The organism is Cupriavidus sp. D39, assembly GCF_026627925.1.
GTDB lineage: Bacteria > Pseudomonadota > Gammaproteobacteria > Burkholderiales > Burkholderiaceae > Cupriavidus > Cupriavidus ulmosensis.
In genome coordinates, this window is record NZ_JAPNLE010000009.1 from 2514422 (window position 1) to 2569167 (window position 54746).

At 63.3% G+C, this 54746-nt stretch carries 58 protein-coding genes, 1 tRNA gene and 7 pseudogenes (1 of these 66 cut by a window edge); 39 read left to right on the plus strand and 27 right to left on the minus strand.

The genetic code is table 11. From position 1 onward, the window contains the following. Positions 1-65 precede the first annotated feature (65 nt). From OMK73_RS23740 to OMK73_RS23750, 3 genes and pseudogenes are all read right to left on the minus strand, one after another. The gene (locus OMK73_RS23740) at positions 66-527 is read right to left on the minus strand and encodes a hypothetical protein (RefSeq protein ID WP_267604182.1); all 462 of its coding nucleotides are present in this window, start codon (positions 525-527) and stop codon (positions 66-68) included. A 205-nt stretch (positions 528-732) separates the two neighbouring features. Continuing rightward, positions 733-1419, minus strand: coding sequence for a glutamine cyclotransferase (locus OMK73_RS23745; protein WP_267604183.1), 687 nt, complete (start codon positions 1417-1419; stop codon positions 733-735). 35 nt (positions 1420-1454) lie between these two features. Continuing rightward, a pseudogene (locus tag OMK73_RS23750) lies at positions 1455-2673 on the minus strand (helix-turn-helix domain-containing protein). A gap of 133 nt (positions 2674-2806) precedes the next feature. On the opposite strand from OMK73_RS23750, the gene OMK73_RS23755 reads away from it, so the two are divergent. The 18 genes and pseudogenes from OMK73_RS23755 (at position 2807) to OMK73_RS23840 (ending at position 18094) form a co-directional block, all read left to right on the plus strand. Continuing rightward, entirely contained in the window at positions 2807-3580 is a 774-nt protein-coding gene (locus OMK73_RS23755; protein ID WP_267604184.1) for a DUF899 domain-containing protein, read from the plus strand. Between the two features lie 53 nt (positions 3581-3633). Continuing rightward, positions 3634-4425, plus strand: coding sequence for a DUF2182 domain-containing protein (locus OMK73_RS23760; RefSeq protein ID WP_267604185.1), 792 nt, complete (start codon positions 3634-3636; stop codon positions 4423-4425). Between the two features lie 441 nt (positions 4426-4866). Next, positions 4867-5640, plus strand: coding sequence for a hypothetical protein (locus OMK73_RS23765; protein WP_267604186.1), 774 nt, complete (start codon positions 4867-4869; stop codon positions 5638-5640). Between the two features lie 97 nt (positions 5641-5737). Next, positions 5738-6502: a hypothetical protein gene (locus tag OMK73_RS23770; protein WP_267606491.1), complete on the plus strand. Its 765-nt coding sequence runs from the start codon at positions 5738-5740 to the stop codon at positions 6500-6502. Between the two features lie 112 nt (positions 6503-6614). Next, positions 6615-7288, plus strand: a pseudogene (locus tag OMK73_RS23775) (response regulator transcription factor). Next, positions 7255-8621, plus strand: a pseudogene (locus tag OMK73_RS23780) (ATP-binding protein). Before OMK73_RS23775 ends, OMK73_RS23780 begins: the two co-directional pseudogenes overlap by 34 nt. A gap of 34 nt (positions 8622-8655) precedes the next feature. Then, on the plus strand, positions 8656-9330 hold the full coding sequence (locus OMK73_RS23785) for a response regulator transcription factor (RefSeq protein WP_267604187.1): 675 nt from the start codon (positions 8656-8658) through the stop codon (positions 9328-9330). Beyond that, a complete protein-coding gene (locus OMK73_RS23790) occupies positions 9311-9835 on the plus strand; it encodes a hypothetical protein (RefSeq protein ID WP_267604188.1) in 525 nt (174 codons plus the stop codon). Before OMK73_RS23785 ends, OMK73_RS23790 begins: the two co-directional genes overlap by 20 nt. Next, the gene (locus OMK73_RS23795; RefSeq protein WP_267604189.1) at positions 9832-10761 is read left to right on the plus strand and encodes a sensor histidine kinase; all 930 of its coding nucleotides are present in this window, start codon (positions 9832-9834) and stop codon (positions 10759-10761) included. Before OMK73_RS23790 ends, OMK73_RS23795 begins: the two co-directional genes overlap by 4 nt. A gap of 213 nt (positions 10762-10974) precedes the next feature. After that, positions 10975-11244: a PepSY domain-containing protein gene (locus tag OMK73_RS23800; protein WP_267604190.1), complete on the plus strand. Its 270-nt coding sequence runs from the start codon at positions 10975-10977 to the stop codon at positions 11242-11244. Between the two features lie 78 nt (positions 11245-11322). Beyond that, the gene (locus tag OMK73_RS23805; protein WP_267604191.1) at positions 11323-11889 is read left to right on the plus strand and encodes a DedA family protein; all 567 of its coding nucleotides are present in this window, start codon (positions 11323-11325) and stop codon (positions 11887-11889) included. Between the two features lie 129 nt (positions 11890-12018). Continuing rightward, a complete protein-coding gene (locus tag OMK73_RS23810) occupies positions 12019-12603 on the plus strand; it encodes a hypothetical protein (RefSeq protein WP_267604192.1) in 585 nt (194 codons plus the stop codon). After that, positions 12557-13267 carry an ABC transporter ATP-binding protein gene (locus OMK73_RS23815; RefSeq protein WP_267604193.1) on the plus strand — a complete coding sequence of 237 codons (711 nt, stop codon included), beginning with the start codon at positions 12557-12559 and terminating at the stop codon, positions 13265-13267. Before OMK73_RS23810 ends, OMK73_RS23815 begins: the two co-directional genes overlap by 47 nt. Continuing rightward, positions 13260-13937 carry an ABC transporter ATP-binding protein gene (locus OMK73_RS23820; protein WP_267604194.1) on the plus strand — a complete coding sequence of 226 codons (678 nt, stop codon included), beginning with the start codon at positions 13260-13262 and terminating at the stop codon, positions 13935-13937. The genes OMK73_RS23815 and OMK73_RS23820 overlap by 8 nt, the downstream gene beginning before the upstream one ends. A gap of 43 nt (positions 13938-13980) precedes the next feature. Next, positions 13981-15345, plus strand: a complete 1365-nt coding sequence (locus OMK73_RS23825) for an FtsX-like permease family protein (RefSeq protein ID WP_324291820.1) — start codon at positions 13981-13983, stop codon at positions 15343-15345. An 8-nt stretch (positions 15346-15353) separates the two neighbouring features. After that, positions 15354-16460 carry an ABC transporter permease gene (locus OMK73_RS23830; protein ID WP_267604196.1) on the plus strand — a complete coding sequence of 369 codons (1107 nt, stop codon included), beginning with the start codon at positions 15354-15356 and terminating at the stop codon, positions 16458-16460. Positions 16461-16758: 298 nt separating this feature from the next. Then, positions 16759-17262: a hypothetical protein gene (locus OMK73_RS23835; protein ID WP_267604197.1), complete on the plus strand. Its 504-nt coding sequence runs from the start codon at positions 16759-16761 to the stop codon at positions 17260-17262. 187 nt (positions 17263-17449) lie between these two features. Further along, entirely contained in the window at positions 17450-18094 is a 645-nt protein-coding gene (locus tag OMK73_RS23840; RefSeq protein WP_267604198.1) for a glycine zipper 2TM domain-containing protein, read from the plus strand. Positions 18095-18220: 126 nt separating this feature from the next. On the opposite strand, the gene OMK73_RS23845 is transcribed toward OMK73_RS23840, so the two are convergent. The 8 genes and pseudogenes from OMK73_RS23845 to OMK73_RS23880 form a co-directional block, all read right to left on the minus strand. Then, positions 18221-18835, minus strand: a complete 615-nt coding sequence (locus OMK73_RS23845; protein ID WP_267604199.1) for a glycosyltransferase family 4 protein — start codon at positions 18833-18835, stop codon at positions 18221-18223. After that, positions 18750-19436 (minus strand): glycosyltransferase family 4 protein, encoded by a 687-nt coding sequence (locus OMK73_RS23850; protein WP_324291762.1) that lies wholly within the window; start codon positions 19434-19436, stop codon positions 18750-18752. The genes OMK73_RS23845 and OMK73_RS23850 overlap by 86 nt, the downstream gene beginning before the upstream one ends. Further along, complete coding sequence (locus OMK73_RS23855; protein ID WP_267604201.1) at positions 19390-20142, minus strand: polysaccharide deacetylase family protein; 753 nt, start codon at positions 20140-20142, stop codon at positions 19390-19392. Before OMK73_RS23855 ends, OMK73_RS23850 begins: the two co-directional genes overlap by 47 nt. A 356-nt stretch (positions 20143-20498) precedes the next feature. After that, positions 20499-20876 carry a hypothetical protein gene (locus OMK73_RS23860; RefSeq protein ID WP_267604202.1) on the minus strand — a complete coding sequence of 126 codons (378 nt, stop codon included), beginning with the start codon at positions 20874-20876 and terminating at the stop codon, positions 20499-20501. A 34-nt stretch (positions 20877-20910) separates the two neighbouring features. Continuing rightward, positions 20911-21168 carry a hypothetical protein gene (locus tag OMK73_RS23865; RefSeq protein ID WP_267604203.1) on the minus strand — a complete coding sequence of 86 codons (258 nt, stop codon included), beginning with the start codon at positions 21166-21168 and terminating at the stop codon, positions 20911-20913. A gap of 1398 nt (positions 21169-22566) precedes the next feature. Beyond that, positions 22567-25878, minus strand: a complete 3312-nt coding sequence (locus OMK73_RS23870) for a CheR family methyltransferase (protein ID WP_324291821.1) — start codon at positions 25876-25878, stop codon at positions 22567-22569. After that, positions 25867-26276 (minus strand): annotated as a pseudogene (locus OMK73_RS23875) (chemotaxis protein CheB); the annotation flags it as partial. The pseudogene OMK73_RS23875 and the gene OMK73_RS23870, both read right to left, overlap by 12 nt. Before the next feature lie 221 nt (positions 26277-26497). Beyond that, positions 26498-26767 carry a hypothetical protein gene (locus tag OMK73_RS23880; RefSeq protein ID WP_267604205.1) on the minus strand — a complete coding sequence of 90 codons (270 nt, stop codon included), beginning with the start codon at positions 26765-26767 and terminating at the stop codon, positions 26498-26500. 381 nt (positions 26768-27148) lie between these two features. On the opposite strand from OMK73_RS23880, the pseudogene OMK73_RS23885 reads away from it, so the two are divergent. The 5 genes and pseudogenes from OMK73_RS23885 to OMK73_RS23905 form a co-directional block, all read left to right on the plus strand. Next, positions 27149-27871: pseudogene (locus tag OMK73_RS23885) on the plus strand (GAF domain-containing sensor histidine kinase); the annotation flags it as partial. A gap of 254 nt (positions 27872-28125) precedes the next feature. Continuing rightward, entirely contained in the window at positions 28126-28776 is a 651-nt protein-coding gene (locus OMK73_RS23890) for a response regulator (protein ID WP_267606493.1), read from the plus strand. Positions 28777-29055: 279 nt separating this feature from the next. Continuing rightward, positions 29056-29517 (plus strand): hemerythrin domain-containing protein, encoded by a 462-nt coding sequence (locus tag OMK73_RS23895; protein WP_267604206.1) that lies wholly within the window; start codon positions 29056-29058, stop codon positions 29515-29517. Positions 29518-29632: 115 nt separating this feature from the next. After that, entirely contained in the window at positions 29633-29830 is a 198-nt protein-coding gene (locus tag OMK73_RS23900; protein ID WP_267604207.1) for a hypothetical protein, read from the plus strand. Between the two features lie 81 nt (positions 29831-29911). Next, complete coding sequence (locus tag OMK73_RS23905) at positions 29912-30886, plus strand: GlxA family transcriptional regulator (RefSeq protein WP_267604208.1); 975 nt, start codon at positions 29912-29914, stop codon at positions 30884-30886. Positions 30887-30976: 90 nt separating this feature from the next. Here OMK73_RS23905 and OMK73_RS23910 read toward each other — a convergent pair whose 3' ends face one another. From OMK73_RS23910 to OMK73_RS23935, 6 genes are all read right to left on the minus strand, one after another. After that, positions 30977-32221 (minus strand): Bcr/CflA family multidrug efflux MFS transporter, encoded by a 1245-nt coding sequence (locus OMK73_RS23910; protein WP_267606494.1) that lies wholly within the window; start codon positions 32219-32221, stop codon positions 30977-30979. Between the two features lie 155 nt (positions 32222-32376). Beyond that, on the minus strand, positions 32377-33360 hold the full coding sequence (locus OMK73_RS23915; protein ID WP_267604209.1) for an aldo/keto reductase: 984 nt from the start codon (positions 33358-33360) through the stop codon (positions 32377-32379). 27 nt (positions 33361-33387) lie between these two features. Beyond that, positions 33388-34392 (minus strand): aldo/keto reductase, encoded by a 1005-nt coding sequence (locus OMK73_RS23920; RefSeq protein ID WP_267604210.1) that lies wholly within the window; start codon positions 34390-34392, stop codon positions 33388-33390. A gap of 49 nt (positions 34393-34441) precedes the next feature. Then, a complete protein-coding gene (locus OMK73_RS23925) occupies positions 34442-35203 on the minus strand; it encodes a glucose 1-dehydrogenase (protein WP_267604211.1) in 762 nt (253 codons plus the stop codon). Positions 35204-35317: 114 nt separating this feature from the next. Continuing rightward, entirely contained in the window at positions 35318-36211 is an 894-nt protein-coding gene (locus tag OMK73_RS23930) for a LysR family transcriptional regulator (RefSeq protein ID WP_267604212.1), read from the minus strand. A gap of 295 nt (positions 36212-36506) precedes the next feature. Further along, on the minus strand, positions 36507-37247 hold the full coding sequence (locus tag OMK73_RS23935; RefSeq protein WP_267604213.1) for an NAD-dependent epimerase/dehydratase family protein: 741 nt from the start codon (positions 37245-37247) through the stop codon (positions 36507-36509). Between the two features lie 188 nt (positions 37248-37435). On the opposite strand from OMK73_RS23935, the gene OMK73_RS23940 reads away from it, so the two are divergent. Beyond that, entirely contained in the window at positions 37436-37804 is a 369-nt protein-coding gene (locus tag OMK73_RS23940) for a c-type cytochrome (protein ID WP_267604214.1), read from the plus strand. A 91-nt stretch (positions 37805-37895) separates the two neighbouring features. Next, the gene (locus tag OMK73_RS23945) at positions 37896-38270 is read left to right on the plus strand and encodes a hypothetical protein (RefSeq protein WP_267604215.1); all 375 of its coding nucleotides are present in this window, start codon (positions 37896-37898) and stop codon (positions 38268-38270) included. Between the two features lie 30 nt (positions 38271-38300). Here OMK73_RS23945 and OMK73_RS23950 read toward each other — a convergent pair whose 3' ends face one another. Together OMK73_RS23950 and OMK73_RS23955 are read right to left on the minus strand one after the other, a co-directional pair. Continuing rightward, positions 38301-38693, minus strand: coding sequence for a hypothetical protein (locus tag OMK73_RS23950; RefSeq protein ID WP_267604216.1), 393 nt, complete (start codon positions 38691-38693; stop codon positions 38301-38303). A gap of 151 nt (positions 38694-38844) precedes the next feature. After that, positions 38845-38931, minus strand: a tRNA-Leu gene (locus tag OMK73_RS23955). A 334-nt stretch (positions 38932-39265) separates the two neighbouring features. On the opposite strand from OMK73_RS23955, the gene OMK73_RS23960 reads away from it, so the two are divergent. Together OMK73_RS23960 and OMK73_RS23965 are read left to right on the plus strand one after the other, a co-directional pair. After that, positions 39266-39616, plus strand: coding sequence for a DUF1428 domain-containing protein (locus OMK73_RS23960; protein ID WP_267604217.1), 351 nt, complete (start codon positions 39266-39268; stop codon positions 39614-39616). 464 nt (positions 39617-40080) lie between these two features. After that, complete coding sequence (locus tag OMK73_RS23965; protein WP_267604218.1) at positions 40081-41424, plus strand: TAXI family TRAP transporter solute-binding subunit; 1344 nt, start codon at positions 40081-40083, stop codon at positions 41422-41424. Between the two features lie 42 nt (positions 41425-41466). On the opposite strand, the gene OMK73_RS23970 is transcribed toward OMK73_RS23965, so the two are convergent. Both OMK73_RS23970 and OMK73_RS23975 read right to left on the minus strand, forming a co-directional pair. Continuing rightward, positions 41467-42120, minus strand: a complete 654-nt coding sequence (locus OMK73_RS23970) for an NrsF family protein (RefSeq protein WP_267604219.1) — start codon at positions 42118-42120, stop codon at positions 41467-41469. Next, on the minus strand, positions 42117-42776 hold the full coding sequence (locus tag OMK73_RS23975) for a sigma-70 family RNA polymerase sigma factor (RefSeq protein WP_267604220.1): 660 nt from the start codon (positions 42774-42776) through the stop codon (positions 42117-42119). Before OMK73_RS23975 ends, OMK73_RS23970 begins: the two co-directional genes overlap by 4 nt. Before the next feature lie 136 nt (positions 42777-42912). Here OMK73_RS23975 and OMK73_RS23980 point away from each other — a divergent pair, with 136 nt between their 5' ends. The 8 genes and pseudogenes from OMK73_RS23980 to OMK73_RS24015 form a co-directional block, all read left to right on the plus strand. Next, entirely contained in the window at positions 42913-43233 is a 321-nt protein-coding gene (locus OMK73_RS23980) for a DUF2282 domain-containing protein (protein WP_267604221.1), read from the plus strand. A 14-nt stretch (positions 43234-43247) separates the two neighbouring features. After that, complete coding sequence (locus OMK73_RS23985; protein ID WP_267606495.1) at positions 43248-44123, plus strand: DUF692 domain-containing protein; 876 nt, start codon at positions 43248-43250, stop codon at positions 44121-44123. Further along, positions 44110-44928: a DNA-binding domain-containing protein gene (locus OMK73_RS23990; protein ID WP_267604222.1), complete on the plus strand. Its 819-nt coding sequence runs from the start codon at positions 44110-44112 to the stop codon at positions 44926-44928. Before OMK73_RS23985 ends, OMK73_RS23990 begins: the two co-directional genes overlap by 14 nt. Beyond that, positions 44925-45389, plus strand: a complete 465-nt coding sequence (locus OMK73_RS23995; protein WP_267604223.1) for a DoxX family protein — start codon at positions 44925-44927, stop codon at positions 45387-45389. Before OMK73_RS23990 ends, OMK73_RS23995 begins: the two co-directional genes overlap by 4 nt. A gap of 68 nt (positions 45390-45457) precedes the next feature. Continuing rightward, positions 45458-45853 carry a TetR/AcrR family transcriptional regulator gene (locus OMK73_RS24000; RefSeq protein WP_267604224.1) on the plus strand — a complete coding sequence of 132 codons (396 nt, stop codon included), beginning with the start codon at positions 45458-45460 and terminating at the stop codon, positions 45851-45853. Continuing rightward, positions 45748-46032: a hypothetical protein gene (locus OMK73_RS24005; RefSeq protein ID WP_267604225.1), complete on the plus strand. Its 285-nt coding sequence runs from the start codon at positions 45748-45750 to the stop codon at positions 46030-46032. Before OMK73_RS24000 ends, OMK73_RS24005 begins: the two co-directional genes overlap by 106 nt. A 76-nt stretch (positions 46033-46108) precedes the next feature. Continuing rightward, positions 46109-46804: a pentapeptide repeat-containing protein gene (locus tag OMK73_RS24010; protein ID WP_267604226.1), complete on the plus strand. Its 696-nt coding sequence runs from the start codon at positions 46109-46111 to the stop codon at positions 46802-46804. A gap of 45 nt (positions 46805-46849) precedes the next feature. Then, positions 46850-46933, plus strand: a pseudogene (locus OMK73_RS24015) (LysR family transcriptional regulator); the annotation flags it as partial. 1 nt (position 46934) lies between these two features. Here the strand turns inward: OMK73_RS24015 and OMK73_RS24020 are convergent. Next, a pseudogene (locus OMK73_RS24020) lies at positions 46935-47275 on the minus strand (hypothetical protein). A gap of 100 nt (positions 47276-47375) precedes the next feature. Then, entirely contained in the window at positions 47376-47816 is a 441-nt protein-coding gene (locus tag OMK73_RS24025) for a YciI family protein (protein WP_267604227.1), read from the minus strand. Between the two features lie 257 nt (positions 47817-48073). Here OMK73_RS24025 and OMK73_RS24030 point away from each other — a divergent pair, with 257 nt between their 5' ends. The 3 genes from OMK73_RS24030 to OMK73_RS24040 all read left to right on the plus strand — a co-directional run bounded on the left by OMK73_RS24030 (position 48074) and on the right by OMK73_RS24040 (position 50429). Continuing rightward, positions 48074-48772, plus strand: a complete 699-nt coding sequence (locus tag OMK73_RS24030; RefSeq protein WP_267604228.1) for a DUF2076 domain-containing protein — start codon at positions 48074-48076, stop codon at positions 48770-48772. A 141-nt stretch (positions 48773-48913) separates the two neighbouring features. Continuing rightward, positions 48914-49870, plus strand: coding sequence for a prolyl aminopeptidase (pip, locus tag OMK73_RS24035; RefSeq protein WP_267604229.1), 957 nt, complete (start codon positions 48914-48916; stop codon positions 49868-49870). Positions 49871-50048: 178 nt separating this feature from the next. Then, positions 50049-50429, plus strand: coding sequence for a RidA family protein (locus tag OMK73_RS24040; protein ID WP_267604230.1), 381 nt, complete (start codon positions 50049-50051; stop codon positions 50427-50429). Positions 50430-50505: 76 nt separating this feature from the next. On the opposite strand, the gene OMK73_RS24045 is transcribed toward OMK73_RS24040, so the two are convergent. From OMK73_RS24045 to OMK73_RS24055, 3 genes are all read right to left on the minus strand, one after another. Then, entirely contained in the window at positions 50506-50874 is a 369-nt protein-coding gene (locus OMK73_RS24045) for a DUF1484 family protein (protein WP_267604231.1), read from the minus strand. 1092 nt (positions 50875-51966) lie between these two features. Continuing rightward, positions 51967-52788 (minus strand): alpha/beta fold hydrolase, encoded by an 822-nt coding sequence (locus tag OMK73_RS24050; protein WP_267604232.1) that lies wholly within the window; start codon positions 52786-52788, stop codon positions 51967-51969. Positions 52789-52827: 39 nt separating this feature from the next. Further along, positions 52828-53523 carry a dienelactone hydrolase family protein gene (locus tag OMK73_RS24055; RefSeq protein WP_267604233.1) on the minus strand — a complete coding sequence of 232 codons (696 nt, stop codon included), beginning with the start codon at positions 53521-53523 and terminating at the stop codon, positions 52828-52830. Positions 53524-53768: 245 nt separating this feature from the next. On the opposite strand from OMK73_RS24055, the gene OMK73_RS24060 reads away from it, so the two are divergent. Then, positions 53769-54575, plus strand: coding sequence for an alpha/beta fold hydrolase (locus OMK73_RS24060; RefSeq protein ID WP_267604234.1), 807 nt, complete (start codon positions 53769-53771; stop codon positions 54573-54575). 58 nt (positions 54576-54633) lie between these two features. Here the strand turns inward: OMK73_RS24060 and OMK73_RS24065 are convergent, their stop codons facing one another. Further along, positions 54634-54746, minus strand: partial view of a Bug family tripartite tricarboxylate transporter substrate binding protein gene (locus OMK73_RS24065; protein ID WP_267604235.1) — the 3' portion only. The gene runs 892 nt beyond the window's last position; the window shows 113 of its 1005 coding nt (coding positions 893-1005); its start codon lies beyond the right edge, outside the window; the stop codon is at positions 54634-54636.

The window sequence follows — 54746 nt, forward strand, 5'->3', positions numbered from 1 at the left end:
GCGCCTGGCGTGGCCCTAGGCGGCGTCCTGGTCGAGACCGGAACCCGCCGCCCCAGGCATGACGCCTAGGCCTTCGCCGGACGCCCGGTCTTGATGGCTTCGACTTTTGAGACCGCAGTCAGAAATTGCTTTGGCGATGTCGCGGCAAGAAGCAGCAATCCCGCTCGCAGGATCTCGCTCTTCTTGATGTGCACACCCGCGTCCAGGCATCGCTGCTTGAGCTCGGCGATTTTCGCGTAGTCGGACTTTGGCATCGTGAAGCTGTCGCGCAGCACCTTTTCCTTCTTGGCACCCTGCGCTTTTTTCGGCACTGCCTTTTTCGGCACCGCCTTGTTCGGCACGGCGGCCTCGGCGTGAGCCTCCAGCTTCGTTGGCTTGCTCTTTGCAGCCTTCGTCACTGCCTTCTTGCTATCCGAGCCCCGCGGCGCTTTCTTCTTAGGGGCGGATGCGTTGCTATCGGCTACATACCCGCTCGTCGGAAAATGAAATGCCTCTTTCGTTGGCGGCTTGATGATCGGTGAATTCACGGCAAATCTCAAATCAAAAAACAGGATAAACAGTATATACCGTTTAGTGCCGTTTTCCTGCACCGCGTGAGTTCGAGTTCGCAAGTGCGGTGCTGCCAGATCGCGTGGACCCACTTACCGCTCTGGCCATGTCTCGCCAATGCTGCGGCGACGGGTATCAGGCGGCGCTTCAAGCCACCGCCGTCGCGCATGAGGATCGCCTCGATTACTTGCTAGTGGCGTCGACGGGGGTCCCGGATTCGCTGCCGGCCGCGGTGCCACGCCCGGGTCGGCGCACGGCTCTCAGCCTACCGCTGCTTCCGCCTCCGCAGAAGAACTGATCGCCGCCATCGGCCTCGAGCCCCGACACGCCGACGCCAGGCGGCATCTCGATGCTCTCCAGGACCTTTCCCGTTCGCGGGTCGACGTGCCTCAACTCGCTCTGGTCACCTTCCCAGGTGCCGTGCCAGAGCTCTCCTTCGATCCAGGTGACCCCGGTGACGAAACGGTTGGACTCGATGGTGCGAAGAATCGCCCCGGTTTGGGGATCGACCTGATGGATCTTGCGCTCCCGATGTTGCCCCACCCAGAGGGTGCCTTCGGCCCACGCGAGTCCCGAGTCGTTGCCGCCGCCGGGCGCCGGAATCGTGGCGACCACGAGGCCGGTCTTCGGATCGATCTTCTGGATGCGATCCTCGGCGATCTGAAACAGGTGCTGGCCGTCGAAGGCCGTTCCTGCGTGCGCGGCGACATCCATCGAGCGCAGCGTCTTCCCGCTCGCCGGATCCAGGGCAATCAGCTTGTCGCCGGCAGCAAACCAGACTTGCTGACCGTCATACGTGACCCCATGCACGCTGTCGACACCCGGAAAGGGTCCATACTCACGGATGATTTCGGCCGCTGATCGTTTCATGTCTCCATCCTCGTCGCTCGGTAGTGAAGTGCATTCTAGTCACCCGGCAATGGCGCGGGGAGTAACAAGGTCGTCGCGAATCCCGGCACGGGCGGGGTCATCCAGCGACGCGCCCGCCCGCGACCGAACGACTGCACCTTGCCTGCTGCCGCAAGCGCGTCGAGTGCCCGCTGCACGGTGCGCTGGCTGGCGCCAAGCGCCACCGCCAGGGCCGAGCTAGACCACGACTCACCGTCGGCGACGAAAGCGAGCACCGCCGCATGCGCTTCTTCGACGGGCCGCGCCAGCACCACGACCTCGCGGGCGCCGTGCGGCACCAGCGCAAACCCTTGCTTCGTCGCGCTGACGCCGGCCAGCGTCCCAAGCACCGTGCGCAGCCGCCCGACTTCGACGCGCAACCGCGCGCGATGCGATTCATCGGCGTGCTTCGCGCGAAATGCACGCGCGACGAGCGTGTCCCTCGGCACGTCTGCGGGCCACGCCTCGCCAAGCGCGCGTGCGAGCGCGAACAACACCGGACGCCTTGCCAGCGAGACCACGGTACGCGCGTCACGCACGACGTGACGGCACGCGTCCACGACGAGCGCCTTCGACGCCAGTAACGCTTCCACTTCATCGAGCAGGAGGAGCCGCTCCTCACCACGCGCAATCAGGCGCGCCGCGGGCGTGGCGAGGACAAGGGATGCGCTTTCGACCTCCGCCGTCAGTGCAGGGATACCTGCGTCGCGCGCGGCGCGCTCGGCCCGGGCGAGCGCAGCGCGTGCCGTCTTCGTGTGCAGGCGCCGCATCGCGATCCCCGCAACGACCAGCTCGTGGGCGGCCCTCGACGCGGGCGGAAAAGGCGTGGGGTCAAGCTCGGCGAGCGTCAGCTCGGCCTCGTCGAGATGCCCGATCAGGAGGAGGCGCCGGGCCTCGAGAAACCGCGCATGCGCGGCGTTCACCCGGTCGCCGTGCTCCTCCAGCGTCGCCCGCGCTGCGTCGAGCGCCTTCGCCGGCCAGCCCAGGTCGCGCGAGACGAGCGCGATCTCGGCCTCGGCGACGACACACCGCGCGCGGGCAACGGCTTCTTTGTGGCCGAAGGCTCGCGCCGCACTTCGCACGAGCGCCCTTGCTCTCACGAGATCGCCGAGCTGGGCCATCGCGATGCCGCGCAGGGCGAGCGCAGGCGCGTCGTCGCGCAAGGCGACGCGGTTCAGTGCCCCGAGGGGGTCACCCGCCGCGAGCGCGCGCCGCAGCCGTGATCAGCGAATCCATCTGAATCCCAATCCCGCCACACTTGTCACTCCCACCGTTCGGATGCCCGGCACTAATCTATCACGACGACCAACCCGTACGTCGTATCGAGAACGGAGCGAACGACGAAGGACACCCAACGGAGGAAAGCATCATGACGAAACACCTGAGCGCGACACGTGAAGAGTGGCTGGCAGCCCGGCTCGCGCTGCTCGAGGCGGAGAAAGACCTGACGCGGCGCAGCGACGAGCTGGCACGGCGACGTCAGGCGCTGCCATGGGTCCGGGTCGACAAAGCGTACCGGTTCGAGACCGACGAGGGCAGCGCCTCGCTGGCGGACCTCTTCCGAGGGCGCTCGCAACTCCTCGTCTACCACTTCATGTTCGGGCCCGACTACACGGCGGGGTGCCCCTCCTGCTCGGCGATCGCGGACGGGTTCGACGGCTTCGTCGTCCACCTGGCGAACCACGACGTCACGCTAGCGGCGGTGTCGCGCGCGCCGCTCGCGAAGCTGCAGGCGTACAAGCGGCGCATGGGGTGGACGTTTCCCTGGGCGTCCTCTTTCGGCAGCGACTTCAACTTCGATGCCAACGTCTCCTTCACCGAGGCGCAACAGCGCGAAGGGAGCGTCGAATATAACTACAAGCGCGGCGGCCACGCGATGGACGCGACACCGGCGCCGGAGCCCGTCGCCCGGTTCGCGGCCACATGCGGGACCGACGCGCCCACGTACTCGCGCGACCGGCCGGGCCTGAGCACGTTCGTGCTCGAGGACGGCGTCGTCTACCACACCTATTCCACCTATGCGCGCGGCGTGGACGGCCTTTGGGGCATGTACCAGTGGCTCGACCGCGCCCCCAAGGGGCGCAACGAAACGGGCATCTGGTGGCGCCGCCACGACGAGTACGGCGAGTACGGCGAGCGCTGAGCCAGGTCGTGGGCAACGCTGGCGCAACCGGGGGACGGGAAGTCCCGCGACGCATGGTTTCCGGGCGAGCTACCCAGCGCGCCTTCTTCGGCGTCTCGGCGCTGCTCTTCGCCGCCAGCGCGGCGGTGACGATCGCCTGGCGCGCGTCCATGCCGGCGATGGGCGAGATGCCGATGCCCGGCGGCTGGACGATGTCGATGGCGTGGACGCGGATGTGCGGACAGACGTGGCCCGGCGTTGCGGCGTCGTTCCTCGGCATGTGGGTCGTGATGATGGTGGCGATGATGCTGCCATCCCTGGTGCCCATGTTGGGGCGCTACCGCCAGGCCGTCGGCACGACAGGCGGGACGCGCCTGGGCCGGCTGACCGCGCTGGTTGGCGTGGGGTACTTCTTCGTGTGGACCGCGTTCGGCATGGCCGCCTTTGTGCTGGGCGTCGCGCTGGCGGCGCTCGAGATGCAGTTGCCCGCGCTGGCGCGCGCCGTGCCGATCGCGGCCGGTGTGGTCGTGCTGATCGCCGGCACGCTCCAGTTCACCGCCTGGAAGGCACACCACCTTGCCTGCTGCCGGGAGGCGCCTGAGCGCGGGTGTACCTTGCCGGCTGACACCGGCACGGCCTGGCGACACGGCCTGCGCCTCGGCCTGCACTGCAGCTACGCCTGTGCCGGGCTGACGGCGATCCTCCTCGTCATCGGGGTCATGGACCTGCGCGCGATGGCTGTCGTGACGGCAGCCATCGCCGTCGAACGTCTCGCACCGGCCGGCGAGCGCGCCGCGCGCGCCATCGGCGCCGTGGTCGTCGGGGCAGGGTTGATCCTGATCGCGCGAGCAGCCGGGCTCGGATGAAATGGGCGCGCGTTTGTCAAGGAATCGCCCATGCCATTGCACGCCGCGCTGGCGCTGGCGAGCTTCTGGCCAAGCATGGAACATGCTGGCCATGTTGCCGACGATGCTGTTGCGCTGGCCCCGGCACCGCTGAGGCCAGCGCGTGGCGCGCGCCCGCCCCATGGACGCGCGTACACTAAGGCTTGCCTTCTCCGCTGATATGGCTGCACCCCGCGGCTCGCCTTATCCAGCACCTGCCGTGCGCTGCATACCGCACACCGCTTATCACGCCCCGTCTTTCACGTCCCTTTACCAGGCGGCAACCGGCCTCTCCCGCCGGCTTATTCCCCCGCTGGTTCGCCGTCGATCGGGTATGGCAGTGACCTGCTATGGCTGGCCTAAGTCTTGGGCATCAGACTTGGCACTGCCCCTGCGGTAGAGCAACCATCCCGGGAGAATGCCGTGAACACATTGGCCAGCCGATCCTTGCCTGCCGGCCCCAGCAAAGTGCCCGAGGTGACGGCGTTTTTCTGGATCATCAAGATGATGTCCACTACCGTAGGCGAGACGGGCGCCCATTATCTGAACGTCAACCTCGGGCTAGGCCTCGTGAACACCTCGGCCTTGACGGGCCTGTTGCTTGCCATCGCCTTGTTCTTCCAGGTACGGGCAAAAGGCTATGCGCCTTCGCTCTACTGGATCGCCGTGCTGTTCATCAGTGTATTTGGCACGTTGATCACCGACAACCTGGGCGACCAGCTGGGCGTGCCGCTACCGGTCTCGACCGCGGTGTTTTGCGTGGCCCTGATCGCCACCTTCATCGTCTGGTACGGACGAGAGAAGACCCTCTCCATCCGCGCCATCGATACGGTCGGGCGCGAACTGTTCTACTGGACCGCCATCCTGTTCACCTTTGCTCTGGGTACGGCAGCCGGCGACTGGGTGACCCAGGGGCTGGGCCTGGGTTACGGCAATTGCGCACTGCTGTTTGGCGGGCTGATTGCCGTCACTGCCGTGGCTCGCTATGCGTTCCGGATAAATGCGGTTGCCTGCTTTTGGGTGGCCTATGTCCTTACCCGCCCGTTTGGCGCGTCATGCGGCGATCTCCTGTCTCAATCGGGCAGCCATGGCGGCCTGGGCCTCGGGACTGCAGGCATGAGCGCGATTTTCCTTGTGGTCATTGTCGGCCTTGTCCTCTACCTGTCGCTTGCGCAGAAGCGGCTTATGAACTTTTGAAGTTCTGAAGTTTTTTTTAGTTTTGAAGTTTTGAACGCCTGATTCCAACCATCGATCGAACTGTCGAACAGGAGCAAGAACCATGAATGGAAGTCCCATGAACCCAACCATCGTAGAACGGAGCCTGAGCAAGGTTCCCGAAATCACGCTGATGTTCTGGCTTGTCAAGATCGCGGCAACCACGCTCGGGGAAACAGGCGGTGATGCCTTGTCGATGTCGATGAACCTGGGCTACCTCGTCAGTACCGCCATCTTTGCCGTGATCTTCCTGATCGCGGTATCGGCCCAGATTTCCGCCAAGCGCTTTCAGCCCGTGTTGTACTGGGTGACGATCGTCGCCACCACGACCGTGGGCACGACCCTGGCCGATTTTGCCGACCGGTCCCTTGGCATTGGCTATGCCGGCGGCACCGCGGTGCTATCTGCACTGCTGATGCTCTCATTGGCGATCTGGTACAGGACGCTCGGCACGGTATCGGTCGACACCGTGAAAGCGCCAAAGGCGGAGATGTTCTATTGGGTGACGATCATGTTCTCCCAGACTCTTGGCACCGCGCTCGGAGACTGGACGGCGGACACGGCCGGGTTGGGCTACGTGGGCGGGATGATGGTCTTCGGTGCGCTGCTGGCAACGCTGGTTGCGGCCTACTACTGGACGAAGATCTCCCGCACGTTGCTCTTCTGGGCGGCCTTTATCTTCACGCGCCCGCTCGGCGCCGTAGTGGGCGATTTCCTCGACAAGCCGCTGCATTCCGGCGGCTTGGCGATGAGCCGCTTTTCCGCCTCGGCCGCGCTGATGACGCTCATGGTGGCGTGCATCCTGTTCTCCCCGCAACGTGCGGCGGCTCGCGCAAACCACTGACCCTGCACGCGCCGCCCGGCGCTATGATGTGAAAGGCTGGGGATGCCGGTGAGCTTGCTGCCTGCCGGTATGGTTCCCGCCAAGACGCGGCGCCTTGTCCATGGGAGGGTAAATGCGGGTACTGCTGGTCGAAGACGACCCGATGATCGGGCAAGCGATCCAGGATGCACTGAAAGACGCATCCTACGCCGCCGACTGGGTCAGGAACGGACAAGGCGCCCTGGATGCGCTCGCCTGCCAGGACTACGACACCGTGTTGCTCGATCTCGGTTTGCCAGGCAAAAGCGGCCTGGCGGTGCTCGCTTCGGTCCGCGCCCGGGGCAACCCCGTGCCGGTGCTGATCATCACGGCGCAAGACGGCTTGGAGGACCGCATTCGCGGCCTGGACGCGGGCGCCGACGACTACGTGCTCAAGCCGTTCGAGATGGCCGAATTGCTCGCCCGCATGCGCGCCGTCTCGCGGCGCAAGGGCGGCGTGGCAACACCGGTGCTGAGCAACGGCATCGTCTCGCTGGATCCAGCCACCAAGCTGGCAACGGCCCATGGCGGCGAAGCGGTGCAACTCACCAATCGGGAGTTCGCCCTGCTGCAAGCCTTGCTGGTCCGGCCTGGGGCCATTCTCTCCCGTACCGAACTTGAGGAGCGCATCTACGGTTGGGGGAGGAAGTGGAGAGCAACGCCGTTGAATTCCTGATTCATGCCTTGCGCAAGAAACTGGGAAGCGCTGCGATCAAGAATGTCAGGGGAATAGGATGGATGGTCACCAAAGAGGATGGAAGGGGCTAAAGGATTCCATCCGGATCCGCCTCTCGCTCTGGCTATCGCTCGCCATCCTGGTGGTGGCGCTCGTGGCTGGGGTGTTTTCCTTCGTCGCTGCATTCCAGGAGGCCAACGAACTGCAAGACGATATGTTGCGCCAGGTCTCGGTGCTGTTCGACCGCCAGCATCTGCCGGTGCCGCACCTCGGAGATAGTGGCAGGCTGCCGAACAGCGACGAAGAGGCGCGGGTCGTCGTCCAGTACCTTGCGCCGGGCACCGGCAAGAGCGGCGGCACAGATAGCGGGCTGCCGCTGGCGTTGCCAGCCACGGCGACAGACGGGATCCAGACCCTCGACATCAACGGTGAGCCATATCGTGTCGTGGTGAGAACGCTCGCCACCGGCGAGCGCATCGTCGTCGCGCAGGAAACTGGATTTCGTGACGAGATCGCCCGGGATGGCGCGCTGCGCACCGTTCTTCCCTTCCTGATTCTCGTGCCCATCCTGCTTCTGATCGTCGCCGACCTGGTGCGCAAGATGTTCATGCCGATCGCCGCCTTGTCGGAGGAGATCGATCAGCGCGGCGAGCAGGAGTTGCATCCGCTACCGCAGGAGCACCTGCCCGCGGAAATTCGCCCTTTCGTGGTGGCCATCAACCGTCTGCTTGGCCGCGTTTCCGAGTCGATGGACGCCCAGCGCCGCTTTGTAGCCGACGCGGCGCATGAACTGCGCTCGCCGCTGACCGCGCTCTCCCTGCAGGCGGAACGGCTTGCAGGCACTGAAATGTCGGAGACTGCAAGGATGCGGCTCGTGGCGCTGCGCCGTGGCATCGAGCGAGGCCGCGGCTTGCTGGAGCAGATGCTGAGCCTGGCCCGGGTGCAATCCTCGACACCCGTGCCGACGGCGCTGGTGTCCGTGCGGGCAGTGTATCGACGCGTGCTGGAAGACCTCATGCCGCTGGCGCAGGCCAAGGACATCGATATTGGCGTGGATGGCGAGTCCGACGCGCAGGTTCTGGCCAACGAGATGGACCTGTTCACCATCGTGAAGAACCTGGTCGACAACGCGATTCGCTATACGCCAGAGGGGGACAGGTCGACCTGTCCGTGCAAACCCAGGAGGGCAAGGCGATCTTGCAGATCAAGGACACCGGATCCGGTGTTGCACCGGAAGAACGAAGCCGGGTATTTGATCCGTTCTACCGCGTGCTTGGCAATGAGGCGATGGGGTCCGGTCTTGGCCTGACCATCGTGCGGACCATCACGGACCGCATCGGCGCGCAGATCTGTATTGGCTACGCCAACGAGCAAGCACGAAAAGGGCTAAGCGTAACCGTGCTGATTCCGGGGGCTAGCGCGTGAGCTGGCCGAGGCCGGCGGACAAGGGGCGGATGACATGCGCATTCTGGTCATTGAAGACGACAGAAAGATCGGCTCGTTTGTCGGCAAGGCGCTGCAGCAAGCTGGCTTCGCGGTCAACTACGCCGAGGATGGCGCGAGCGGGCTGAATCTGGCGCTCACCGTACCGTATGACGCCGCCATTGTTGACATCATGCTTCCCGGCTTGGACGGTCTGTCGCTCATCGAGGCAATGCGCCGGCAAAAGGTGACCACTCCGGTCATCATCCTCAGTGCCAAGCGCTCCGTCGACGACCGCGTCAAGGGCCTCCAGGCAGGAGGCGACGACTACCTGACGAAACCGTTTGCGCTGGCCGAACTGCTCGCGCGCGTCCACGCGTTGATCCGTCGTGCCGCCGGGGCCACCGAGCCGGCCCGGCTGATCGTGGCTGAACTGGTTCTTGACCTGTCGAGCCGCGAAGTGACCCGAAACGGGCAAAAGATCGATCTGCAACCGCGTGAGCTGTCCCTGCTCGAGTACCTGATGCGCAGTGTCAACCGTCCGGTGTCCAAGATGATGATCCTCCAGCACGTCTGGGACTATAGCTTTGATCCCCAGACCAACGTCGTCGACGTCCTGGTCTGCCGCCTGCGCAATAAGCTCGATCGCGGCTTTCCCGTGAAGATGATTCACACCGTCCGGGGAGTGGGATATGTTCTCAAGGGCCCTTGACTTCTTCCGCAGGGGGCTTGGCGCTCGCATTGCGCTTTGGTACTCGGCATTCTTCATCCTCAGCACCGTTTCGCTTTTTGTGCTTGCCTATTTCCTGCTGGCTTCCTCCCTGCGCCAGCGGGACCTGGACAGCATTGAGCAAAGGCTTCACCAGCTGGCTGCCGAGTACCAGGCAGAGGATCTCGCCGGGCTCAGGAAGGAACTCGCGCTTGAAACGCGGCTGCGCAAGACAAAGCCCTTTTTCATTCGCATCGCCGGTCCCGCCAATGCCACGGTCTTCCTGGAGATCCCCGATCAGTGGGCGCAGTACGACCTGACCCGCCTCGAACACGTGCCCCAGGCTGCCCCGGGCGACCTGATCCGGCTGCCCGCAAAAGACGACGAGGCCATGTTGGAAATCGCCAGCATGCGCCTGCCCGACGGGGGCAACTGCAAGTCGGCAAGAGCACGGAAGAGCGCGACAGCGTACTCGAGCGCTTTGGATGGATCGTCGCGGGCGTCATGATCCCGATGGTGATCGTCGGCGTGCTCGGTGGGGCTATCCTCGCGCGGCGTGCCTTGCGGCCGATTCGCCAGCTCATCCAGACGGTGCATGCGATTGAGTCAGGGGCAATGCAAGCGCGGGTGTCGCTGCGCGAGAGCGGCGACGAACTGGACGAACTCGGGGCGCTGTTCAACGGCATGCTGGACAAGATCGCAACCCTGATCCAGGGCATGCGCGACGCGCTCGACAACGTCGCCCATGATTTGCGTACGCCGCTGGCGCGCCTGCGCGGCATCGCGGAAATCGCCCTTCGCTCGGAGCGCGAGCCGGCCATTTGCCGGGACGCGCTGGCGGACTGCGTGGAGGAGTCGGACCAATTGCTGCAGATGCTCAACACCCTGATGGACATTGCCGAGGCGGAAACCGGGATGCTCAAATTGCACCTGGAGCCCGTAAGCATCCCGACCCTGCTGGCCGATGCGGTTGACCTCTATCAGCAGGTGGCCGAAGAAAAGGCGATCACGGTGTCGGTCATTGCGCCGCAGCCGATCTGGATGACGGCTGACCGTAGCCGCCTTCGCCAGGTCCTGGCGAACCTGCTCGATAACGCGATCAAGTACACCCCGGCAGGTGGGCGAATCGAGATGGAAGCCCACGCGCTACAGCATGCGATGGTAATCCGCGTCACGGACAGCGGCATCGGCATGACGCCCGACGAACTGCCGCACATCTGGGACCGTCTCTACCGCGGGGACCATAGCCGCTCGCAGCGCGGCCTGGGGCTGGGACTGAGCCTGGTGAAGGCTGTGGTCGCCGCGCACCAAGGCCGGGTGGAGGCTTCGAGCGAGCCAGGGATGGGTTCCGCCTTCACGCTCACGTTTCCTCTCGGCGGCAGTGATGGCAGCCTGCTTCTTTCCGGCGATCCGGCGAGCCTTGCCAAGCTGTAATGTTGCGGCAAGGCACCAGCAAGATTCGGCGACCACTATGGCCTCTGTAGGGTAACGCAAACGATTCACCCAAGAGGTATGAGGTATCGATGAACGGGAAGCCAACTATAAGTCTGGTACTCGGCACGCTCACATTGGGGGTGTGCTGCTTGCCACCGCCGGCGCGGCTGATCACGGGAAAACGCCCTCCCCGCCTATCAGTCCAGCATCCAGGTGCCGGACCAGGAAAAGGGAGAGCGGGGAGAAGCGGCCAGGCTCGTCGGCCTGGCCAGGATCGACGCGACCCGGGCCACCTCGGCCGCCTTGGCCAAGGTATCCGGGTCGGTGCTCAAGGTTGCCCTTGACAACGAGAACGGCAACCTCGTGTACAGCGTGGAGATCAAGACGGCCAGCAATGAGGTCAAGGATGTGAAGGTGGACGCCGGCAACGGCGCGGTCTTGCATGTTGCCGCGCCCGGCGATGAAGGGGAAGATGAGGATTAGCCTGCCGCCGATGCGAAAAGTAGCACGACCATTGCGCCGATCCTGGTGCTTTGGCTGCCCGGAACGAGCGCCCTTGCCATGGATATCGCACGTTTGATTCAAGACTACGGCTACCTCGCGGTCGCCGCGGGAACCTTTTTGGAAGGGGAAACCATTCTCGTCATGGCGGGCGTTGCCGCGAATCGGGGCCATCTTGCGTTGCCGACCGTGATCGTGATCGGCACGCTGGCAAGCTTCTTGGGCGATCAGCTTTACTTCTATGTCGGTCGACGATATGGGACAGCACTGCTGGCGCGATTTCCGTCCATGCAATCACGCGCGGCACGCGCCAGCGCGTTGCTGCACAGGCATCACCTTCCACTGATCCTGTCCATCCGATTCCTGTATGGCCTGCGCATCGCCGGGCCGATCGCGATCGGGATGAGCGCCGTTCCATGGTTCCGCTTCCTGGTTCTCAACTTGACGGGCGCCGTCGTCTGGGCGGTAGCCATCGCCGGGGCGGGCTATGGCTTCGGACAGGGCCTGGGGTATCTGCTGGGGAATTTCGATAGTGACGAGGCCTGGGGGCTAGCCGCGATCTTGCTCTGCGGAGCGCTGTGGTGGCTATTCGCGCGGTACCGATCTCCTGCGAAGCCAGGGAAGTAGCAACGGAAGTAGCAACGCCCGTGACTCCCTGAGGATAACGGATAGGCCGCGGAATCGGCGGCAATCCGCGGCAACCGTTTGCGCGCGCATTGAGCACGTGCGTCGGCGTTGATCAGGAAAGGAACCACCATGCGGCACAGAGTCAGGCACTACCCGCGCTCAGCTGCCGTGGCCGCCGTGATGTGGGCAACCTGGATCGGCAACACGCCAACGGTATGCGCCCCAGCCATGGCCACGGAACGACCGGCCGTACCCGAGAAGAATCCACCAGGCGACATCCCCGACAACCAGGTCTTCGTGACCTATACGTCGCCGTTGGGCTTCTCGCTCAGGGTGCCGGAGGGTTGGGCGCGCACGGATCGCCGCGATGGGACAGCCTTTGCGGACAAATACAACGCAGTTTCCATCGCCGTGGCCACCGCTACCGCAGCGCCAGCCGCCGATCACGAGGCCGCGAACCTGCTCAAGGCCGGGCGCGCGGTCAAGATAGAGGCCATCAGGAACGTGGCGCTTCGATCCGGACCGGCGCTCTTGATCGTGTACAGCTCGAACTCCGAGCCGAACCCGGTCACGAACAAGTCGTTGCGCCTGGAGAGCCGTCGCTACCTGATCTACCGCAGCGGCAAGTTAGCCACCCTCGACCTCGCTGCGCCGCTCGGAGCCGACAATGCCGACCAATGGAATCTCATGTCAAATTCATTCCAGTGGCGCTGAACCGCGGCCGCTGGAGGCGTTTGAACTCTATCGTTTCTATCATGGCGGCGACGCCGAGACGGCGGCATTGCGCGGCGTCTCGCTGCGACTCCACGCGGGGGAACTGGTCGCCCTGATGGGGCCGTCGGGCAGTGGAAAGTCCACGCTTCTGGCCTGCCTCGCCGGGCTCGACGAACCGGATGGCGGGCATGTGGAGGTCATGGGGTGCCGTATGTCGCGGCGGCCCGAAGCCGTGCGCGCCGCCTTGCGGGCGCGGCACATCGGCATCCTGATGCAGGCGGGAAACCTGTTTGAACACCTGACGGTGGAGGCCAACATGCGGCTCGCGATGTCACTGTCGAAACAGTCCGATCCGCGCAGGGTCGATCTCCTGCTGGAGACGATGGACCTTACCGGGCAACGCCGGGCGCACCCCTCGCAATTGTCGGGCGGTGAAGCGGCGCGCGCGGGGCTGGCGGTTGCCTTGTCGTCGCACCCCAGGGTACTGCTGGCGGACGAGCCTACCGCGGAAGTGGACGCGACCACCGAGGCCGTGGTCCTGACCCACTTGCTGGAGCGATGCCGCGCAGGGGTCGCGGTCTTGATCGCGACGCATAGCACGGCGCTGGCGGCACACGCCGATCGTCTGCTCGGCATGCGGGATGGGCGTATCGCCGATGCCTGACACCCTGATCGAGGCCCAATCGGTTTGCCGGCACTACCAGCAAGGCGGAGCATCCATCGCCGCGGTCGTCTCGGCGACGTTCCGCCTGTGCGGGAAAGACCGGGTCGCGCTTGTGGGCAGGTCCGGAAGCGGCAAGTCCACCTTGATCCACCTCATGGCCGGACTCGACGTGCCAACGAGCGGCATGCTCCGATGGCCCGCGCTAGGCGCTGCCGGAACCCTCCTGCCGGGGAAGATCTCGCTGGTGTTCCAGACGCCGAGCTTGCTGGAGCCGTTGACGGTCAGTGAGAACGTCGCCCTGCCGCTGCTGATGGCCAAAGTGCAAGGCGACATCGGCAGCGCGGTGGCGGATGCGCTCGCCACCTTTGGCCTTGCGGATCTGGCCAGCAAACTGCCCGAGGCGCTTTCCGGCGGGCAGATGCAATGTGTCGCCATGGCGCGGGCGATAGCCGGCAAGCCAAGCGTGATCCTGGCCGACGAACCGACTGGCCAGCTTGATCAGCCGACCGGCCGTGCCTTGCTCGATGCCTTGCTTGCCCACCTGAGCGGTACTGCAACGGCGCTCGTCATTGCCACCCATGATCCGGCGGTCGCCGCGCGCATGGATACGATCTGGCACATGCAGCACGGCACGCTAAGCGGCACGGGCAGCACGGCAGGGTGCGTATGATCGCGCTCTGGCTTTTGGGCTGATTGAGGAGCGCAAGGGCCGCCTGGCGGGCGCTGCAGCGGGCGTTGCGCTCACCGTGGCGTTGTTGGCCTCGCTTGGCGCATTCCTGGCGCAGAGCACCGCTTCCATGACCCGGCGTGCGATCGCGGGCGTGCCGGTTGACTGGCAGGTGCAACTGGTCCCCGGGACGACCGTCCAGGAGCTTGCCGCAGCCATCGGCGAGACAACGCCGGTTTCGCTGTTGCAACCGGTCGGCTATGCCGATGTAGACGGCTTCGACGCCCATACCGGCGCTACCGTGCAGACCACCGGCAAGGGCAACGTGCTTGGCCTGCCTGCGGCCTATTTCCGCGATGCGCCGGCGCAGTTCCGCATGCTGCTCGGCAGCCCGGATGGCGTCCTGGTTGCACAGCAAACGGCGGCCAACTTGCATGTGACGGTCGGCGACACGGTGACCATCCATCGGGCCGGCCTGGCGCCGGCCGACATCAGGGTCGCCGGGATTGTCGACCTGCCGCATGCCGATTCGATGTTGCAGCCTGTCGGCGTTCCGGCTGGGGTGGCACCGCAAGCACCGCCGGATAACGTCCTGTTGATGCCCATCAACGAGTGGCACCGCGTCTTTGGCCCGCAGGCGGCGATCAGGCCGGATTCGGTCCGTACTCAATTGCATGTCAGGCTCTTGCATGACCGGCTTCCTGGCGATCCGCAGGCAGCCTTTGCAGCGGTGCACGGCGCGGCACGGAATCTCGAGGCGCGCATCGCGGGCAATGGGATCATGGCCGACAATCTGGCGGCGCGGCTTGACGCGGTCCGCAGTGACGCGCTTTACGCCAGCGTTCTGTTTCTGTTCCTCGGCGCGCCGGGGGCGATCCTGGCGGCCTTTCTGACCGTGGCGGTGGTGGCATCGGGCGCAGGCCGGCGCCGGCGCGATCAGGCGCTGTTGCGGATTCGTGGAGCATCGCGCGCGCAAATCCTCAAGCTGGCGGCAGTCGAAGCGGCGTGCGTCGGCGTTGGCGGCACCACCGCCGGACTGTTCCTTGCCACACTCCTGTCCGAGGCGCAGCTCGATGCCGGGATCTTCGCCACTTCGGCCATCGGCTGGATCGCGGCTGCCGCCGGGGTGGGACTTCTCCTTGCCCCAGCCGCCATGCTCGCGATGGCATGGATCGATGCCAGCCGGATGACCGTCGCGGCCGCGCGCATGGCGATCGGCCTTGAGCGCCGCCGGCTGTGGCAGCGCGGCGGCTTCGATTTCATTCTCCTTGCCCTGTCCGCCATCATCTTCTGGAGCACCTGGCGCACCGGCTATCAAGTTGTGCTGGCGCCCGAGGGCACCCTTTCTCCTCGGTCGATTACACGGCCTTCCTCGCACCGGTTCTGCTGTGGCTGGGCCTTGGACTGCTGACGGTCAGGTTGTGCCTCGCCGGCCTGGATCGGGGCCGTGAACGCCTGGCCAAGTGGCTGGCTCCCCTGGCCGGGTCGCTGGCAGGCATCGTTGCCGCTGCTCTGTGCCGTCAGCGCAGGCGAATGACGCAGGGCATCGCCTTGGTGGCACTGGCTTTCGCTTTCGCGACGTCGACCGCCGTCTTCAACACGACCTACAACGCGCAGGCGCGCATTGACGCAGAACTCACGAACGGTGCCGACGTGACGGTCACCGGTACCTCGCAGACGCCCGCATCAACCAGGCTACAGAAGCTCGCTGCCCTGCCCGGCGTGAGGGCTGCGCAGGCGATGCAGCACCGGTTTGCCTACGTCGGCATGGACCTGCAGGACCTATACGGGATAGACGCCGCGCGCATTGGCGAAGCGACGAGAATGTCCAATGCGTTCTTCGAGGGTGGGAATGCGAAAGGCACGCTCGATCTGCTCGCGCGAACCCCCGACGGTATTCTAGTGTCGGAAGAAACCGTCAAGGATTTCCAGCTGCATCTCGGCGATCAGATCAACTTGCGGATGCAGAGCGCAAAGGATCATCAATATCACGTCGTGCCCTTCCACTTCATCGGCGTCGCCCGGGAATTTCCAACCGCGCCTCGCGATTCCTTCCTGGTGGCCAATGCGCGTTACGTCGCCCAGAAAACCCACACCGATGCGGCCGAGATGGTGTTATTGAAGACGCCCACTCCCGCGCAAGTTGCGATGGCTGCACGGGCCGTCGTCGCCGCGTTACCGGGGGTCAAGGTGACCGACGTTGACCAGGCTCGACGCGTCATCGGATCCAGCCTCACGGCGGTGGACCTCGCCGGGCTGACGCGGCTGGAACTCGGTTTCGCCGTTCTCATGGTGGCCGGCGCAACCGGCCTTGTTCTCGCCCTGGGCCTGGCCGACCGGCGGCGCACCTTCGCGATTCTGTCTGCCCTTGGTGCGACACCTGCGCAGCTTGGCGCATTTCTCTGGAGCGAGGCGCTCCTGCTCTTTGTAGCGGGGACCAGCATCGGAACACTGACCGGCTTTGCGCTTGCCTGGATGCTGGTCAAGCTGTTGACGGGCGTGTTCGATCCCCTCCCGAGTTTCTGAGCGCGCCGTGGCTCTACCTGGGTGCGCTGGTTGCCGTGGCCTTGGCCTCGGTCGTGTTAGCCGTGACGGCCGCGCTCAGGCAGACGCATGTCCCCGCGGTGCAACGGATGCGCGAGCTATGACAAGAAGCGGCCTATCCCGCATTGGCGGAAGCCGGAATCGTCAATGCTCGCATCCCGGTTGCAGAACTTACGGATTGTCACGACTTGAGGGTCAACGGCAGCTCCGAGGATACCGTTCTTGCTCATAAGCGCGGCGTATCGCCGAGCCGTTGATTCATTCTCAAGGAGTTCTAGCCATGAAAAAACTTTTCGCTGCTCTCGCGTCCGCCGCGCTCGTCACCACCGTCTTCGCACAGACTGGTGTTCCTGCTTCCGCGGCCCATCCGCAATCCGAGCCGACCAAGAGCCAGGCAAAGGCCGACAAGGAAAAGAACGTCGCACAGGCAAAGGCCGACAAGAAGAAGGTGGAGGCGCAGAGCGATGCGGCTAAGGCGCAGGCCAGCGCCAACAAGGAGAAGGTGGGAGCCCAGGCCGATGCTAACAAGGCAGCCGCTGAGGCTCAGGTGGACAACGCGAAGGCCGTGTCGACCAAGGGCGCCCCCGACAAGGCGACCAAGGCGCAAATGAAGGCAAGCAAGGACAAGAACGTCGCGCAAGCAAAGGCCCACAAGACGAAGGTCGAGGCAAGCAATGATGCAGACAAGGCGCAGGCCAAGGCAGACAAGGCGAAGGTCGATGCACAAGCCGACGCCGACAAGGCTGCAGCCGGTGCCAAAGTGGATAAGACCAAGAAGCAATAAATAGCTCCTGCCCGATGGACGGGAGGGTACGTTGCCCGGCCGAAAGGCCATGGTGACAACGGCTCGGGTGCGGGAGCTTTGCGAAGAGGCAGGCTAGCCGAAAGGCAAGCTTGGTCTCTTCGTCTTTTTGCAGGGCTGCATTGCTGCCTCGCAAGCCGAACAGCGCAGTAACTTCACTGAGGTCGAAATGGAAAACACGAGCCAACAACCCAATCGCCTGCATCCGCTGATCGCCACCGCAGCGGGCGCCGTCATCGTCGCAAGCCTGATCGGTGTGGCCGCGATGACGGGGCTCCTGCCTACGGTTCACGGCAACGACGCGACGCCTTTGGCACCGCAGGCCCTCCCGGCCGCGATGGCATCCGGCATGGCGCCCGCTTACGGCACGATGCAACCGGCAGCCCCGGCCGTCGCCCGCCCGCGCATCCATACGGTTTCCCATGCTACCCATGCCGAACGTGCCGCCTCGCCCGGCTGGCAACAGCATGTAGCCATCAACAGTAACGTGGGCACGGTCGAATCCATCACGCCCATCACACAGCAGGGCCAGGCCAGCGGGCTGGGCGCGGTGGGTGGCGCGGTGGCTGGCGGCCTGCTCGGGCACCAGATCGGCGGGGGCAACGGCCGAACGGTGGCAACCGTCCTGGGCGCCCTTGGCGGCGGGGTCGCCGGCAATATGGTCGAGCAGCGTGTACGCAGCGACACCGAGTACCAGGTACGCGTGCGCATGGAAGACGGCTCAAGCCGTGTCGTCACCTACCATCAGCAGCCCGATGTGGGGGTGGGCCAGCGGGTGCGCGTTGAAAATGGCGGAATCACCGGTACCGTGTGAGGTTCCGTGTGAGGTCTTGGCCGATGCTCTCTGTCAAGGCGCCATCGGCCGGGCCCTGATCCCCCGTCGCCGAGCGCCTTGTACAGGGCAACCTGGCTGCTCGGGCCTCGCCCGTCACGAGCCGCCTCAGGTTCCTCGCCCACGCCCCGCCGCCCTTAGGCACTCACGATATAACTCAACCGTTTCGCGTCCAAGGTTTGTCAGCGAGAAATTCGCCTTCACCCAGCGACGCCCGCGGCGTCCCATCTGCGCCGCGCCGACCGGGTCCACGGCAAGCCGGGCCATCGCCTCGGCCAAAGCACCGGCATCGCGCGGTGGCACCAGAATGCCGTGTTCACCATCGACAAAGGTCTCCGGGATACCGTCCACGGCTGTGGCAATCACCGGTTTGCCGCAGCTCATTGCCTCGAGGATGACCAGGCCCAGCGCTTCGGTGCCAACGGGCGGATGCACCAGCACATCGATGCCCTGCATCAGCGTCGAGATGTCGTATTCGAACGGGCGGAAGTGCATGCGTCCGGACAGGCCCAAGGCATCTGCCTGCTGGCGCAATTGCGGGATCAGTTCGCCATCGCCGACGCACAAGAAATGGGACTTCGGACATCGCGCAAGAACCTGTGCTGAGGCTTGGATGAAGTAGAACTGTCCTTTGCCGTCAGGTCGTCCTGCGCCTCCGAAGAGTGCGTATATCCATGCATCCTGCGGCAGTCCCAGGGCAACCCGAATCCGATAACGCTGCATGGCAACGGCGCGGAAAGTGCTCGGTGTCGATCCCGCAATAGATACGCCTGAGCTTCAGCGTGCGGTCAGGATCTACAAGCAGCAGGGATGCCCGCACCGCGTCGGATACCGCGATCACGCTGGAGTACGCGGCAAGATATCGACGCGTTCTTTCCTTGATCCGAGTCATCAGATGGCGCGTAACAACGACCACCGCGGTGCGGCCCGATAGCATCCATGCCATGATTGCCACCCAATAATCACGCCCGTGGTGCGCGTGGATGACATGCACCCGCTCTTCCCGGATATATTGCGCCAGGATTGCGGGCCAGAGGATGCGGTTGGCTGCCAGGACCCGGACCTTGATGCCCCGCATTCCTTTGGCCGCGGCCCTCCACCGGGCGGCAGCAGGAATTGCCAGCGTTACCTCGCAACCTTGTAGTTCCAGGGCCTTGCAGAGGGAAAGCGTATGCGAATCTATCCCTCCCCCGTCGAAACGGGAGTTAAGGACAAGCACGCGTAGCCGCGAGCTGGACGAGGCCGCGTAGGGGTCAGCGTGGAGTTCAACGCTTGCTTCAGCATGAATCATGGTCCTTTGACTCCATGCCTCGGCGGTCTTCATAGGCGGTGACAAGTTTCTGCAAGAATTGGCCAGGATGCGTGGAACGCGAGACCGGCACCCTCGGAAGCTCGAACAGGTTACGGCCGGCAACGGCGCGGCCGCGGTTCGTGGTGACAGCGGTGTGGAAACCAGCCTCGCGCACGAGATCCGCAGTGACGTTGTCGAACCGCCCGAAGGGATAGCAGAAGTGTCGAACCTGCACGCCCAGCGCCGCCTCCAGGTCGTGCCTGGAACCTTCGATCTGGTCGCGAGCGACGACGCTGTTCACCGATGTCAGGTCGACGTGGGTACGCGTATGGGCGCCCACCTCCATCCCTGCGCGGCTCCACTCGCGCAGTTCAGCGACCGTCATCAGTGGCTTTTCTGGGACGCCGATCTCGGCGTCCCAGCGGTTGGTGTGTCCGGCCAAGCTGCTGACCGCATAGCAAGTTGCGGTAAAGTTGCAACGCAGCAATACCGGTAGCGCGTGCTGCAGATTGTTGCGATAGCCGTCATCCAGCGTAATGCCAACGACCCTGCCGGCCCGTTCGCCCCGCAGGTAAGGCAACAGATCCCTTAAGGCGAGCCCTTGGAAGCCCAGCAATCTGAGCATTCGCATCTGCCACGCAAAGGCGCGTGGCGCGACAACGAGGCCACGCATTGGTGTGCCTCGCGGCGGCGGCGCCTCGATCTGGTGATACATCAGTATGGGGATATGCGACGTCATGCCTGGTCTCGCTTTTTCCGGCTAGTGACACCGTCAGGCTTGCGTTTGGAGCGTGGAGCCGGGAAGATCCTCAGCACCCGGCCTTTGTTCATCATACTCTGGAGAACTTAGCGCAGCCTTAGATGAGGATGAAAGGCCACAATATCACGGATACAGGCGCTCCGCAGGAGTGGCCCCGCAGTCCCATACGCGGCGTCCGTATGTCGTCCGTATGGAGTTCCTTGCCGGGCGGCGGCATCACGCCTGACGCCGAGTACTAGATCGCCTGCCGTCCCGGCTTCTTCCCGTCTCCATACTTGCATGCTCGCCGCTATAGGTCGTGGCACTCGGACTGAAAAAATAGGGAAACGCCCCATTCAAATTATCTTGCACGGGATGACCGTCTCCTCGTCAACTTCATAGACGGCGCACATACGGTGGTAGCCATCCGCGATCACGACCTTGCCATGCATCTCATCTCTCAGAAGAAGAATCGGGGAGAGGCTTTCACCCTTAGAGATCTTTTTTCTCTCGGCCTTGACCTGTGCATTGCTGGCGCTCTTCAATGGAAGTTCGCAGGCTCTGAAAATGTCCACGGTCTTGAATTTCACGACCGGGGCGGCTCTGAACCTAGCCATCATCTTGCTCACCTTATCCCGGCTGTGGAGGATGGTCAGGTAGGACTCAGCGGCAGGATAGTCCTGCTCCTCCACGTCGGAGAGCCACTTGATATCCGGTAACGCGTCTTTGCTCATCTTGATTGCCCTGGTTGTCGGCTGTCAAAGAAAACTAGTGCACAAATAGCGCGATCAGGATGATGATCGGAATTGGCACCCCAAGAGAAGAAGAAGCGAGCGCATCGTGTACTCCTAAACAGGTCTCTGTCTCGCTCAAACCGGTCCATCGCGCCACCTGCCTGGTCGCGTACGACTTGTCCTCCGGGGTTAGCCCTCCCGATCGAACATCGTGCAGGAAAATGGCAGTCATTTCGGCACGTGGTGCCGCTTCGGCATTGGTTGTTGAGGGCAGGTCGGAGCGCCACAGCATATCCCCGAAGTAAGATGTGATGTCATGGTGGACTCCGGTTCAGGAAACGACGTGGGCAGACACCTAACCCTGCGACTCACTGCCGCACGATTCATGCCAAGCATGATTCTCGTGATTGAACCGGCCGAGAGCAACGTGGCCGAGGTTTCGAAGCACGCTCGCCGCTCCGCGCAGGCGGGTCATTCCTGCAAGTTCGGTAGAAATATCCACATTGCATATCCACATTGCCTATGGTTGACCCTTCCTGAACGACAGCGTGTCGGGCCGCCCGCTTTTCCGGGCGCAGCGAATTACCGTACGGGAGGTGCGCCCAAACTTCATGTGGTGACACGGGAGCCCACGTACTTGCTAAACTTGTCCATGACCTGCCCCCTCAATTGTGGCTCTGGGCCTCTGGTTTAACCCACCTTCTATGAGGGCGAGGGTGTTTCTTTAGGGCGGGGTTTTGATGCTTCTAGCTGCTTGCGCGGCTGGGCGGCTTTGATGGTTGACGGGCTGGACGTGTTTTGGCGCTTCTAGCTGCTGGCGCGGCTGGGCGGCTTTGATGGTTGATGGGCTGGACGTGTTTTTGCGCTTCTAGCTGCTGTCGCGGCTGTACGGTGTTGCCGTTTTAGAACGTGTGAGATGTCACTTTTCTTTACTCGTAAAGAAAAGTAACCAAAAAGCGATCCTTGCAGGAGGCTGGCTTATTGGGGTTACGTAGCCCGGTGGTTTCGTCGTCAGGCCCCGGGTTCTAATGGCCTCATGCCGTTACCGGTTTGAATGGCCACGATACTGCGGATGACGTTGGTTTCGTGGTGAGGCCGCCGGTAGTAGCATCCCTGCCCATTCGCCCATCTGCCGGTACCGGCTCGAAGCATCACGATATATCACACCGCGATGGTTTCGTGGTGGGGCGGGCGCGGTGGTAATCTCCGCGGAATTATTTTTTCGGTGCCACCGCGCCCACGACGGAAACGGGACGCCTGCAACTTCGTGGCCGCCCACGCCGCGAGCGACAGACGGCATGAAACAAGTGGTGGTGGCTACCGGTGGGGGCCACCACGAAACCCTGGGCATTGGCAGCGTCGTGATGATCTAAACTGGTAACGGCACGAGGTCATTAGCACCCGGGGCCGTACGACGAAACCATTGGGGTCCCCAATGACGCCACGCCAGCCTCCTGCAAGGATCGCTTTCTTTGGTTACTTTTCTTTACGAGCGAGTAAAGAAAAGTGACATCTCACACGTTCTAAAACGGCAACACCGCCCAGCCGCGACAGCAGCTAGAAGCATGAAAACCCCGCCCACAAGAGACACCCCCGCGTCAGCGGGCCACAAGCAATACACATCGCACACTTCCCCCAGCCTACAATTCCTGCTCAACAGACTGTGCGAACGAATCAGCAGAACGGGACACTAGGAGGCCGGCGCAGAACTCTGCGAGGGAGCGCTTCCCTCTTCGCGGCTGTGGCGCCACGAAGCGATGAACGTGTTCAATTCGCTGAGATCCGCGGGCTTGACAAGATAGTGGTCGAAACCCGCGTCGCGTGACCGATGCCGGTGCTCCGCCTGCCCATATCCGCTGAGGGCGACCAATAGCACATGCCGGTGTTCCGGCATCGAGCGGATCCGATGCGCAACCTCGTAGCCATCCATACCAGGCAACCCGATATCGAGCAGTACCACGTCGGGCCGAAAACTTCGCACGTAGCTTAGTGCCGTCTCTCCGTCTTCCGCGACTTGTACCTCGTGCCCATAAAGGCTGAGCAGCGCCGCGCTGCTTTGCGCCCCGTCTGCGTTGTCGTCGACCACCAGGATGCGTTGGGATGGCACCTCGACCGTATCGCTTCGATCGCCTTCCGATGGTCGATCTGCCGGCGTTCCCTGGGGCAGCACCGGAAGCCGCACAACGAACTTGCTGCCGCGGCCCCGGCCTTCGCTCGAAGCCCGTACGGAGCCCTGGTGCAACTCGACCAGGCGCTTGACCAGCGCCAGGCCAAGCCCGAGACCAGCGGAGCGCCGGTCAAGCGATGGCTCCGCCTGCACGAAGATCCGGAAGATGTTGGGAATGAACGCGGCCTCCATACCGATGCCGCTATCGATGACGGTCAGCACAGCCTCTTCGCCTTGCCGCTCCAGAACAAGTTGAACCTCGCCCTGCGCAGGTGTGTACTTGATCGCATTGCCCAGCAGGTTATTCACGATCTGCTCAAGCCGCATGACGTCGCCGTTCACGACCAGTGGTTCGTCCGGTATCGAGAGCGTCAGCCGATGCTGGCGCGCCGCGGCATTTGCGCGCAGCGACTCAGCGGCGTGCCGCACGGCGACCCCGAGATCGACACGCCTGGACCTGAGTGAAATGATGCCGCGAGTGATTCGCGAAACATCCAGCAGATCGTCCACGAGCCCGATTTCGTGCTCAAGTTGCCGGTGGACTGCCGCTTGCGCCGATTTGATGGTCGCCTCATCGGCGACGCCGCTTTTCCAGATCTGGAAACCATTGCGAATCGCCGCCAGGGGATTGCGCAGTTCGTGGGCCAGCATGGCGAGAAATTCATCCTTCTGCCGATCGGCATCCTCAAGCCGTGCCATATCGTCGCGCTGTTGCGTGACGTCCTGAATGGTAAGCAGAATGAGCGCCTGCGCCGGCCAGGCAATGCGCAGCGCATTCACGCGCATCGTGCGCACCCCGACGCGCGGAAACAAATGCGTGATCTGATAGTCGCGAACGACGCGCCGCTGCGGAAGAATGTCCTCGAGCAATTCGCGCAAGGCGGGGATATCCCATTGCCCATCGCCAATCGCGTAGAACCGCGTGCCGACCGTCGTCTCGGCCGTGGTTGAAAAGTTCCGGTACAACGCGGAGTTCGCCCGCACGATGCGCAGTTCGGCGTCCAGCACCACAACCGGATCTGCGATGGTCTCGATGATGGCCTCGGCATAGTCCCGCGCCCGGGTCATCTCTTCATGCAGTGCCTTCAGTTCGCGCACGCGGTAGCGCAATTCGTCGTTGGTGGTGGAAAGCTCTTCGTTGATGGACTGGAGCTCCTCCTTCGCAGTCTCCAGCTCTTCGTTCGTGCTGCGAAACTCCTCATTGCTGGATAGCAGCTCCTCCTCGCTCGACTTCAGCTCCTCCCGCGCGCTTTCATGCTCCTCGAGTGTCGCCCGAAGCCGCTCCCGAGTGGCATTGAGCTCTGCGGTGAGCCGCGCGATCTGCCCGTCTTTGTCACCAGGGGAATGCACAGCCTTCTGGCCAATGCCCTTTTGCAAGGCCTCTAGCATCCAGGCCTTGAACGGTCCGGGCGCGGCAGCAGGCATGAGCGCAGATCGCGGCTGCACATCTCCGAAGAAAACCAGAAACCATTTTCCGTCAGTACCGGCGATTTGCACGGGATGCACCTCCAGGCTGGTCTCCGATGCCGCGCCCCCGGCTGCGTCCAAACCCGACTTTCGAACTGCTACGCCTTCCTGAAGGACCTGCTTGACCGCTTCAGTCACCGCCAGGAACACTTCAGGCTTGGCGAGCCGCTGGAGATTGCTGCTCGGCGGCCCGTCGGGATTGACGAGCCACGCGCTCGTGTCCCCGCGATACTCGACGATATTCAGGTCCTCGTCGCACAGGACGGACGGGGGCGCGTAGCGCGCCAGCGCCTTGCGGTCTGCCTCCTGGCGCAGCCGCGCCCCGCTTGTGGGTTCCCGCTTGTCGGCTGTCATCTGCGCCACGCCCTCGGACGACTCCGGCGTGGCGACCCCGCTAGATGCGCCGCTGCGCAGGCGATCCGGGCGCGGCTTCCTGATATACAGCCTGGCGCGCTTGTTCTCCAGGACACCAAAATACTCGGAGAACGCGCCTACCGTCTCCGATGGGCCTAGCATCAGCACGCCTTCGGCGCGCAGCGCATAGTGAAATACCGGAATCACATTGCGCTGCAGGACCGGGTCAAGGTAAATCAGCAGGTTGCGGCAACTCACCAGATCCATGCGGGAGAACGGCGGATCGGCGGCAATGTTATGGCGCGCGAAGGTGCAGAGATCGCGCAGTGACTTGTCGATCCGGTAGTGATCGCCGTCGCGCACAAAGAAGCGCTTCAGGCGCTCGGCGCTGACGTTGCGAGCGATGTTCTCGATATAGCGTCCCGCCCGCGCGGTCTCCAGGGCGTCCAGGCTCACGTCGGTCCCGAAGATCTGAATGGGGGTGCTGGCGACGCGCTCTCCCAGATACTCAACAAGACACATGGCGACGGAATACACCTCCTCGCCGCTTGCGCAGCCCGGGACCCATATCCGTATGGGTACGTTTGCGTTTCGCTCACCCAGGATACGCGGGAAAACGGTCTGGACCAGTGCCTCGAATGCGTCAGGATCGCGGAAGAACTCGGTCACGCGGATCAGCAGATCCCGTCCGAGTGCAAGTGACTCGGCCGGATCGGATTCCAGTGCCTGACTGTAGTCCGCCAGCGAGGAAATCTGCCGCAGCGCCATTCGCCGCGAAAGCCTGCGCTCCACCGTGCCGCGCTTGTAGTGGGTGAAGTCGATGCCGCAAGCGTTGTAAAGCAGCCGGAACACGTGTCGCAACCCACGGCCGGCAGGATGCTCCGGCCGGCTGTCGTCAGGATCGCTCCCCGACGAGACGTGCGGCTGATCCGCGATTCGCTTGATCTCTTCCGCGATCTCCCGTGGGGACATGACGAAATCGACACAACCGGTGCCAATGGCCGCATTCGGCATGCTTGCGAATCTTGCGGATTGCTCATCCTGCGCGAATGTGATGCCGCCTTCGCGCTGGATCGCACGCAGGCCAAGTGCGCCATCCGATCCGCTGCCTGACAGGACTACGCCGATGGCGTGCGCCCCTGGTCTGTGGCCAGCGAATCAAACAAGTCATCTACGGGCATAGGCGGACCCAGCGCGGCTTCTCGCGGCAGGAGGCGAATGCGTCGTTGGTCCACCAGCATGCGGGCGTTCGGCGGAATGACGTACACGTGGCCCGCGTCGATCGACATCCCCTCGCTCCCCTCCAGGACCACCATGTCGGTGTGAGAGGAGAGGATCTCGGGCAAAAGACTATGCCGGGAGGGATCGAGATGCTGCACCACCAGAAACGCCGCGCCGCCCGCAGCGGACATCGCCACGAGGAGTTCGGAAATCGCCTCAAGGCCCCCTGCGGATGCGCCAATGCCAACTATTGGAAAGGAGGGGGATGAGGTGTCCGGATTTGTTAGGGATGTATCACTCACAGAGTGGGTACCGGATAAACAGGCGGGGGTTGTGATTTTCGGTTTAGAACCGGGTGCGTTTGTGCGATCCTTAAGTCATACCACAAAGATCATCTCAATTTCACGAAACGTCAGTCCGGTGCTGGGCCGAATATATCGCTCGACAGATCATGCTCGAACTCCGCGGGCCAAAAATTACCCGCATCCCCCGCGTACCGCATGCTCATCCTCGTGGTTTTCAATTCAACAGTCACTATCCGCGGCGTTCGCTCGGCACCTGCGCCAACGCCTTCGATCGCGCTCACGTCAAAGTCGTCCGCAATAAAGCCGTACCGCCGGCACACGACGCTGAAGACCGTGCGCTCGTGCGAAGGGAATCCGCGATAGAACACTTGGGTCATAGACCTCTCCCGACGCCATTGACCACCTGCGGGGCACGGTGGTAGCGCAGAATCTCCGGTCCCCGGCCAGGCTCCCGCCCCTTTGGTGCCCTGCTCCACAAGGCACGGTGTGTGATGGACTAGACTATTTATGATAGTGCCAAGCGACGTCCGCAGTGTTGGAAAGGGTTGGCCTTGCCTTGACACCAGCGCTGGCACGCACGACTGCACGTTGGTCCTGCCGAGGATCAAGAAGCGCATCTCGAGGTGATACCCGTGGACATCCATAGTGCGAGTCAAGCCCCAGTACCGCTGGAGTCGGTGTTGTGTACCGAGGAGCTAGGGAGGCGGCCGTCGCGGGCGCCCGAATACCAGGCCGAAAACCAGGCGCTCCTCGCCCTGGTGCAGGAGTTGACCCACTCGCCGGGTAGTGTTCTGCAAAGGCTGGTGGATATCGCGCTGGACTTGTGCAGGGCACACTCCGCGGGCATCAGCCTCTTGGAAGAAGCTGGGCCCCCTGGCGGACTGAACCCGAAAGGAAATCATTTCCGCTGGTACGCTGTCGCCGGACAATGGGCGCCGCTCGTCTGGAACACGACCACGCCGCGTGACTTTGGCCCCTGCGGCACTGTGCTCGATCTAGACGCCGCATTGCTATTCGCCCATCCCCATCGCTATTACACCCAGTTCGCAGACGTTCGTCCCTTGCTGGTTGAAGGACTATTGGTTCCCTTTCATGTCGATGGTCAAGCTGTCGGCACTGTCTGGGCTGTCGCGCATGATGAGACGCGCAAGTTCGATCGTGAAGACAAGCGACTGCTCGAGAGCCTGGCAACATTCGCCTCGGCGGCATATCAGGTTCGGCTGGCCAACCAGCGCCTGGAGGCGGAAATTGCCGAGCGCAGGCACGCCGAACAGGCATTGATGGACGCCGACCGCCGCAGGAGCGAGTTTCTGGCGCAACTGGCCCACGAACTACGCAACCCTCTCGCGCCGATCCGTAACGCGGTGGAGATTCTGCGACGAGCAGGGGGCGATGAGCAAAAGGTGAGACCAATCACCGAGATGCTGCAGCGTCAAATCTCGCAGATAGTGCGCCTCGTTGACGACTTGCTGGATGTGAGCCGCATCAGCCGCGGCAAGTTCGAGCTCCGCAGCGAAGCCGTCGAACTGGCATCGGTCGTCAATCATGCGGTGGAGGCCTGCCGCCCCGCCATCGAACATGCGAAGCACAAACTGATCGTCGCGCTGCCGGCGCTGCCCCTGTACCTTGATGCGGATGCCACCAGATTAGTGGAAGTCGTGGCCAATCTTCTAAGCAATGCCTTTCCAACGGCGGCCAGATCTGGCTCACGGTCGAGCAAGATGGCGAGGAGGCCATTGTCCGGGTACGCGACAACGGCATTGGCATCGCCAGCGACACGCTGCCCACCATCTTTGACATGTTCATGCAAGCCGATACGTCACTGGAGCGCCGGCAGAGCGGTCTTGGCCTCGGCCTGACGCTGGTAAAGAGCCTGGTGGAACTGCACGGGGGCACGGTGCAAGCTTGCAGTGGCGGCATTGGGCAAGGCAGCGAGTTCATTGTGCGCCTGCCAATCAGGGTCGCCGCGCCGCCGAAGCAGGCGATGGTACCAGCCATCGGCGAACAGGCAACTACCGTGCCGCGCCGCATCCTGGTTGTCGATGACAACAAGGATTCGGCGGAATCTCTCGCCATATTGCTGAGGCTGACCGGCCACGAGGCGCACACAGCCTTTGATGGCGATGAAGCAGTAGAGAGAGCGGCGGCGCTACGGCCGGACGTGGTGCTGCTCGATATCGGCCTACCGGTCATCAGCGGTTATGACGCGGCTCGCCAGATTCGCGCGCAGCCGTGGGGCAAGCACATGGTGTTGGTAGCCATGACCGGTTGGGGTCATGACGAAGATCGGCAAAAGTCCCGCGAAGCCGGCTTCAACGCGCACCTCGTCAAGCCGGTGGAGCATGCCGTCCTTGCTCAACTATTGGCTGAGTCGCCTGCCGCCTGAGTCACTCGGACGATTTTGGTCAATCGATCCGACAAGCTTGCGCAGTGCGGCATTTCTTACAAGACGATGGCCATCTTGACCGCCCTGCCTTACCAGCGGTTATGCGCCTGCGAATCGTTTACCTGTTGGTGTCGCCGGGCGACCCGATGGAGCCCGCCTGGGAATTGACGGGAGGTATCTTGCTGATGGAAGCGGTGCGAAGTGGCATGGAACGTGCACCTCTTTGCCGGCGCTTACCCGCATCCTGCAGTTCGGCGCTTTCAAGACCGAGGCAACAACATGGACAAGTCGAAGATTCCGGCAGGCCAGCGCCAAGCGCTGGGCGCACTGATGGATGACCACCGCGCCGTCAAGAAGCTCTTCAAGTCGTTTGAGCAGAGCAAATCCAATAAGGAATCGATTGCCGGTGAAACCTGCAATCAGCTCGCAATGCACGCCCGGATCGAGGAGGAGATTTTCTATCCAGCACTCCGGGGCGTTTCCGACGACCTCGATGCCCTCCTCGACGAGGCGAAGGTGGAACATGGCGTAGCCAAGGACCTCATCGCGGCAATAAGAAGAGCCGCAGATAGCGACCGCCTGGAAGCGACTTACAAGGTCCTCACGGAGTACGTGGGACATCATGTAGAGGAGGAAGAGGGGGATATGTTCGAGGCCGTCATCAAGCAAAATGTTGACCTCCGCGAGGTGGCCACGAGAATGGCAACGCTAAAGGAAGAACTCCTGGCGCTTGCAGCGTAATTCCCCGTTTTTTTCGAGGCTCTTTTCCGAGGCTTCAGGGGCCGCAGCTTTCTGGTAGTTGCTGGCTCTTTTTTCTGGCGGGCGAAGCCAGCGCTCATCCTGGCAGGAGACGAAGATGTTGAGTCCTCATGAAATCGCCGCATTGATGCATGTCGATAGCACTCAGGACTGCCTTGAACTGAACCCCACCGACTTAGATGTCTTGGTCAACCGGAAATTCGTCCGGTTGGAGCTGCTATCAGAAGGCCGGGTGCGCCTATCCCTGACCAGCCGCGGCCGCGAAGTTCTCAACGCTATCAGCAAGAGTCGCTGACCAGCGATCTGCTTCGGCTATGTCTTCATCATCTTCCCGTGCCGCGCACTTCGATCGCACAACAGCAACGTTGGAGGGTGCATGCCCTATGTCCGCCTAGAAGACGAAAACACAGATTTCCTGCAAGCATCCGACCACCTTGGCAGGCGCAGTGCGCGGCGAATCGGTATTCTGGTGTTCGATGGGTTCTCGCTGCTCGGCGCAGGACTTGTCGCGGAAATCTTCCATGCTGCCAACAAGATATCCCGATCAGGCCCAGGCGATGATTGCTTCTACGACGTTCGCTTCCTGTCCTCGCACGGCGGCAACATCGCCTGCTCTTCGTCCGTCCTGGTTTGGACCGATGAACTGGAGGCCCGCCACGACATCGGCTTCGATGTCCTCTTCATCGCCGGCGGGGTGAAGGCGCACAACGCCGCTGGCGACGAGCGTCTGCATTGCTGGCTCGGCGCCGTCTACCCCAAGACCGCCGGGCTCATGGAGAGCGCCGACGGCCACGCCTTGCTGGCCGCCGCGGGCATTCTCCAGAATCATGAAGAGCCGCAGCGCGCCCGTGCTCGCGTGATGTCTTCACCCGGCGAGCCCGCTAGCCACGGCAAGTCGTTGAAAAGCGCGCTGGCGATCATCAAGAATGATCTGGGGCATGACGTCGCGCGCGTCGTAGCTGAACGCCTGACTCCGACCTGGAGCGCCGAACTGGTCCCGGGGCGAAACGAGTCCCTCAGCGTAGGCGACAAGATGCGCAAGGCGGCGCGATGGCTGCAGGAGAACTGCGAACGCTCGATCTCTGTTGCCGATGCTGCCCGGATTGCCGCCATGAGCGAGCGCCACTTCCTGCGCTGCTTTAAGCTAGCGATGGGCATTCTCCCCTCCGATTACCTGCTGCGCATAAGGCTCGACATGGCGAGCCGCCTGCTCGCCGAAACCGAATTGCCGGTCGACAAGATCGCGCGCCGCAGTGGCTTGAGCAACGGCGACCGATTGGCCAAGATATTTCGAAAACGGATGTCGATCTCGCCGATCGAGTTCCGACTGCACAGTCGCAGCACACTGTAAGGGCAGTAGTCGCGGGTCGGCCGGCCACGCAGTGCGCATGCGTCGCGCCGTCTCGACCGTGCGGAATTTGCCAACCGGGAAGCCGGTGCCTCAACTGGCCGCCATTGCCTTGCCAGATGTGGCCGCGGTGGACGGTACCAGAAACTGTGCGCAAAGCAGGCTGCCAAGGCCCATCAGCGCGATGACCCATCCCATCGGCCAGGGCGTGCCGTCCGCGAACAGGCCGACCAGCGCCGAGCCCAGGATGCCGGTGCCATACTGGATCGCGCCGATCAGGGCGGACACCGCGCCGGCGCGTTCCGGGAAGCTGCCGAGCGCACCGGCGATCGAATTGGCGACGATGAGCCCGGTCGCCGAGACGAACAGGAAGAGCGGGATCACAAGGCCCATCAGCCCGCCCCACCCCGTCCATGCGTCGACCGCCAGCAGCATGCCCGCGAGCGCCGCTCCGATGGTGCCGGCCCGCATCAGGCGATCGCTGCCGAGCCGGGCAACCAGCCTGGCGTTGACCTGGTTCGTGATCATGATGCCGATGATGCCCGCGCCGAACAGCAGGCCATAGTGTTGCGGCGATACCTGGTGATAGCTGATGTAGGCGAACGGCGTGCCGGCGATATACGCATAAAGGCCGCCGTAGAAGAACCCGCCTGCGCCTGCGTAGCCGAGCACCCGGCGGTGACGCAGCAGTGCGGCGTAGTCGGCCAGCGCGTGCCGCAGGGGTGCGCGATTGCGGCGCGCCGGCGGCAAGGTTTCGGGCAGAGCGCCCAGCACCGCGAGCGTCGCCAGGCCAACGCCCACCAGCGTCCAGAAAATCGCCCGCCACGACGCGACATGCAGGATTTGCCCGCCCACGCTCGGCCCCAGCAGCGGCGCGATGGCCATCACCGTCATCAACGTGGACATCATCTGGGCCGCGCGGTGGCCGGTGTAGAGATCGCGCACCATCGCACGGGCAATCACGACACTGGCGCAGGCACCCACGGCCTGCAGCGCGCGCCAGCCGACCAGCATGCTCGCGTCGGTCGACAGCGCGCAGCCGGCCGAGCCGATGATGAACAGGACCAGCCCGATGGAGATCGGCAAGCGGCGACCGTACCGGTCACCGACAGGCCCCCACAGAAGCTGGCCCAGGCTGAAGCCGACCAGATACCCGGAAATCGTCAGCTCCACAGTACCGGCATCCGCGTGCAGCGCCACGGCCATCGTGGGCAGCGCAGGCAGGTACAGGTCCGTCGAGATCGAGGCAAAGGCCATCAAGGTGCTCAGGATTGCCAGGATCCGCAGGCTGTGCGCGTTCGCGGCCTGCCGTACGGCAGCGCTGGTGCCAGGCGATATCGCGCCTTGGGGCGCATCGCCGAGGCAAGGTTCCCGGCCCGGCAGAGGGTTGATCGTTCATCGAAATGGCTCAAGACGTTTTCCAGGCGAACGGCAACCTGCCGGTGCCCGAGCGTCGGGGACCGGCAGGCTGGTGCCACAGGAAAGCAGGTAGGTTAGCGGTCGACGCGCTGCTGCAGGTGGGCTGGGTAGCGATCGCCCACAACCGTGATCAGCCGAAGCGCGGCTTCGATGGCCAACAGGTCGTCAGCCGACAGGTCGAGCGCGGCCGCGCCGACGTTCTCTTCCAGCCGATGCAGCTTGGTGGTGCCCGGAATCGGCACGATCCACGGCTTCTGCGCAAGCAGCCAGGCGAGCGCAACCTGCGCCCGGGTGGCGCCCTTGCCGTCGGCGATCTTGCCAAGCACCTCGACCAGGGCTGCATTGGCCTTGCGGTTCTCCTCGGAGAAGCGCGGCACGACATTGCGGAAATCGGTCTTGTCGAACGAGGTGTTCGCGTCGATCGCGCCGGTCAGGAACCCCTTGCCCAGCGGACTGAACGGCACAAAGCCGATGCCCAGTTCCTCGAGGGTCGGCAGCACCGTCTCCTCCGGCTCGCGCCACCACAGCGAATACTCGCTCTGCAGCGCTGCCACCGGCTGCACGGCGTGGGCACGGCGGATCGACTGCGCTCCCGCTTCGGACATCCCGAAGTGCTTGACCTTGCCTTCCCGGATCAGATCCTTGACGGTGCCAGCCACGTCCTCTACCGGCACGGCCGGATCGATGCGATGCTGGTAGAACAGGTCGATGCGATCGGTCTTCAGGCGCTTGAGCGAAGCCTCGGCAACCGCGCGGATGCGCTCTGGCCTGCTGTCCAGGCCGTTGGCCGAGTTACCGTCCTTGAAGCCAAACTTGGTAGCGATCACCACCTGGTCGCGAAACGGCGCAAGCGCCTCGCCGAGGAGCGTCTCGTTGACAAACGGGCCATAGGCCTCGGCGCTGTCGAAGAACGTGACGCCTCGCTCGAATGCAGCGCGAATCAGCTTGATGCCTTCGGATGTCTCGGTGGCCGGGCCGTAACCAAAGCTCAAGCCCATGCAGCCCAGGCCGATCGCCGACACTTCGAGGCCACTGTTTCCAAGCTTGCGTTTTTGCATGATCAATCTCCTTAAGCAGCGTCGGCCTCAAACGGCGCGACGACCTTCGATCGGATATCCGGGATCCGTGTAGCCCGGCGATGACGCGTGGCCGGGAGCAACCAGGCTGTCGACGAACTTCTCGTCGTCCGAGCCGAGCTGCAGCTTCAGGGCTTCGACGTAGCTATCCCAATGCGCCTGCGTCCGAGGCCCTGCGATGGTGGCGCTAACGAGCCGGTTCCTGAGCACCCAGGCCAAGGCGAAGGCGATCGAGGTCGTGCCACGCGCGGCGGCGTGGGCAGCGAGCTTTTGCGCGATCGCCAGGGACTCCGGCCGCCATTCCGTTTGCTGGATGCGCTTGTCGCCGCGGCCTGCGCGCGAGTCGGCCGGCGGCGCGGCATCCGCGGCATATTTCCCGGTCAGCACGCCCCGGGCCAGCGGGCTATACGAAACGACGCCGACACCGTAGTGTGCGGCCGCGGGCAATTGCTCGACCTCCGCGGTGCGGTCGACCAGGTTATAGAGCGGCTCACTGGCGACCGGCCGGTCGATGCCCAGTTGATCAGCGAGACGCACGATCTCGGCGATGCGCCACCCGCGGAAGTTCGATATGCCGAAGTATCGGATCTTGCCCTGGCGGATCAGATCGCCAATGGCACGCACGCCTTCTTCCAGCGGCGCATCGACCAAGGCGCGGTGGAAGTACAGGATGTCGATATAGTCGGTGCCAAGACGCTTGAGACTGGCTTCCACCGACTGGACAATCCACTTGCGCGATTGCCCCTGCTCGTTCGGCCCCTGCGACGTCGGATACCCGAACTTGGTCGCCACCACCCAGTTGTCGCGGCGCTCGGCGATGGCGCGCCCGACGATCTCTTCCGAACGGCCGCCGTGGTAGACGTCGGCGGTATCGATGAAATTGATGCCCTGGTCGAACGCCTTGTCGATGATGCGCTTCGAGGTGACCTCATCGGTCTCCCCGCCGAACATCATTGCGCCCAGGCACAAGGGCGAAACCTTCAGGGCGCTGCGCCCCAGATATCGGTAATCCATCCTACCTCTCCGCGCAGGCAGTGCCTGCGGTTTATCAGGCTACAAACTCTTATCGCACCGTGTAGCCGCCGTCGACCGCGAGCGCGTGTCCGATGACGAAACTGGCGCCGGGGCTGCAAAGCCAGAGCACCGCGCAGGCGATCTCCTCCGGCCGGCCCAGCCGCCCGATCGGCTGCTCCTTCATCAGTTCCTTCATGGCTTCGGGTTCGCTGGCCAGCATGTCCGCGACCATCGGCGTGTCGATGATCCCCGGGCACACCGCGTTGATGCGGATACCCCTGGCGGCATACTCGAGCGCCGCGCTCTTGGTCATTCCAAGCACGCCATGCTTGGATGCGTGATAGACGGCGCGGCCGGCAATGCCCACCAGCCCGCCGAGCGACGAGCAGTTGACGATCGCACCGCTTGCCTGCTCCCGCATGTGGCGCAACTCGTACTTCATGCAGTTCCAGACGCCGCGCAGATTGATCGCGTTCACGCGATCGAATTCTTCGCCGCTTGCATCGGCGGTTTCCGCGACAGGGCTATTTACGCCCGCGTTGTTGAATGCCGCATCCAGGCGGCCGAAGGTAGACACGGTCAGATCGACCATTGCCTTGACTTGCGCCTCATCGGCCACGTCGCATTGCACGGCAATGGCTTCGTGGCCTGCTGCGACGAGTTGTGCGGCAGCCAGCCGGGCCGACGCTTCGTTCACATCGGCCAGGACGACAGCCGCGCCAGCTTGCGCGAATGCCTGCGCGGTGGCCCGGCCCATGCCAGAGCCGGCGCCGGTGACAAGCGCGACCTTGCCTTCGAAAGAGTGGTCCATCCCTGCCTCGCCTTGAGCGTTTAGTCAGGTGAGATGATAGGGACGTACCGTCTATCGAAAAAGCCCGGAAAGCCGCAAGCCTTTATGAAGTGGACTCATGAATGCCGGCGCCGCCTACGTACGGTCGCGAAGCGCATCGATGACGAGTGCCATCGCTCGCGAGGATTGCCGCCGGCTGGCGTAGTAAGCGTGCAGGCCCGGAAACGTGGGACACCAGTCTTCAAGTATCCAGACGAGACGGCCTGCCGCGACGTGTGCCTGCGCCAGATCCGCGGGGACATACGCAAGACCATATCCGGATAACGCGGCATCCAGCATCTGATACGTACCGTTGAAGGCAAGCTGGCCCTCTACCCGCACCTGCACTTCACGCTTGCCTTTCTTCAGCTCCCATGCGTAGAACCCACCAAGCGTCGGCAGACGCAGGTTAATGCAGTTGTGCGTGGTCAGGTCCTGTGGCGTCTTTGGCGGCGGCCGCTCTTCCAGATAGGCAGGCGAGCCAACGATGGCCATGCGCATATCGGGCGCGATGCGCACCGCGATCATGTCCTTTGCCACCTGATCGCCGTTGCGCACACCGATGTCATAGCGATCCGCAACGATATCGGAGAGCCCGTAATCCGTGATGATTTCCACCTTGATCTCAGGATACTTCCGAAGCACCTTGGACAGCCTGGGCCACAGGATGGTCTTGGTGGCGTAGTCGGTGGCTGTGATGCGAATGGTGCCCGTGGGTTTATCCCCAAGCTCGGTCACCGCTGTCAGCTCGGCTTCGATCTCCTCGAAGCGGGGGGCCACCGTCTGCAGAAGGCGCTCCCCGGCCTCGGTCGGGGAAACGCTGCGCGTGGTGCGGGTCAGGAGCCGCAGGCCAAGCCTGGTCTCGAGCGCGCGGACCGTGTGGCTCAACGCGGATTGCGACACCCCCAGTTGCGCAGCCGCGCGGGTGAAGCTGCGCTCGCGCGCGACGGCAATGAAGGCAAGCAGGTCGTTAAAGTTTTCGCGCGGCATTGATGAACCCATCTCATAGGTGTTTGCGGATTCTAGCGTCTAGTCACACGCCAGCGCGATGGTTAGATTTGCAGGGTGCACGTTGGCTTACGTGACAAGCATCGAAGCCCCGCACTGCGGCAGCAGGCTTCGGTAACGGGCTTCTTCCCCCAATGCCACATCCACGCGGAGAGACTCGGATGATGCGGCTCCTCACCCTGGCAGCTTCGCTTGCCATGCTGGCCTCGGCTTGCGCCTGTGCAGCGCCCCGGATAGGGGGCACCTCGCATTCAGTCTGGCTCCAGGCCCTTTGCCTTCAACATCGCCCTCGCCGCGTCGGATCCGGGCAGTGAACGTGCGTGCAAAGCACAGCTACGCCGCACCGATTACCCTCCCTCGCCAGCGCATTGATGTCGGCGACTTCCAGCACCGGCTGCGGCGCACCCCGCCGTGCGGCATTCAGCATGGCCAGCCCGATGATTTCGGTGGTCAGCACGCTGCGCGGGAACAGCGCCCGCAACAGCGGCAGCAGCGGCGCGGCCACGGTATAGAAAACGCGATAGGCAGCCGTCTTCGAGCGCACACCATGCAACGGCTGGATGATGCCGGGCCGGAACAGGTAGACCGCCTTGAAGGGCAGCCGCAGCAGCGCATTCTCGGTGCGGCCCTTGACCCGCGCCCACATGCTGCGCCCGCCCTCGGTGCTGTCCGTGCTGGCGCCCGAGACGTAGATGAAGGTCATGCCGGGCTGCAGGCGGACAAGCGTTTCGGCAGCGGCCAGCGTGAAGCCGTAGGTGATGTGGGTGTAGTCCGCCTCGTTCATGCCGGCGGACGACACGCCGAGGCAAAAGAAGCACGCGTCAAAGCCGCGCAAGCGGGATTCGACCGCGCTGAAGTTCGTCATGTCCGTGTGGACCAGATCAAGGAGCTTTGGATGGTACTGCTCCAGAGCGCTGCGCCCCACGGTCTGCACCAGTTTCACGTCGTCGGCGCGCAGGCACTCGCGCAGCACGCCCTGGCCAACCATGCCGGTGGCGCCAAACAGAAGGACTTTCATGCGATGGTGCCCTCCTTGGGCAGGGAGTCACGCGTTGCCTCCGGCGCGACCTGAGCGGGGCCGCGCGCGCCTGGCGCCGGCCCAGCCAGCATAGCGCACGGCGCCGCTGCCCGGCCGACAGTGAGCGGGCGGCGCGCGCAGTGAGACGAATATAATATCCGGCTCCTCCCTTGCTCCGCATCCGCCCCATGAAAAAAGCCGCTTTGTTCACCGTGGCGCTGGCCTTGCACGCGGCCGCTCAGGCTGCTGGCGACGCGCAGGCCGGCAAGGGTGTGTTCGCCTCGAAGTGTGCCTCGTGCCATAGCGTGGGGCCCTCGGCACGCGCCGCGTTTGGCCCGCAGCTCAATGGGATCTTCGGCAGGGTCGCCGGCGGCACGACCGACTACAAGTACTCCCCTGAGATGAAGAGATCGGGCGTCGTGTGGTCCGAGACAACGTTGAGCGCGTTTATCCGGTCACCCAGCAAGGTGGTGCCCGGCACCAGGATGCGCTTCTGGGGGATCAGCAACGAGCGGCAGATCGCGGACCTGCTGGCCTACCTGCATGCGCACCAGTAGCTTTGGCGACAGAAAGATTCAAACGCTCCTTAACCGATAGAATAGGTGCCAGCGCCACATGGCGTCCCCACAGATCTGATCCGGAGTTGGCATGGAACCCCTCTCATTCGAGTTTGTTACCGTCGAGGAAGCGAGGCTGATCCTGGATGGCGCCGTGCCCACGGAGGGCGAGCCCGACTGGACTGGCATGCGGCTACCGGAATCCGCGGAAGCGAAAACCCTCTCGCCCACCGCGCTCAAATGGCTGGCTGTGCTGCCGCCAGAGGCACGCCCGCTGGAGCTGTGCCGCACCTATCCGCGCATCGGCAACCAGCTGGCAGCGCTCTGCGCTAACCCAGCCGCGCTTTCGGACTTCCTGGCCGACCTGCTGATCGACAAGCGCGGCGGGCGCCAGGGGTTTCCCGACGGCATCGCGCTTGAACTATCGAAACTGCAGGAACACCTTCTGCGCACGATGGAGCCGTAACGGGGTAACGGCAGGGATTCAGCTTCCGGCTTAGCGGGCCTTTCCCGGCGTGCAGTCTTCCACCATGCCGGAGATGCGGCTGGCGCTCATCACGGGGTGCCATTCCCCGGAGCTGCGGATCTCGACATCGGTGCCTTCGGCAGCGCGGCGCAAGCTGATCAGGTGGAAGAACCTGTATTCATCCGCGTCAGCACGCCCGACCCGGATATCGACCTTGCCGGGTTCCGGATACGCGGTCACGGTGGCATCGTCGCCCAGCCGCTGCTTCAGGCACAGCACCAGGTCGCCTGTGCTGGCCTTGGAGTGCACGCGCTTCGGATCCATCGCCTGAATGGCATTCGCGGTAACGCCGCCCGAACACGCCGACAGCCATTGCGCAGCCATCGCGACAACCAGCAATACCCGTACCCGACCTTTTGACATTCCCGTTCCTTGGCTAGATGAGTCGGGTGATGTTACATCAAGTGAATTCGGATGCTGTTGCTCGCGCCGGGTCGAAACACCGGGTCGAAGCGCCGGGTCGAAACCCAAAAGCAAAAGGCCTGCACGGATGCAGGCCTTTTGCGTTCAATCTTGGTGCCCAGGAGAGGACTCGAACCTCCACAGTGTTGCCACCGCTAGGACCTGAACCTAGTGCGTCTACCAATTTCGCCACCTGGGCTAGGTGAGGCTGCGAATTCTACCCAACGTAACGAAATTTGCAAGTGCTGGCCGCACTGAATCAGAAGAAAAGCACAATTTTCCGCGAGCCCCGCCTGTTGCAGGCCCCGCGGGGGTCCGTCAGTTCAGGGAAATGGTTCTGCGACCGCAAAGATTCTCATTCATCACACGGCGCCCGGCAAACGGCCCGCCGGATTGCCCACCCCTCCCAGCCTCGCGAAATTTTTTCTAGCATGCCTCCATACCCTGTCGATTTCGCCCCCTCCCGTTCGTCGTCCCCATGACGGCGCGCGTCAGGCTCGCCGCTTCGCAGGTAATCCCAAAGGAGATCGGACATGCATTACATCGATGGATTTGTTGTCGCCGTGCCAACGGCCAAGCGCGACATCTACCGCCAGTACGCCGAGGCCGCCGCCGTGGTGTTCAAGGATCATGGCGCGCTGGGGCTGGTCGAATGCTGGGGCGACGATGTGCCCGAGGGCAAGCTCACCTCGTTCCCGATGGCCGTCAAACTGGAGAAGGACGAGACCGTGGTCTTCTCCTGGATCACCTGGCCATCGCGCAAGGTCCGGGACGAGGGCATGAAGGCCACGATGGAGGACCCCAGGCTGCAGAGCCAGGGGCCGATGCCGTTCGACGGCAAGCGGATGATCTTTGGCGGTTTTGAGATGATCGTCAACGCTTAGCGGCTTGATGGCCGCGCGTGGTTGACTTGGCCCGGGGCTTCCGGGCTGGGTGCGTTTTGGCTGGAGGGGCATCCTCCCAAGGCTCACCGCGACAATGCCGGCTTGTAACCGCGAGAGCCACGATTCAAACCCAGGCTGTCCCCCATCGACGTCTTCATCGCACTATTGCGGAGCGCTGAACCCATGCCAACAAGCGTCATGCGGGGCCGGCTGACAGACTGGCGACTGCTGTCCTGACACCGGTTAGCCGGCCCCGCCCAGGCAGATCCAAACCGCTTATATCAGCGGAACAGTCTTTCTAACTCACGTTCCCCCCGCGCGCCGAGATCCTGAGCGGCGCCTGGACGTTCCTGGAGCCTCAGCCTGTGAATTGAGCGGCCTTCCCACAAACGATCAGGCGGCTAGAATGATCCCGCGCCCTCCTTGGCCCCGCGTGGGAGGGGCCTGACGAGAGAGGCCGAACCATGCCCAGGCACAACCCAGCGCTGCATCGTAGCCAGAAGGCCCCTATGGCACCGGGGCGCCGGCGGCTGCTCATGCTTGGCGCAATACTGCTGCTGGCCGCGCTAGGGTGGGCGGTGGCGATCGTGCTCAAGCCCGCCATCCAGCGTACGATCGTCATCACGACCGGGGCGAACAAGGGTATCTATCGCGGATTTGCACAGCGCTATGCGCCCATCCTGGAGCGCGACGGCATCAAGCTGGATATCCGCAGTTCCTCCGGTTCGATCGAGAACTATGAGCGGCTGAGGGATCCAGACAGCGAATACGAAGTGGGCTTTATCCAATCGGGGACCGCCAGTCCGCAGGAAACAGACGGCCTGCAGACCATCGCTGCCATCTCCTATGAACCGATCTGGGTGTTCTATCGCGGCGACGCCACCGTGGACCGGCTGGCACAGTTGCGCGGCAAGAGGGTTGCCATCGGGATTCCCGGCAGCGGCCTGCTCAACGTCTCCCGGGTATTGCTCGCATATAGCGGCATCTCAGCCAGCAATACCACGCTGCTGGAAATGAATGCAATGCAGGCATATCAGGGCCTCGAAGATGGCCAACTGGACGCGGCCTTCTTCATCGGCAGGCCAGATGCCGAGATGCAGCAAACGCTGCTGAACAGCAATCTGAGGCTGATGAATTTTGCCCAGGCCGATGCCCTGGTACAAAAATTCCCCTCTCTGTCCAAGATCATCTTCCCGCGCGCCTCGACCAGCATCGTCAACGATCTTCCCCAGGCCGATGTCACGCTGCTGGCCGCCACGGCCTTGCTCGTATCCAAGGACACCCTGCACCCTGCCCTGGTCTACCTGCTGCTGGAAGCCGCCAAATCCGTCCACGGCGGCGATGATTACTTCACGCCGCTCGGCACGTTTCCCAACCTGAACACCAGTGAATTTCCCGTTTCCGACGAAAGCACGCGCTACTTCAAATCGGGCCGCCCCTTCCTGCAGCGCTACCTGCCGTTCTGGCTTGCCAGCTTTATCGAACGGCGCCTGCTGATCCTGCTGCCCTTCATGGCGTTGCTGCTGGGCTTGCTGCAGGCCTTGCCGCGCATGGCGGAGGCGAGGATAAAGAACCGGCTCGTGGTCTGGTACCGCGAAATCAAGGCGCTGGAAGACGAGATATGGACAAGCCACCAGCCGACCCCGGGGCAGATTGCGCAATGGCGCGATGAAATCGAGAACATCGATGCGCATGCCAGCCAGATACGGATTCCGGAGCGCTATTTCCAGGATGTCTATGCCCTCAAGCAGGCGATCGGCGTCGTACGGGAGCGGATTTCCCAGGCGGCGGGAAAGGTGGAGGAATAGCCGGGCGGCTTAAGCACCAGGCTACTCCGGCCCCGTGGTTCTTCAAGCGGAAGCCACCCATCCGAACAGACGGCACCGCCCCATGCCGCTGCCCAGCAGAAACAGCGCAGCGACGCCAAAGTTCGAGATTAGAACCATGAGCGTGGCATCCAGCGGATGGAAGAGCGAGAGCGCGGCCGCTGTCATGGCCGCGACCGCGAGGCTGGCCATCATGGCAATCGGTGCCGCCGCGAGCCGCGCTACATAGCGCAGCATGATCAACATCACCAGCGACAACGGTATGCTCACCACGGCCATTGTTGCAAAGCAGCGTGCTGTCTCGCCAAGGTTGATGCCGTCCGGACCGATGCTTACCCAATCCGTTAGGCAGCCGTATCCGATCGTGGAAACCCAGACGAGGATTGCCGGGGCGGGCAACAGCAGCCATCGCCGGGATCTGCCTGGAACACTGGCAACAAACGCCGCCGCCGTCGCCAGCACGCCCGTTGCCAATGCCCCGGCAATGCCGAGCACAAACGCGGGTTGACCAAGTTTGGTCACCAGGTCCGGCCGCACGCCATGGCCAATGGCCACAAGTCCTAGCATCAGCGCAGCAAACAGCAGCCAGCACGCGGCACGCACAAGGGGCGGGCGAAGCCGCCGCACGGGCTGCGCACTTTCAACCAGGGAGTCGATCAAGTCCGAGGTCGGCATCATTCTTCGTTACCTCGCGGATTGATTAGTTTGCGTAGCGTCTTCAGAGCCCGATGGGTTGCCACTTTCAACGCGGCGACCGACGCTCCGCTCGCCGCGGACGCCTCTTTCAAAGACATCTCCTCAAGCTTCAGCATCTGGAGCGCTTCGCGCTGCGCAACCGGTAGCCGTTCTATGGCTTCTCGCAGCGCGCGCGCATCCACCGCGTCTTCCTGCCGGTTCGCGCCTGGGTCCACACAGGTTTCGTGCTCGGATTCAAACGGCATCTCGTGACTTCCGGTGCGTCCTTTTCTGCGCAGGCCATCGACGATACGCCGGTTGGCGATGGCGACCAGCCACGGGCCAAAGGGCCGGGCAGGATCATAGGTATGGCGTACCGCATGCACCGTCAGCAGGATGTCCTGGACCGCGTCCTCGATGTCGCCGCGGTTGTGCATCTGGCGCGCAGCCAGCGCGCGCAGATGGGGCGTGATTGCCTCCAGGAGGCGGCGGTATGCGCTCCGGTCGCCGCATTGCGCCCTCGCCATCTCCGTGGACCAATCCGGCTTGCCGTCGGCACGTGTTGCCGGCGGTTCTGGCTGGATATCGGGCGCGGGAGATTTCCCGGCCTTTTTCACGAGGCTGAGGGCCGGGCCGCGGCGTTGTGGATGGAATGGCATGGTGGAATTTTGCGTCCCAGGCTGGATTCTGTCGCGCTAAATTTTTTTCATGCGGTGCGTAACCTTTTATCCCGCCGCACCGAATCTCATCACACGACCCCAAGCCTTGGGGCCGCAAAGCCTAGGAGGGTGAATGATGAACAAGCATGTATTGGCTGCCTCGTCGCTGTCGACCGCAATTGGCCTCGCGCTAGCCATGCAGGCCATGCCAGCGCAGGCGCAAGCCATGAAGGACATGAGTGGCATGCCGCAGGTCGTCAAGGACAACATGGCCAGGATGGAGAAGGGCAAGCTCGAGAAATGCTATGGGATCAACGCCGCGGCCAAGAACGATTGCGCTGAAGGCGCGCATTCCTGTGCCGGGCAATCCACCCAGGCGCGCGATACGAAGTCGTTCGTGCTATTGCCCGCAGGCGACTGCAGCAAGATCCAGGGCGGCAAGCTGAAGGCCACTTGAACCTGGATCAACCCATGCAAGCAACAGCCGCCGCGCCGCAACGCGCGTGCGGCCCGATCCCGGCGCGCGCCGGGATCGGGCTGCGCTTCAAGCACCATCAGGCGGTCGTCGACGAGCGTCCGGCGGTGGCATGGTTCGAGGTGCATACCGAGAACTATATGAGCGCAGGCACCGCGCTACGCTACCTCGACGCGATTCGCGGCGACTACCCCATCTCGCTGCACGGGGTCGGCCTGTCGCTGGGCAGCGCCGACGGCCTGGACGCGTCCCACCTGGCACGCGTTCAGCGCGTTGTCGAACGGATCGAGCCCGCCTTGGTGTCGGAGCATCTGTCGTGGAGCGTTGCAAACGGAATCTATCTTGGCGACTTGCTGCCCCTTCCCATGACCGAGGAGGCGCTGGCCGTCGTGTGCCGCCATGTCGACCAGGTCCAGGCTGAACTCGGGCGGCGCATTCTGGTCGAGAACCCGTCGACCTACCTGCGCTTTTGCCACTCGACCATTCCCGAGTGGGAGTTCCTGGCGGAGCTCGCGCGTCGCACGGGCTGCGGCCTCTTGTGCGACGTCAACAACATCTATGTCAGCGCCTGCAATCACGGCTGGGATACCCAGGCTTATCTGGCGGCGCTGCCGCCGGATGCGGTGGGCGAGATCCACCTGGCCGGCCACAGCGTCCGGCAGCTGGAGCAGGGGCGAACCATACGCATCGATGATCACGGCTCGCGAGTTGCCGCGGAAGTCTGGGCGCTCTACGGGCAAGCGCTAGCGCGGTTCGGGCCGACGCCTACGCTGATTGAATGGGACACCAATATACCGGCCCTCGGCGTGTTGATGAGTGAGGCCGCCCTTGCCGAAGCCGCATTGAAGGGCCAACGACATGATGCAGACTAGCCCCACGCTCCTCGAGCTTCAGCAAGCATTCGCCCAGAACCTGCTTTGCGGCGGCGGTGACCTGTCAGCCTATGTGATTCCTGGCGGCCTGGAACCGGAGGCCCGGTTGAACATATATCGCAACACGGCCACCAGTGTGTTCGTCACGGCACTGAAGCTGTCGTACCCCGCTGTTCAGGCTCTGGTCGGTGAAGAATTCTTCGAGGGGGCTGCCCGGCTGTTCCTCGAGAGCTCGCCACCACGGAGCGCGTGGCTCGATGCGTATGGCGCGGCATTCCCGGACTTTCTCGCCGAACTGCCCGAGGCAGCGACACTTCCCTATCTGCCGGACACAGCCCGCCTCGAATGGGTCGTCAACACAGTGCTGCATGCCAGGGAGGCGAATCCGCTAGCGTTGGCCTCGCTTGCCCGGCTCACGCAAGCGGAGATGGGCTGCGTGTGTTTTGAGCCGCACCCTGCGGTAAGACTGCTGCGTTCCTCGTTCCCCGTGGACGATATCTGGCATGCCGTGCTTGCCGGAGACGATGGCGCACTCGGGAAGATGGATCCCGCCAGCGGGCCAGTCAGCCTGCTCCTGCGTCGAAGCGAGTCCGGCGTTGAGGTTGAACGGCTGGACGCGTGCCAATGGCGCTTCGCGGCAGCCCTGTTTGAAGGGCAACCGCTGCATGCCTGCCTTGACGCGGCATCCCCGGCCGCGGCGCCCGGCTTGCTCGCCAGGCTGTTGGCTGCGGGATGCTTTGCCGGGATCCGGCTAACAGGGGACTCGCTCACATCGAAGTCCGATACCCTTTCCCTTTGCTCATGACTAATGCTACGCAGTCGCCCCACACCCGCTCCAGGCCGATACAACGCGCACTGCGTGCCGTCGCGTGGCTCGAGCGTGTTCCCTACTCCGCCTTGGCCATCCCCCTGCGCCTTGCCGTGGCCACGGTCTTCTGGAATTCAGCAATGACCAAGCTGGCAAACTGGGATACAGCGATCGAACTGTTCCGGGAGGAGTACCGGCTTCCACTCTTGCCGCCGGAGCTAGCCGCATACATGGCGGTATCGATCGAACTGAGTACGCCTGTGCTACTCGTCCTTGGGCTGGCGACTCGCCCTGTGGCGCTGCTCCTGCTCGGCATGACCGCCGTCATTGAAGTGTTTGTCTACCCGCTGGCGTGGCCCACGCACATTCAGTGGGCAGCCATGCTGCTTGTGCTGCTTTGCCGGGGGGCAGGCAACTGGTCGCTGGATCACTGGCTCTGGCGGCGATCAGGCCGCTAGCTTGAGAGGAACTCGCTCCAGGCAAAGACAAGGTGCTAGAATAATCAATCCATCCGGCTGGATTGATTATGTCCGAAGCAAACAGGCGCCCCAAGAACCCCGAACTGATCCGAATCCAATGCCTGTCCGTGGTGCGGGACCTGCTGGTTTCCCAAGGCCCCGAGTCGGTGACGCTCGACCTGGTGGCGCAACGTGCCGGCGTGACCAAAGGCGGGTTGCAGTATCACTACCGCAGCAAGAATGCCCTGCTTGAAGCGCTGAGAGACCAGCTCTTCGAGGAATTCGAAAAGGCCTATCAGCGCGCGCTGTCTGGCGAGGCCGATCGCCCTGGCAAACACGCCCGCGCCTACATCAAGACGTGTTTCGACGATACGGCCGCCAACAACGCGATCGGGACTCAGCGTGCCATCGCCATGCTGGCCTTGACGCTCCCTCCTGCCGCCAGAAATGGAGCGAGCGCATGACGGACGCCCTCAAGCATGACCTCGCTGGCACCGCTGCTGAAGACCAGCTCCTCATCTGCCGGCTGGCGGGAGATGGCATGTGGTTTGCGGAGATGTTCGAGGTCTATGACGTCGATGGGCCACGCAAGGCGCGCCTGCTCGCCCTGTTGCTGGACATGTGCGACAGGGCCACCTCCTGATCAGGCTTGACAGACCAAACACACAAAACAGACCACATTGACTTGGCGCGTTTGCCACGCGCCTACGGCGAAATCCATGCCCCCATCCTCTCCCTGCACCATCAGCAACACCAAGCTCTCGCGCAGCGCCGTCGTCGAGATTCTTGCCCAACGTCCGGCGCAACTGCGTTTCGAGCAATGCGGCTTCGACGATGAAGACTTGAGTGGGCTGGACTTTTCGTCCGCGGAATTCCTGATGTGCACCTTTGCCGGTGCGCAGCTGAAAAGGGCGAAGCTCGTCGAGTCGAAGTGGATGCGCTGCAAGGCCGCCGGCGCCGACTTCACCCTGGTCGACGCAGGGGAAGCGCGATTCTGCAACAGCGACCTGAACAACACGCAATGGGACCGCGCGCGGCTGGCCAGCGCAATCTTCACGGAAACAAAGCTGACCGGCGCCCGGTTCCGCGAATCCGCCACCCTGGGCCTGGTGTTCCACAACACCCTGCTCGTCGGCTGCGACCTGCGCGGCTTGTCGTTCCGCAAGCAACGCCTCGAGCAGCTCGACTTGTCCGATGCCGACCTCGCCGGCTGCGACTTCCGGGATGCCCTGTTCGAGGGCCGCAGCCTGCGCGGCGCCAACCTCAAGCAGGCCCGCTTCGATGGCGCGGACCTGCGCCTGGCCGAGCTCGGCGGACTGAACCTCATGACCGCCGCGGCTTCATTCAAGGGCGCCATCATCTCTGTGGGACAAGCCGCGGAAATTGTCGGGCAAGCAGGTATCCGCGTCAGCTGAGCAACGTCGACGCGATGTGCGCGGCAAACCCGGACTGCCCCGGAGAGCACCGACCTGGTGGCGATGCTACCTTCGCGACTGGTTCGCGGCACCACCGCGCTGCAGGTTGTCGAGCCACCGGTTGATGTGATCACCCTCGGCGTACTGCGGTCACCTTGCCGTCCTTGACGTCCAGCGTGCGGCGCTGCGGATTGTAGTCCATGGTGCCCGGCATATGCTGGCCTTCCCGGTCACCAAAGCGCCAGGCGCAGCCATTGAGCAACGCGGCGGCATTGGCCTCGCTTTTGCCGATCAGGGCTTCATCGCCAAGCTTGTCGGCCTGGCAACCCTCCGGCGTGCCGCGCCCTCCCTGCGGGCCCGGGTTGGGCACGGCACTGGCGGGGGCTGGGCGGCGCATCCAGCCATGAGCGTTGCGAACACGATCGCGCCCGCCGAGACATGCCGGGTCCATGCGCTTTGCTGTTTTGGCATTCGATTCCCTGATAGAGAGGTGAAAAAAGACAAGTTTAGAACAGAAAGGCGCCGCCAGAGCCCCTTGGTGCGCATGCCGCAACCCTGCCTTGGCTCGTCCTTAGCTCGTCTTCTTCGCGGCGGCGCCTTGCGCCTCTGCCCACAGGCGCTCTTCCTGCGCCCGCAGCTCAGGCGTGAGTTCGGCACCGAAATCGTCGAGCTCGAACAGCGGGCGAATCTCGATCTCGGAGTCGCCTTCCATGGGGTTGGGGCAGCGCTTGACCCATTCGACGGCCTCTTCCATGGACTTGACTTGCCACAGCCAGTACCCGGCGACGAGCTCCTTGGTCTCCGCGAACGGTCCATCGATCACGGACCGCTGGCTGCCGGAGAATCGCACCCGCTTGCCCTTGGCGCTTGGCCGCAAGCCCTCGCCCGCGAGCATCACGCCGGCCTTGACTAGTTCTTCATTGAAGTTGCCCATTGCGGTGAGCAGCTCCGTGCTGGGCATCTTGCCGGCTTCCGACTGGGTCGTAGCCTTAACCATCACCATGACACGCATCGTCGTTTCTCCTTGAGTGGGTTGTTGGAACCGCACGCCCTGAAACCAGATCAGGCTCGACGGGCGGCTCTGATACTACGACGAATCGGGATACCGGAAATCGACACGACCCTTAAAATATCTGGCGCGAGGCACGCCTGCCTGGCTTGAGTCGGCCGCGAGACCTGGTAATCACATCCGAGCGCGCTTCTTTAAGTCTCGCTTAAGACTCGGCACGTAGACTGCCATCACACAAGACAACCCGGATAGGAGCTGCCATGACCCCCCAAGAGATGCAAGCACTGGAAGGCTTCCTGACCCAACTCACGCAGGCCAGGGCCGGTGCCAAGGACCCCCAGGCGGAAGCCCTCATCGCCGACGCCGTCGCCAGGCAGCCGGATGCTGCCTACCTGCTGGTCCAGCGCGCCATGCTGCTTGACCACGCGCTGGCGACAGCCAAGGCGCAGATCTCCACGCTGCAGAGCCAGTTGCAGGCGGCGCAGGCCAACGGCGCCAATCACTTCCTCGACCCGGAAAACGCCTGGGGCAACAGCGCCAACCGCATGGCACCCAGCCCCGTCATGCCGGCGCCGATGAACGCACCGGTCGCCGTACCGCAAGCAGTGCAGGCACCCCAGCCTGCCCCCGCGCAGCCGTCCCGGCCTGGATTCCTGAGTGGCGGCCTGGGAAGCACCCTGGGCGGCATTGCCACGACAGCAGCCGGCGTAGCCGGCGGCGCGCTCCTGTTCCAGGGCATCGAGAACATGTTCCATCGCAACGGCAGTGGCAATGGCGCAAGCGGCTTCCTGGGACAGCCAGGTGCAGGGGCGCAGCCAACGGAGACGGTCGTCAACAACTACTACGGCAATGACGACCGCTCGCCGCTGGGCTCACCGGATGCGGCATTGGACAACGGCCTTCTGGATGACGGATCGGGCAATGACGACTTCCTGAACGACGATGCCTGGAACGCCTAGCGCGTTCGGGGGCTTGCCAGGCGTGCATGGCAGCGGCCTGGCAGCCCCATCGATCTGATTGTGCTTCGGCACCCAGGTGGAGATGACGCCGGCAACGGCGATACACTCTGGCACTACGCACACATCCTGGGAACCCGATCCATGCCACAACTTCGCTTGCTCTATCCCGCCATCGAACCCTATGAAACCGGCACGCTCGATGTCGGCGACGGCCACGTGGTCTACTACGAACGCGTTGGCACGCCTGGCGCCAAGCCGGCGGTCTTCCTGCACGGCGGTCCCGGTGGCGGCATATCGGCCGATCACCGTCGCCTGTTCGATCCGGCGCGCTACGACGTCATGCTGTTCGACCAGCGCGGCTGCGGCCGCTCCACGCCCCACGCGGGGCTGGAGGCCAACACCACGTGGCACCTGGTGGACGACATCGAGCGCCTGCGCAAGCTGGCCAACGTAGAACGCTGGCTGGTCTTTGGCGGCTCCTGGGGCTCCACGCTTGCGCTGGCCTATGCGCAGAAACATCCGGAGCGCACCAGCGAACTGGTGCTGCGCGGGGTCTATACCGTGTCCCAGGCGGAACTGAATTGGTACTACCAGCACGGCGTCTCGGAGATCTTCCCCGAGAAATGGGCCCGCTTCCAGGCACCCATCCCGCAAGCCGAACGCGGCAACATGATGGCGGCCTACCGCAAGGTGCTGACCGGCGGCGATACCGAAAAGCAGCTGGAAGCCGCCCGCGCATGGAGCGTGTGGGAAGGTGAGACCATCACCCTGCTGCCCGACCCGGCCAACACCGCCAAGCATGACGACGAACATTTCGCGCTGGCGTTTGCGCGGCTGGAGAACCACTACTTCACCCATGGCGCCTGGCTGGAAGACGGCCAGTTGCTGCGCGACGCGCATCGCCTTGCCGGCATCCCCGGCGTGATCGTGCACGGCCGCTACGACATGCCCTGCCCAGCGCGGTATGCCTATGCGCTGCACCAGGCGTGGCCGGACTCCGACCTGCACCTGATAGAAGGCGCCGGGCACGCGTGGACCGAGCCCGGCATCATGGATCAGTTGATTGCCGCTACCGACCGGTTTGCGCAGGCGCAATGATCGTCCTGGTGCCGCCAGCCTTGGGGGGGCACAGCGCCGAAACGGACTTTTGATGGCCGGCGGTTGGGATCTTGAACACCCGTGTCCTAGACTTGAAGACCGCATTGCCACCACCCGGCTGCGCATTGGCCGGCGGATGGCAAAGCGGCATTCAAGGCTCTCACCGACAGGGTGCACCATGGAATTCCTGAACTCCGGCAAAGTTCTCCCCGCAGGGCTGCCATTCTCCGAAGCCGTGCGCGTTGGCGATATGTTCTACCTCTCTGGACAGCTGGGCATCGTCCACGGCAGCACCCGCCTGGTGCCCGGCGGCATTCGCGAAGAAGCCAAGCAGGCGCTGATGAACATCCGCATCACGCTGGAAGCGCATGGCCTGTCGCTCAAGCATGTCGCCAAATGCACCATCTTTCTGGCCGACATCAGCGAATGGCAGGCGTTCAACGAGGTCTACAAGGAATTCTTCCAGGCGCCGTATCCGGCGCGCAGTGCGCTTGGGGCGAATGGGCTGGCGCTTGGGGCCAGGGTGGAGGTGGAGTGTATTGCGGTGTTTAGTGGCTGAGCTGGTGGCATGTGGCCGCGAGCGGCCACTCCCCCGCTTGCGGGACAGTGACGCGGCTCGCCTCTATCGATCTGCCTTAGAGCATGCCCTGCACGCGATTCAAAGCTTCGTCCAACTGCTGCTTCAACGGCGTCAGCAGACGGTGCAGCCCGTGGCTGTCCTCCACGTCGTCGCTATCAAAATCCAGCAGTCTCAGAACAGCACCGAGTCCCGCGCTGACGCGCAGCAGGTCGGCGCAGCTTTCTTGCGCGATGCTTTGCGCACGGCTACGAAGTTCCTCGAGTTGGTAGGCTAGTTCCTGGACGCCGAGCTTGGTGGGCGTGTCGGCTGGGAAGGTCAGGCGGATTAGTTCGGCAAGGAGGGAGGATTGCCGGGAGATGGCGAGCGAGCGCTCGATTTGCTGCGGGAGGTTCTCTGAAACGTTGTGAGCAATGGAAGTAGGCATAGCGATCTCAAACGAAAATTGAGCCGCAAAGGGCGGCGATCCGTCTGTGACTTTTTGCGAGTTCCCACGCTCGGCCACCCTTGTTTGGGGTGACGTGGTAGATTCTCGGCCAGTCAACGGTGGAAGTCAATCGACCCGGCGGAGCAAGGAGTCGCCAGTGCGTCGCAGCTTTCGCGTTCACCCCCTCGATACTTGTTCGCTTCTAGCCCCGCTGACGCGGGGAGTGTCGCTTGTGGGCGGGGTTTTGATGCTTTTAGCTGCTGTCGCGGCTGGGCGGGGTTGGCCGTTTTAGAACGTGTGAGATGTCACTTTTCTTTACTCGCCCGTAAAGAAAAGTAACCAAAAGAAAGCGATCCTTGCAGGAGGCTGGCGTGGCGTCATTGGGGACCCCAATGGTTTCGTCGTACGGCCCCGGGTTCTAATGACCTCGTGCCGTTACCAGTTTAGATCATCACGACGCTGCCAGTGCCCAGGGTTTCGTGGTGGCCCCCACCGGTAGCCACCACCACTTGTTCCATGCCGTCTGTCGCTCGCGGCGCGGGCGGCCACGAAGTTGCAAGCGTCCCGTTTCCGTCGTGGGCGCGGTGGCACCGAAAAAATAATTCCGCGGAGATTACCACCGCGCCCACCCCACCACGAAACCATCACGGCGTGATATATCGTGATGCTTCGAGCCGGTAACGGCAGATGGGCGAATGGGCAGGGATGCTACTACCGGGGGCCTCACCACGAAACCAACGTCATCCGCAGTATCGTGGCCATTCAAACCGGTAACGGCACGAGTCCATTAAAACCCGGGGCCCGACGACGAAACCGCCGGGCTACGTAACCCCAATAAGCCAGCCTCCTGCAAGGATCGCTCTTTTGGTTACTTTTCTTTACGAGGAGTAAAGAAAAGTGACATCTCACACGTTCTAAAACGGCCAACACCGTACAGCCGCGCCAGCAGCTAGAAGCATCAAAACCCCGCCCACAAGAGACCCCCCGCGTCAGCGGGGCTAGAAACTCATACACATCTCGCACATCAGCGGCTTGCGCAGCCCGATCGCCAAGGGGAACCCCGGAAATTGCTGCATTCCCCTTGTCATCCCCCTACCCCTGAATAAACTCAAGCAAATCCTGATTGATCAAATCGGGATTGGTAGTACACATCCCATGCGGCAGCCCCTTATAAACCTTAAGCGTGCCCTTCTTCACCAACTCGGCAGACAGCAAAGCCGAATCCGCAATCGGCACGATCTGGTCATCATCCCCATGCAGGATCAGCACCGGCACATCGATCCTCTTCAGGTCTTCCGTAAAGTCCGTTTCCGAGAACGCCTTGATGCAATCGTAGTGCGCCTTGATGCCGCCCATCATGCCCTGGCGCCACCAGTTCTCCATGATGCCTTCGGATGGCTTTACGCCTTCGCGGTTGTAACCGTAGAAGGGGAACGGCACGTCCTTGTAGAACTGCGCCCGGTTGGCGGCGAGCTGCGCGCGAAAGCCATCAAACACCTCTAGCGGCAAGCCACCCGGATTGCTGGCGCTCTTGACCATGATCGGCGGCACTGCGCCGATCAGCACCGCCTTGGCTACGCGTCCGGCGCCGTGCCTGGCCACGTAGCGCGCCACCTCTCCACCGCCCGTGGAATGGCCGATGTGCACGGCGTTCTTCAGGTCCAGGTGGGCAGCCAGCGCGGCTACGTCCGCGGCGTAGGTGTCCATCTCATTGCCGGTTGCCGTCTGGGTGGAGCGGCCATGGCCACGGCGGTCGTGTGCGATCACCCGGTAGCCCTTGGACAGGAAGAACAGCATCTGTGCATCCCAGTCGTCCGCGCTGAGCGGCCAGCCGTGATGGAACACGATGGGCTGGCCTGTGCCCCAATCCTTGTAGAAAATGTGCGTGCCGTCCTGTGTAGTGATCGTACTCATGGAATGATCTCCTTGCGGGTGGGAGTGGGCCCTGCCGGGTTACTGCATCGCTTGAAAGAAAGCCAGCGTCCGCGCATTGGCGGCCTTGGCTGCGTCGGCGTTGTAGTGCACGCCATCGTTGCGCGCGAAGGCGTGCATGCAGCCGGGGTACGTATGGATGTCTACTTTGGGGCGGTCGCGCAGGGCTTCCATGATTGTTGCGCGCGCTTCCGGCGGCACGAATTCGTCTTCTTCCGCAATGTGCATCAGCAGCGGCACTGACAGCTTGCCGGCTTCGGCCAGGTGCTTGTCGATGCCAACGCCGTAGTAAGACACCGCCGCATCTGCGTTGGTGCGCACGGCAGTCAGGAATGCCAGCAGCCCGCCGAGGCAATAGCCGACGGTGCCTACGCCGCCGCTCACACCCGGCTCTTTGCGTGCGGCCTGGATGGTGGCATCGAGGTCTGCCACGCCCTTGTCAACGTCGAACGCGGTGTAGAGTGCCAGCGCCTTTTTCCATTCGGCCTCGGTCTTGTCGGTCAGCTCCACATTGGGTTCTTGCCGCCAGTACAGGTCGGGGCAGATGGCGACGAAGCCCTGGCTGGCAAAGTCGTCGCAGGTCTGCCGCATGTCCGCGTTGATGCCAAAGATTTCCTGGATCACGACAATGGCGGTGCCACGTGCGTTGGCGGATGGCGTGGCCAGATAGGCGGCAAAGCTGCCGTCGGCCACGTCGATGGTAATGCGCTTGCCCATGGAGAGTCTCCTTTGCATTGGTGTGCCTGCTGTACCACCGTACAGTTATAGGCGAAATCGTTGGCGACGAAAGACCAGCTTGCGTGCGCGTAGGTGGGGCCATTGATCTCATGGGCGGCGTACGTTTCTGAGCCAATAGATTGCCGCAAAGTAGAATTCGCAAATGGCAACGGGGACCCGCGGTAGTCGCCGTCACTCAATCGTCACGTCGTTGGCCGCATGTTTGCACCAGGAGACATTTCAAAATGGAATCCTTCGATGACGACCTTATCCACTTCGAGGCGCACGGCGCCGCGCCGCTGCCGGCCACCGGCAATGCAGGCTTCGTGGACAATGACGGTGCCCGAATCTGGTACGCCACGTACGGGGCCGGCACGCCCGTGATCCTGCTGCATGGGGGTCTCGGCCATAGCGGCAATTGGGGCTATCAGGTTCCGGCGCTGGTCAGCGCCGGCTATCGCGCCGTGCTCATTGACAGCCGCGGACATGGCCGCAGCACGCGCGATGCACGACCCTTCACCTATGAGTTGATGGCGTCCGACGTGCTGGCCGTGATGGACGCCTTGCACATCGATAAGGCCGCCATTGTGGGTTGGAGCGACGGTGCATGCATCGCCTTGATCCTCGGCATGACAGCCCCTGAGCGCGTCGCGGGGGTGTTCTTCTTTGGCTGCAACATGGACCCCAGCGGCACAAAGAAGATCTCGCCGGGTGCGATCATCAACCGATGCTTTGCCCGGCACGCCATGGACTATGCGCAGCTGTCAGCCACGCCGGACGAGTTCAATGCGTTCGTGGGCGCGGTCAGCGAGATGATGAAGACCCAGCCCAATTACGCGGCGCGCGCGCTGGCTGATATCCGTGTGCCGGTAGCCATCGTGCAGAGCGAGCATGATGAGTTCATCAAACGCGAACATGCCGAATACCTGGCGCGGAGCATCCCCGGGGCGGAGTTGGTCCTGCTGCCGGGGGTGAGCCATTTCGCGCCGCTGCAGAGGCCGGCGTTGTTCAACGAGGCTGTGCGGGATTTTCTTGGGAAGGTCGCTTCTTGAACAAGCGGACGTGAGGGCTGCGTCCGCTTGTCGAGAATCGGCGCCCCCTCAATCCCCCTCAATCCCCCTTGAACCCTGAAGCCTTGATCACCGGCGTCCAGCGCGCGGCAAGCGCGTTCGCATACCTGGCAACCTCATCCGGCGCACCACCAGGCAACAGGTCATACCCCG

Coding starts and splice junctions, on each gene's coding strand:
- OMK73_RS23810 (WP_267604192.1), top strand. CDS start 12,019: ATGCGGCACAGAGTCAGGCACTACCCGCGCTCAGCTGCCGTGGCCGCC.
- OMK73_RS24045 (WP_267604231.1), bottom strand. CDS start 50,874: ATGCCTACTTCCATTGCTCACAACGTTTCAGAGAACCTCCCGCAGCAA.
- OMK73_RS23930 (WP_267604212.1), bottom strand. CDS start 36,211: ATGCCGCGCGAAAACTTTAACGACCTGCTTGCCTTCATTGCCGTCGCG.
- OMK73_RS23945 (WP_267604215.1), top strand. CDS start 37,896: ATGGAACCCCTCTCATTCGAGTTTGTTACCGTCGAGGAAGCGAGGCTG.
- OMK73_RS23965 (WP_267604218.1), top strand. CDS start 40,081: ATGCCCAGGCACAACCCAGCGCTGCATCGTAGCCAGAAGGCCCCTATG.
- OMK73_RS23920 (WP_267604210.1), bottom strand. CDS start 34,392: ATGGATTACCGATATCTGGGGCGCAGCGCCCTGAAGGTTTCGCCCTTG.
- OMK73_RS23755 (WP_267604184.1), top strand. CDS start 2,807: ATGACGAAACACCTGAGCGCGACACGTGAAGAGTGGCTGGCAGCCCGG.
- OMK73_RS24025 (WP_267604227.1), bottom strand. CDS start 47,816: ATGCGTGTCATGGTGATGGTTAAGGCTACGACCCAGTCGGAAGCCGGC.
- OMK73_RS23900 (WP_267604207.1), top strand. CDS start 29,633: ATGTTGAGTCCTCATGAAATCGCCGCATTGATGCATGTCGATAGCACT.
- OMK73_RS23835 (WP_267604197.1), top strand. CDS start 16,759: ATGAAAAAACTTTTCGCTGCTCTCGCGTCCGCCGCGCTCGTCACCACC.
- OMK73_RS24055 (WP_267604233.1), bottom strand. CDS start 53,523: ATGGGCAAGCGCATTACCATCGACGTGGCCGACGGCAGCTTTGCCGCC.
- OMK73_RS23995 (WP_267604223.1), top strand. CDS start 44,925: ATGACTAATGCTACGCAGTCGCCCCACACCCGCTCCAGGCCGATACAA.
- OMK73_RS24030 (WP_267604228.1), top strand. CDS start 48,074: ATGACCCCCCAAGAGATGCAAGCACTGGAAGGCTTCCTGACCCAACTC.
- OMK73_RS23870 (WP_324291821.1), bottom strand. CDS start 25,878: ATGCCGAATGCGGCCATTGGCACCGGTTGTGTCGATTTCGTCATGTCC.
- OMK73_RS24000 (WP_267604224.1), top strand. CDS start 45,458: ATGTCCGAAGCAAACAGGCGCCCCAAGAACCCCGAACTGATCCGAATC.
- OMK73_RS23805 (WP_267604191.1), top strand. CDS start 11,323: ATGGATATCGCACGTTTGATTCAAGACTACGGCTACCTCGCGGTCGCC.
- OMK73_RS23950 (WP_267604216.1), bottom strand. CDS start 38,693: ATGTCAAAAGGTCGGGTACGGGTATTGCTGGTTGTCGCGATGGCTGCG.
- OMK73_RS24060 (WP_267604234.1), top strand. CDS start 53,769: ATGGAATCCTTCGATGACGACCTTATCCACTTCGAGGCGCACGGCGCC.
- OMK73_RS23850 (WP_324291762.1), bottom strand. CDS start 19,436: ATGAAGACCGCCGAGGCATGGAGTCAAAGGACCATGATTCATGCTGAA.
- OMK73_RS23915 (WP_267604209.1), bottom strand. CDS start 33,360: ATGCAAAAACGCAAGCTTGGAAACAGTGGCCTCGAAGTGTCGGCGATC.
- OMK73_RS23960 (WP_267604217.1), top strand. CDS start 39,266: ATGCATTACATCGATGGATTTGTTGTCGCCGTGCCAACGGCCAAGCGC.
- OMK73_RS23980 (WP_267604221.1), top strand. CDS start 42,913: ATGAACAAGCATGTATTGGCTGCCTCGTCGCTGTCGACCGCAATTGGC.
- OMK73_RS23815 (WP_267604193.1), top strand. CDS start 12,557: ATGCCGACCAATGGAATCTCATGTCAAATTCATTCCAGTGGCGCTGAA.
- pip (WP_267604229.1), top strand. CDS start 48,914: ATGCCACAACTTCGCTTGCTCTATCCCGCCATCGAACCCTATGAAACC.
- OMK73_RS23905 (WP_267604208.1), top strand. CDS start 29,912: ATGCCCTATGTCCGCCTAGAAGACGAAAACACAGATTTCCTGCAAGCA.
- OMK73_RS23760 (WP_267604185.1), top strand. CDS start 3,634: ATGGTTTCCGGGCGAGCTACCCAGCGCGCCTTCTTCGGCGTCTCGGCG.
- OMK73_RS23785 (WP_267604187.1), top strand. CDS start 8,656: ATGCGCATTCTGGTCATTGAAGACGACAGAAAGATCGGCTCGTTTGTC.
- OMK73_RS24050 (WP_267604232.1), bottom strand. CDS start 52,788: ATGAGTACGATCACTACACAGGACGGCACGCACATTTTCTACAAGGAT.
- OMK73_RS23795 (WP_267604189.1), top strand. CDS start 9,832: ATGATCCCGATGGTGATCGTCGGCGTGCTCGGTGGGGCTATCCTCGCG.
- OMK73_RS23840 (WP_267604198.1), top strand. CDS start 17,450: ATGGAAAACACGAGCCAACAACCCAATCGCCTGCATCCGCTGATCGCC.
- OMK73_RS23880 (WP_267604205.1), bottom strand. CDS start 26,767: ATGACCCAAGTGTTCTATCGCGGATTCCCTTCGCACGAGCGCACGGTC.
- OMK73_RS23925 (WP_267604211.1), bottom strand. CDS start 35,203: ATGGACCACTCTTTCGAAGGCAAGGTCGCGCTTGTCACCGGCGCCGGC.
- OMK73_RS23940 (WP_267604214.1), top strand. CDS start 37,436: ATGAAAAAAGCCGCTTTGTTCACCGTGGCGCTGGCCTTGCACGCGGCC.
- OMK73_RS23860 (WP_267604202.1), bottom strand. CDS start 20,876: ATGAGCAAAGACGCGTTACCGGATATCAAGTGGCTCTCCGACGTGGAG.
- OMK73_RS23935 (WP_267604213.1), bottom strand. CDS start 37,247: ATGAAAGTCCTTCTGTTTGGCGCCACCGGCATGGTTGGCCAGGGCGTG.
- OMK73_RS23865 (WP_267604203.1), bottom strand. CDS start 21,168: ATGCTGTGGCGCTCCGACCTGCCCTCAACAACCAATGCCGAAGCGGCA.
- OMK73_RS23970 (WP_267604219.1), bottom strand. CDS start 42,120: ATGATGCCGACCTCGGACTTGATCGACTCCCTGGTTGAAAGTGCGCAG.
- OMK73_RS23990 (WP_267604222.1), top strand. CDS start 44,110: ATGATGCAGACTAGCCCCACGCTCCTCGAGCTTCAGCAAGCATTCGCC.
- OMK73_RS24040 (WP_267604230.1), top strand. CDS start 50,049: ATGGAATTCCTGAACTCCGGCAAAGTTCTCCCCGCAGGGCTGCCATTC.
- OMK73_RS23975 (WP_267604220.1), bottom strand. CDS start 42,776: ATGCCATTCCATCCACAACGCCGCGGCCCGGCCCTCAGCCTCGTGAAA.
- OMK73_RS23770 (WP_267606491.1), top strand. CDS start 5,738: ATGAACCCAACCATCGTAGAACGGAGCCTGAGCAAGGTTCCCGAAATC.
- OMK73_RS23895 (WP_267604206.1), top strand. CDS start 29,056: ATGGACAAGTCGAAGATTCCGGCAGGCCAGCGCCAAGCGCTGGGCGCA.
- OMK73_RS24010 (WP_267604226.1), top strand. CDS start 46,109: ATGCCCCCATCCTCTCCCTGCACCATCAGCAACACCAAGCTCTCGCGC.
- OMK73_RS23745 (WP_267604183.1), bottom strand. CDS start 1,419: ATGAAACGATCAGCGGCCGAAATCATCCGTGAGTATGGACCCTTTCCG.
- OMK73_RS23855 (WP_267604201.1), bottom strand. CDS start 20,142: ATGACGTCGCATATCCCCATACTGATGTATCACCAGATCGAGGCGCCG.
- OMK73_RS23985 (WP_267606495.1), top strand. CDS start 43,248: ATGCAAGCAACAGCCGCCGCGCCGCAACGCGCGTGCGGCCCGATCCCG.
- OMK73_RS23790 (WP_267604188.1), top strand. CDS start 9,311: ATGTTCTCAAGGGCCCTTGACTTCTTCCGCAGGGGGCTTGGCGCTCGC.
- OMK73_RS23845 (WP_267604199.1), bottom strand. CDS start 18,835: ATGCAGCGTTATCGGATTCGGGTTGCCCTGGGACTGCCGCAGGATGCA.
- OMK73_RS23820 (WP_267604194.1), top strand. CDS start 13,260: ATGCCTGACACCCTGATCGAGGCCCAATCGGTTTGCCGGCACTACCAG.